Origin of the sequence: Thioclava sp. GXIMD4216 (genome assembly GCF_037949285.1) — a bacterium.
Classification (GTDB): Bacteria; Pseudomonadota; Alphaproteobacteria; order Rhodobacterales; family Rhodobacteraceae; genus Thioclava; species Thioclava litoralis.
In genome coordinates, this window is record NZ_CP149926.1 from 593,665 (window position 1) to 651,335 (window position 57,671).

Annotated in this window: 52 protein-coding genes, 2 tRNA genes and 1 pseudogene (2 of these 55 only partly in view); 38 read left to right on the forward strand and 17 right to left on the reverse strand. The window is 58.4% G+C overall.

The window, feature by feature from the left end; all coding sequences use genetic code 11:
- Positions 1-1,245: the 5' portion of a heparinase II/III family protein gene (locus WDB88_RS02975; protein ID WP_339108719.1), read on the reverse strand. The gene continues 537 nt to the left of window position 1, outside the view; the window shows 1,245 of its 1,782 coding nt (coding positions 1-1,245); its start codon is at positions 1,243-1,245; its stop codon lies beyond the left edge, outside the window.
- 115 nt (positions 1,246-1,360) lie between these two features.
- Entirely contained in the window at positions 1,361-2,635 is a 1,275-nt protein-coding gene (locus tag WDB88_RS02980; protein ID WP_339108720.1) for a transcription antitermination factor NusB, read from the reverse strand.
- Positions 2,636-2,780: 145 nt separating this feature from the next.
- Between WDB88_RS02980 and WDB88_RS02985 the strand changes: the two genes are divergently transcribed.
- From WDB88_RS02985 to WDB88_RS02995, 3 genes are all read left to right on the forward strand, one after another.
- Positions 2,781-2,987, forward strand: a complete 207-nt coding sequence (locus tag WDB88_RS02985; protein WP_339109458.1) for a DUF1674 domain-containing protein — start codon at positions 2,781-2,783, stop codon at positions 2,985-2,987.
- 45 nt (positions 2,988-3,032) lie between these two features.
- Positions 3,033-4,145 carry a pyridoxal phosphate-dependent aminotransferase gene (locus WDB88_RS02990; protein WP_339108721.1) on the forward strand — a complete coding sequence of 371 codons (1,113 nt, stop codon included), beginning with the start codon at positions 3,033-3,035 and terminating at the stop codon, positions 4,143-4,145.
- Between the two features lie 103 nt (positions 4,146-4,248).
- Positions 4,249-4,638 (forward strand): DUF305 domain-containing protein, encoded by a 390-nt coding sequence (locus WDB88_RS02995; RefSeq protein WP_339108722.1) that lies wholly within the window; start codon positions 4,249-4,251, stop codon positions 4,636-4,638.
- Between the two features lie 22 nt (positions 4,639-4,660).
- On the opposite strand, the gene WDB88_RS03000 is transcribed toward WDB88_RS02995, so the two are convergent.
- Entirely contained in the window at positions 4,661-5,866 is a 1,206-nt protein-coding gene (locus tag WDB88_RS03000) for an aminotransferase class V-fold PLP-dependent enzyme (protein WP_339108723.1), read from the reverse strand.
- Between the two features lie 186 nt (positions 5,867-6,052).
- Here WDB88_RS03000 and WDB88_RS03005 point away from each other — a divergent pair, with 186 nt between their 5' ends.
- The 5 genes from WDB88_RS03005 to WDB88_RS03025 all read left to right on the forward strand — a co-directional run bounded on the left by WDB88_RS03005 (position 6,053) and on the right by WDB88_RS03025 (position 10,515).
- Entirely contained in the window at positions 6,053-7,795 is a 1,743-nt protein-coding gene (locus WDB88_RS03005) for an ABC transporter ATP-binding protein (RefSeq protein ID WP_339108724.1), read from the forward strand.
- A 55-nt stretch (positions 7,796-7,850) separates the two neighbouring features.
- A complete protein-coding gene (locus tag WDB88_RS03010) occupies positions 7,851-8,585 on the forward strand; it encodes a folate-binding protein (protein WP_339108725.1) in 735 nt (244 codons plus the stop codon).
- A gap of 309 nt (positions 8,586-8,894) precedes the next feature.
- On the forward strand, positions 8,895-9,215 hold the full coding sequence (locus tag WDB88_RS03015; RefSeq protein WP_339108726.1) for a DUF6280 family protein: 321 nt from the start codon (positions 8,895-8,897) through the stop codon (positions 9,213-9,215).
- Positions 9,216-9,375: 160 nt separating this feature from the next.
- Entirely contained in the window at positions 9,376-10,377 is a 1,002-nt protein-coding gene (locus tag WDB88_RS03020) for a DMT family transporter (protein WP_339108727.1), read from the forward strand.
- Between the two features lie 61 nt (positions 10,378-10,438).
- Positions 10,439-10,515 (forward strand) — tRNA-Pro (locus tag WDB88_RS03025).
- Between the two features lie 178 nt (positions 10,516-10,693).
- On the opposite strand, the gene WDB88_RS03030 is transcribed toward WDB88_RS03025, so the two are convergent.
- The 4 genes from WDB88_RS03030 to WDB88_RS03045 all read right to left on the reverse strand — a co-directional run bounded on the left by WDB88_RS03030 (position 10,694) and on the right by WDB88_RS03045 (position 15,626).
- On the reverse strand, positions 10,694-11,161 hold the full coding sequence (locus WDB88_RS03030; RefSeq protein ID WP_339108728.1) for a M48 family metallopeptidase: 468 nt from the start codon (positions 11,159-11,161) through the stop codon (positions 10,694-10,696).
- A 123-nt stretch (positions 11,162-11,284) separates the two neighbouring features.
- Complete coding sequence (locus WDB88_RS03035; RefSeq protein WP_339108729.1) at positions 11,285-12,499, reverse strand: benzoate/H(+) symporter BenE family transporter; 1,215 nt, start codon at positions 12,497-12,499, stop codon at positions 11,285-11,287.
- Between the two features lie 20 nt (positions 12,500-12,519).
- Positions 12,520-14,118: a pyridoxal-phosphate dependent enzyme gene (locus WDB88_RS03040; RefSeq protein ID WP_339108730.1), complete on the reverse strand. Its 1,599-nt coding sequence runs from the start codon at positions 14,116-14,118 to the stop codon at positions 12,520-12,522.
- 101 nt (positions 14,119-14,219) lie between these two features.
- Positions 14,220-15,626 (reverse strand): PLP-dependent aminotransferase family protein, encoded by a 1,407-nt coding sequence (locus WDB88_RS03045; protein ID WP_339108731.1) that lies wholly within the window; start codon positions 15,624-15,626, stop codon positions 14,220-14,222.
- 478 nt (positions 15,627-16,104) lie between these two features.
- On the opposite strand from WDB88_RS03045, the gene WDB88_RS03050 reads away from it, so the two are divergent.
- From WDB88_RS03050 to dsr1, 5 genes are all read left to right on the forward strand, one after another.
- A complete protein-coding gene (locus WDB88_RS03050; RefSeq protein WP_339108732.1) occupies positions 16,105-16,284 on the forward strand; it encodes a hypothetical protein in 180 nt (59 codons plus the stop codon).
- Positions 16,285-16,338: 54 nt separating this feature from the next.
- The gene (locus tag WDB88_RS03055; RefSeq protein ID WP_339108733.1) at positions 16,339-16,479 is read left to right on the forward strand and encodes a hypothetical protein; all 141 of its coding nucleotides are present in this window, start codon (positions 16,339-16,341) and stop codon (positions 16,477-16,479) included.
- Positions 16,480-16,512: 33 nt separating this feature from the next.
- Complete coding sequence (locus tag WDB88_RS03060; protein WP_339108734.1) at positions 16,513-16,659, forward strand: hypothetical protein; 147 nt, start codon at positions 16,513-16,515, stop codon at positions 16,657-16,659.
- An 88-nt stretch (positions 16,660-16,747) separates the two neighbouring features.
- Positions 16,748-17,239 carry a hypothetical protein gene (locus WDB88_RS03065; protein ID WP_339108735.1) on the forward strand — a complete coding sequence of 164 codons (492 nt, stop codon included), beginning with the start codon at positions 16,748-16,750 and terminating at the stop codon, positions 17,237-17,239.
- Positions 17,212-21,000 carry an anti-phage defense-associated sirtuin Dsr1 gene (gene dsr1, locus WDB88_RS03070; RefSeq protein WP_339108736.1) on the forward strand — a complete coding sequence of 1,263 codons (3,789 nt, stop codon included), beginning with the start codon at positions 17,212-17,214 and terminating at the stop codon, positions 20,998-21,000. Before WDB88_RS03065 ends, dsr1 begins: the two co-directional genes overlap by 28 nt.
- Positions 21,001-21,291: 291 nt before the next feature.
- On the opposite strand, the gene WDB88_RS03075 is transcribed toward dsr1, so the two are convergent.
- The gene (locus tag WDB88_RS03075) at positions 21,292-22,005 is read right to left on the reverse strand and encodes a helix-turn-helix domain-containing protein (protein WP_339108737.1); all 714 of its coding nucleotides are present in this window, start codon (positions 22,003-22,005) and stop codon (positions 21,292-21,294) included.
- 293 nt (positions 22,006-22,298) lie between these two features.
- Positions 22,299-22,375, reverse strand: a tRNA-Arg gene (locus tag WDB88_RS03080).
- 304 nt (positions 22,376-22,679) lie between these two features.
- Between WDB88_RS03080 and WDB88_RS03085 the strand changes: the two genes are divergently transcribed.
- Positions 22,680-23,711 carry a LacI family DNA-binding transcriptional regulator gene (locus WDB88_RS03085; RefSeq protein WP_339108738.1) on the forward strand — a complete coding sequence of 344 codons (1,032 nt, stop codon included), beginning with the start codon at positions 22,680-22,682 and terminating at the stop codon, positions 23,709-23,711.
- On the opposite strand, the gene WDB88_RS03090 is transcribed toward WDB88_RS03085, so the two are convergent.
- Together WDB88_RS03090 and WDB88_RS03095 are read right to left on the reverse strand one after the other, a co-directional pair.
- The gene (locus WDB88_RS03090; protein WP_339108739.1) at positions 23,712-24,296 is read right to left on the reverse strand and encodes a hypothetical protein; all 585 of its coding nucleotides are present in this window, start codon (positions 24,294-24,296) and stop codon (positions 23,712-23,714) included.
- Positions 24,293-25,258: a glycosyltransferase family 8 protein gene (locus WDB88_RS03095; protein ID WP_339108740.1), complete on the reverse strand. Its 966-nt coding sequence runs from the start codon at positions 25,256-25,258 to the stop codon at positions 24,293-24,295. Before WDB88_RS03095 ends, WDB88_RS03090 begins: the two co-directional genes overlap by 4 nt.
- A gap of 285 nt (positions 25,259-25,543) precedes the next feature.
- Between WDB88_RS03095 and WDB88_RS03100 the strand changes: the two genes are divergently transcribed.
- The 11 genes from WDB88_RS03100 (at position 25,544) to WDB88_RS03150 (ending at position 37,165) form a co-directional block, all read left to right on the forward strand.
- On the forward strand, positions 25,544-26,095 hold the full coding sequence (locus WDB88_RS03100) for a hypothetical protein (RefSeq protein ID WP_339108741.1): 552 nt from the start codon (positions 25,544-25,546) through the stop codon (positions 26,093-26,095).
- An 87-nt stretch (positions 26,096-26,182) separates the two neighbouring features.
- The gene (gene ahcY / locus WDB88_RS03105; protein ID WP_339108742.1) at positions 26,183-27,568 is read left to right on the forward strand and encodes an adenosylhomocysteinase; all 1,386 of its coding nucleotides are present in this window, start codon (positions 26,183-26,185) and stop codon (positions 27,566-27,568) included.
- 170 nt (positions 27,569-27,738) lie between these two features.
- Positions 27,739-29,238: a DUF2125 domain-containing protein gene (locus WDB88_RS03110; protein ID WP_339108743.1), complete on the forward strand. Its 1,500-nt coding sequence runs from the start codon at positions 27,739-27,741 to the stop codon at positions 29,236-29,238.
- Between the two features lie 70 nt (positions 29,239-29,308).
- Positions 29,309-30,652: a TldD/PmbA family protein gene (locus tag WDB88_RS03115; protein WP_339108744.1), complete on the forward strand. Its 1,344-nt coding sequence runs from the start codon at positions 29,309-29,311 to the stop codon at positions 30,650-30,652.
- Positions 30,645-31,427 (forward strand): 3'(2'),5'-bisphosphate nucleotidase CysQ, encoded by a 783-nt coding sequence (locus WDB88_RS03120; protein ID WP_339109459.1) that lies wholly within the window; start codon positions 30,645-30,647, stop codon positions 31,425-31,427. Before WDB88_RS03115 ends, WDB88_RS03120 begins: the two co-directional genes overlap by 8 nt.
- A 99-nt stretch (positions 31,428-31,526) precedes the next feature.
- Positions 31,527-31,919, forward strand: coding sequence for a hypothetical protein (locus tag WDB88_RS03125; protein WP_339108745.1), 393 nt, complete (start codon positions 31,527-31,529; stop codon positions 31,917-31,919).
- The gene (gene flhA, locus WDB88_RS03130; protein ID WP_339108746.1) at positions 31,916-33,997 is read left to right on the forward strand and encodes a flagellar biosynthesis protein FlhA; all 2,082 of its coding nucleotides are present in this window, start codon (positions 31,916-31,918) and stop codon (positions 33,995-33,997) included. Before WDB88_RS03125 ends, flhA begins: the two co-directional genes overlap by 4 nt.
- Positions 33,994-34,764, forward strand: coding sequence for a flagellar biosynthetic protein FliR (locus tag WDB88_RS03135; RefSeq protein ID WP_339108747.1), 771 nt, complete (start codon positions 33,994-33,996; stop codon positions 34,762-34,764). The genes flhA and WDB88_RS03135 overlap by 4 nt, the downstream gene beginning before the upstream one ends.
- A complete protein-coding gene (locus WDB88_RS03140; RefSeq protein WP_339108748.1) occupies positions 34,761-35,849 on the forward strand; it encodes a flagellar type III secretion system protein FlhB in 1,089 nt (362 codons plus the stop codon). The genes WDB88_RS03135 and WDB88_RS03140 overlap by 4 nt, the downstream gene beginning before the upstream one ends.
- A complete protein-coding gene (locus tag WDB88_RS03145; RefSeq protein ID WP_339108749.1) occupies positions 35,846-36,223 on the forward strand; it encodes a hypothetical protein in 378 nt (125 codons plus the stop codon). Before WDB88_RS03140 ends, WDB88_RS03145 begins: the two co-directional genes overlap by 4 nt.
- A 390-nt stretch (positions 36,224-36,613) precedes the next feature.
- Complete coding sequence (locus WDB88_RS03150; RefSeq protein ID WP_339108750.1) at positions 36,614-37,165, forward strand: flavin reductase family protein; 552 nt, start codon at positions 36,614-36,616, stop codon at positions 37,163-37,165.
- Between the two features lie 57 nt (positions 37,166-37,222).
- On the opposite strand, the gene WDB88_RS03155 is transcribed toward WDB88_RS03150, so the two are convergent.
- From WDB88_RS03155 to WDB88_RS03170, 4 genes are read right to left on the reverse strand one after another with little or no spacing between them, the layout of a single operon-like run.
- Positions 37,223-37,816 (reverse strand): PqiC family protein, encoded by a 594-nt coding sequence (locus WDB88_RS03155; protein WP_339108751.1) that lies wholly within the window; start codon positions 37,814-37,816, stop codon positions 37,223-37,225.
- Between the two features lie 8 nt (positions 37,817-37,824).
- Positions 37,825-39,846: an MlaD family protein gene (locus tag WDB88_RS03160; RefSeq protein WP_339108752.1), complete on the reverse strand. Its 2,022-nt coding sequence runs from the start codon at positions 39,844-39,846 to the stop codon at positions 37,825-37,827.
- Entirely contained in the window at positions 39,843-40,460 is a 618-nt protein-coding gene (locus WDB88_RS03165; protein ID WP_339108753.1) for a paraquat-inducible protein A, read from the reverse strand. Before WDB88_RS03165 ends, WDB88_RS03160 begins: the two co-directional genes overlap by 4 nt.
- Positions 40,457-41,071: a paraquat-inducible protein A gene (locus WDB88_RS03170; protein ID WP_339108754.1), complete on the reverse strand. Its 615-nt coding sequence runs from the start codon at positions 41,069-41,071 to the stop codon at positions 40,457-40,459. Before WDB88_RS03170 ends, WDB88_RS03165 begins: the two co-directional genes overlap by 4 nt.
- A gap of 144 nt (positions 41,072-41,215) precedes the next feature.
- On the opposite strand from WDB88_RS03170, the gene WDB88_RS03175 reads away from it, so the two are divergent.
- The 8 genes and pseudogenes from WDB88_RS03175 to WDB88_RS03210 all read left to right on the forward strand — a co-directional run.
- Positions 41,216-42,058, forward strand: a complete 843-nt coding sequence (locus WDB88_RS03175) for a flagellar motor protein MotB (RefSeq protein ID WP_339108756.1) — start codon at positions 41,216-41,218, stop codon at positions 42,056-42,058.
- A gap of 127 nt (positions 42,059-42,185) precedes the next feature.
- On the forward strand, positions 42,186-43,517 hold the full coding sequence (locus WDB88_RS03180; protein WP_339108757.1) for a flagellar hook-basal body complex protein: 1,332 nt from the start codon (positions 42,186-42,188) through the stop codon (positions 43,515-43,517).
- A 33-nt stretch (positions 43,518-43,550) separates the two neighbouring features.
- Positions 43,551-45,005 (forward strand): flagellar hook-associated protein FlgK, encoded by a 1,455-nt coding sequence (flgK, locus tag WDB88_RS03185; RefSeq protein WP_339108758.1) that lies wholly within the window; start codon positions 43,551-43,553, stop codon positions 45,003-45,005.
- 1 nt (position 45,006) lies between these two features.
- Complete coding sequence (locus WDB88_RS03190; RefSeq protein ID WP_339108759.1) at positions 45,007-46,020, forward strand: flagellin; 1,014 nt, start codon at positions 45,007-45,009, stop codon at positions 46,018-46,020.
- Complete coding sequence (locus tag WDB88_RS03195; protein WP_339108760.1) at positions 46,020-47,117, forward strand: flagellar basal body P-ring protein FlgI; 1,098 nt, start codon at positions 46,020-46,022, stop codon at positions 47,115-47,117. The genes WDB88_RS03190 and WDB88_RS03195 overlap by 1 nt, the downstream gene beginning before the upstream one ends.
- A gap of 515 nt (positions 47,118-47,632) precedes the next feature.
- Positions 47,633-48,031, forward strand: coding sequence for an alpha/beta hydrolase (locus WDB88_RS03200; RefSeq protein WP_339108761.1), 399 nt, complete (start codon positions 47,633-47,635; stop codon positions 48,029-48,031).
- Between the two features lie 30 nt (positions 48,032-48,061).
- Positions 48,062-48,574, forward strand: coding sequence for an alpha/beta hydrolase (locus WDB88_RS03205; protein WP_339108762.1), 513 nt, complete (start codon positions 48,062-48,064; stop codon positions 48,572-48,574).
- A gap of 153 nt (positions 48,575-48,727) precedes the next feature.
- Positions 48,728-49,150: pseudogene (locus WDB88_RS03210) on the forward strand (transposase); the annotation flags it as partial.
- A 1,350-nt stretch (positions 49,151-50,500) separates the two neighbouring features.
- Here the strand turns inward: WDB88_RS03210 and WDB88_RS03215 are convergent.
- Positions 50,501-50,872 (reverse strand): hypothetical protein, encoded by a 372-nt coding sequence (locus WDB88_RS03215; protein ID WP_339108763.1) that lies wholly within the window; start codon positions 50,870-50,872, stop codon positions 50,501-50,503.
- 162 nt (positions 50,873-51,034) lie between these two features.
- Positions 51,035-51,358 (reverse strand): helix-turn-helix domain-containing protein, encoded by a 324-nt coding sequence (locus WDB88_RS03220; protein WP_339108764.1) that lies wholly within the window; start codon positions 51,356-51,358, stop codon positions 51,035-51,037.
- A 127-nt stretch (positions 51,359-51,485) separates the two neighbouring features.
- Between WDB88_RS03220 and WDB88_RS03225 the strand changes: the two genes are divergently transcribed.
- The 5 genes from WDB88_RS03225 to WDB88_RS03245 all read left to right on the forward strand — a co-directional run.
- Positions 51,486-52,154 (forward strand): hypothetical protein, encoded by a 669-nt coding sequence (locus WDB88_RS03225; RefSeq protein ID WP_339108765.1) that lies wholly within the window; start codon positions 51,486-51,488, stop codon positions 52,152-52,154.
- Positions 52,155-52,521: 367 nt separating this feature from the next.
- On the forward strand, positions 52,522-52,884 hold the full coding sequence (locus WDB88_RS03230; protein WP_339108766.1) for a hypothetical protein: 363 nt from the start codon (positions 52,522-52,524) through the stop codon (positions 52,882-52,884).
- A 235-nt stretch (positions 52,885-53,119) separates the two neighbouring features.
- Complete coding sequence (locus WDB88_RS03235; protein WP_339108767.1) at positions 53,120-53,701, forward strand: recombinase family protein; 582 nt, start codon at positions 53,120-53,122, stop codon at positions 53,699-53,701.
- A 273-nt stretch (positions 53,702-53,974) separates the two neighbouring features.
- On the forward strand, positions 53,975-56,281 hold the full coding sequence (locus tag WDB88_RS03240) for an AAA family ATPase (protein ID WP_339108768.1): 2,307 nt from the start codon (positions 53,975-53,977) through the stop codon (positions 56,279-56,281).
- Between the two features lie 529 nt (positions 56,282-56,810).
- On the forward strand, positions 56,811-57,671 hold the 5' end (the start) of the coding sequence (locus WDB88_RS03245) for an AAA family ATPase (RefSeq protein WP_339108769.1). The gene runs 1,134 nt beyond the window's last position; only the first 861 of its 1,995 coding nucleotides appear in the window; it begins with the start codon at positions 56,811-56,813; the stop codon falls past the right edge of the window.

A 57,671-nucleotide genomic window follows, 5' to 3' on the forward strand; every position in this document is an offset into this window, starting at 1 on the left:
GGTTTCTTCCAGCCAGCTATGCGGGCTGCGGCCAAAGCTGCGTTCGGGGCCGAGCCGTGACGAAGAATAGCCGCCAAGGGCCAGCGTCGAATGGCTGGGCGTTGCCCGTCCGGCCTGATGCCATTCACGGCCAAACTGCGCGCCGGAGCCGCAATTAACGATGATCGGCCTGCGTCGCGAGGTGAGCTCGAAGGCCAGTGTGGACGCATGGGCATCGGTCGATGCCGCCCCTGCGGGTGGTTTGTCGGCATCCATGATCAGGCTGGTGCCGCCACCATGCAGGCGCGCAAAACCCATTGCCAGAGTTCCGGTGGGGCCGCGCCGGATGCCGGTTTCGACCAGCGTCTGGTCGATCCGGTCTGGGTTGCAGGCCTCGCCGCCATGAAAACGCGCCAGCCCGCCATCGGCATGGCGCAAGGCGCGCAGGGTGGGGGCGATCCTTTCGATGGCGGCCAGATGGGCCGGATCGGGGGCGGCGCCGGTGGCTTCGATCGCCTGTTTGGCCCAGTTGAGAAGCGTCAGAACCTCCAGCAGCTCTTCGGGGTTGCGGGTGGCAATACCGCCTTCGATGTCGATCTGGCAGGCGCATTCGGCGGCCAGCCCCGTCAGCGCCTGCGCGCTATGGCCCTGCATGCCGGTCAGCGAGAGCGCGGCATAGATCAGCCCCGTCAGCGCCTCGAACCGCGGCAGGCCCGGAGGCGCGGATTTCCAGCGTTTGGCCAGATAGGTGGTCTGCGCGCCAAGCGCCGCAAAGAAGGCATCGGCCTTGGGTTTGTCCTGCGCATGCAGGATCATCAGCGCGTTATTGATCCAGCGGATCACGCGGCGGCCCGTCAGATCGGGCTGCCAGCCCGCGCCAGTGCCACGGCCATAGCGGTCGATCCAGCCAAAGACCCAATCCTGTGCGCGGGCCCGTGCGGTGCGGTCGCCCACGGCGGCCAGATCATCCAGCCAGCCAAAACCGTGCAGCGCCTCCTCGAAGGCAGGATCGGGCATCGCCAGATCCCAAGGGCTGCGGTCGCGCCCCTCGATCAGAAAGCCCGCCAGAAGGAAATTGCCGCCAATCAGCTGCCGCCCGCGTGCGACAGAGCCGATGGTGCGCGGCTCGGGCTGGCTGGTGAACCCCGTTGCCGGAGCGCCCCGCGCCGCCCTGCGTGCCGCCAGCGTGTTCAACGCCTGCGCCAGACGGGCGCGCTTTTGTCCGCTGGGAGAGGGGGTCGGCTTTCTGGCTGTGGGTTTGGCCAAGGTTCTGTCGCTCGAATTATCTAGGGGGCCGCGCGGGCTTGAAGTGCGGCGATTATGCGTCGGGCGAAAGAGGGTGCCAAGAGGCCCCCGCCTAGACTGCGCCAAATGATGGGCGTTATTCTGCCCGCCGTTTCAACGTGGCCACATAAAACCCGTCCATCCCGCCTTTATCGGCCCAATAGTCGGGGCGCAGACGCAAGCCACCCTCTTCGGTGATCCACTCGGGGTCGATGCCCTCCAACGTGGGGCGGATCACCTCCCACTCGGGGTGGCGCTCCAACGCGCGGCGGATCTGGGTCTCGCCTTCCTCGGGCAGAAGCGAGCAGGTCACATAGGTCAGCCGCCCCTCGGGGGTAAGCCAGCCCATGGCGCGTTCAAGGATCTCTTCTTGCAGCGCGAACAGCCCCTTGATCGAGGCGCTATCCTTGATGGCGGGCAATTCGGGGTGGCGGCGGATCGTGCCGGTGGCCGAGCAGGGCGCATCCAGCAAGATCGCATCAAAAGGCGCCTCGGGGGTCCAGTCCAGCGCATCCGCGGCCACAACCTCGGCGCTCAGCTTGCAGCGCTCGAGGTTCTCATGCAGCCGCGCAAGGCGACGCTCGGACAGATCCAGCGCGGTGACCTGCGCCCCCATCGCCGCCAGTTGCAGTGTCTTGCCACCGGGGGCCGCGCACAGGTCCAGCACCCGCATGCCTGCGGTGGGGGCCAGTGCCTTGGCCGCCAGCGAGGCCGCCGCATCCTGTACCCACCAGTCCCCCTCGGCAAAACCCGGAAGGTCGCGGATCTGGCTCGGTTGATGCAGCCGCACAGAGCCCGTGGGCAGAACCTCGCCCTCCAGCCGCTCGGCCCAATCGGCGGGGTTTTCCTTGACGGAAATATCCACAGGGGCGGGACGCTGATGCGCCTCTTCCATCTTCTGCACCGAGACCTTGCCATAGGCCGACATCAGCCGCCCGCGCAGCCAGCCCGGAAGCTGGCCATAGGGCAGGGTCTCCCAGCGGGCCTTATCCTCGGCCACCTTACGCAGCACGGCATTCACCAGCCCCGCGAAACTATCGGTGCGGCGACCGCCCGATTTGCACAGGGTCACGGCGGCATCCACCACGCCATGATCCGCGCCGCCTTCGGCACATAGCTCGACCGTCGCCAACCGCAGAAGCGCCATGATATCGGGCGTGGGCTTGCGCTTGAGGAAGGGTTTGAGCATCTTGTCGGCCCGCTCCATATGGCGCAGGGTCGAGGTCGCCAGCCGCTGGGCCCGCGCCTTTTCACCGGGGCTGAGGCCATCCAGCGCATCCATCGCGATCTGGTCGGCCAGCGACAGATGGTCGTCAAACACGCCAACAATCAGGCCAAGGGCCGCGCGGCGAGCAGGGTCGGGTTTTGCCATAGCTTGGCCTCCGGCTTGTGAGGATCGATTTCGCGGCCTATATCAGTTGGGTCGTTAAGACAACTCTCATGACAAGAGGTGCCCCATGTCGAAAGACGCCGCCCCGCAAGAGCCCCAACCCGATCTGCCGCCCGCGATCCCGCCAATGCCCCAGCCGGATCTGCCCGCAGGCCCGCCGCCGACACCCGCCCCCGACCTGCCGCCCGCCGCGCAGCGTGCCTTGGCCGAGGCCGAAGAGCGCCGCCGCTTGGCGCAGGCACAGAGCCTGCCGACCGAACTGGGCGGGCGTGATGGCCCAGAGCCGGTGCGCTATGGCGATTGGGAAAAGAAGGGCATCGCGGTCGATTTCTGAACCGCCCGTCTTGCGCTTGGCCGCGAACCTGCTAGCCATTTGCGCATGACATATCCTCGCTATACCCGCCTCGTTTCGTCCCTGCCTGCTTCGGTGCCCTTCATTGGCCCCGAAACGCTTGAGCGCGAGCGTGGTGCCCCCTTTGCCGCCCGTCTGGGGGCCAATGAGAACGGTTTCGGCCCCTCGCCGCGGGCGATTGCCGCGATGGCGGCAGAGGCGGGCGAGGTCTGGAAATATGGCGATAGCACCAGCCTTGAATTGCGTCAGGCCTTGGCGGCCCATCATGGCCGCCCCGAAAACACCATCGTGGTGGGCGAGGGCGTGGACGGGCTGCTGGGCTGTCTGGTGCGGCTGATCATCGAGACGGGCGACGCGGTTGCGACCTCGGCAGGCGCCTATCCGACCTTCAACTTCCATGTCGAGGGCTTTGGCGGTGTGCTGCACAAGGTGCCCTATAAGGGCGACCATGAAGACCCGCAGGCGCTGATTGCCAAGGCGCGGGAGGTCGGTGCCAAGCTGATCTATATCGCTAACCCCGATAACCCGATGGGCACATGGAACACGGGTGCCGCGATCGAGGCGATGATTGCGGAGATCCCCGAGGGCTGTCTTCTGGTGCTGGACGAGGCCTATATCGAGATGGCCCCCGAAGAGGCCGTGCCGCAGGTGGCGGTGGATGATCCGCGCGTCATCCGCATGCGGACCTTTTCGAAACATTACGGGCTGGCGGGTGCGCGCATCGGCTATGCGATGGGCGCGGCCGAGCTGATTGCCCAATTCGAGAAGATCCGCAATCATTTCGGCGTGAACCGGATTGCACAGGCGGGGGCTGTGGCGGCGCTGGCCGATACCACTTGGTCGGCCTTCATGGCGCGGCTGATTGCGGGCGCGCGGGGCCGCATTGCCGAGATCGCAGCCGAAAACGGGCTGGAAGCTGTGCCTTCGGCCACCAATTTCGTGGCCGTCGATTGCGGACGCGACGGGGCCTATGCCCGTGCCGTGCTTGCAGAATTGGCCAAGGCGGATGTGTTCGTGCGGATGCCGGGGGTGGCGCCTCTGGACCGCTGTATCCGCATCTCCTGCGGGCCGGATGCCGAGCTGGACCTACTGGCCAAGGCTCTGCCCGAGGCGCTAGAGCGGGCCGCCGCCGCATTGTAACATATGTCACGGGCGCTTGACGTCACGGCGCTATCGCCCAGCGGTGATTTGCGCAATGCCGCCTGAGGGGCCAGATTTCGGGTATCCGAGAAGGAGATCCGAAATGAGCCGCATGACACGTATCCACAAGATCGCGATGCTCAGCCCCGTGGCCTTTGCGCTGGCCTTCGGGGCCTATGCCCAAGATGCCAGCTATCCACAGATATCGAAGGCGGCGATGGCCACCGCCGATGCCTCGCCCTCGACGGCGGCATTCCAGCAGGCACGGGCGCGAATGGCGCGCACCCTGCCGCATGATTATAGCGGCAATGTCGATCTGGATTTCGTGCGCCAGATGATCCCGCAGAAGAAAAGCGAGATCGCGATGGCCGAGGTGGTGCGTGATTACGGCGAGGACCCCGCCATGCGCCAGCGCGCGGCCCAGCTGATCAAGGCGCAGCAGGACGACCTGCAATGGCTTGAAGGCTGGATGGCCGCGCACAGCAATCGTTAGGGGTAATCGTCAGGGGCGGGTGTTACCTGCCGTGCCGGGCGATCACCCTGGCCGCCGCCGCCACGCCGCCTGCACCATGCGGAATGCCAAGCGCCTGCAGGCCCGCCTCCATCGAGGCGATCACCCCAAGCGTCATATGCGCATTCACATGGCCCATATGGGCGACCCGTAGATAGCTGTCGATTTCGGGGGTGCCCGGTTCGGCCATTCCCAGCCCGATGCCAAGGGTCACGCCGGCTTCGGCCTCCAGCCATTTGCGCAACCGTTCGGCATTGCCGCCGCCGATCCGTGCCGCCGTCACCGAATGGCTGCGCAGCGCGGGGTCGGCCACATTCAGCGCGATGTCATGCCCGCCCGCCGACCACGCGTCAAAGGCCGCCCAGAGCGATTGCGACAGGGTGGCGTGGCGCGCCCAGATGGCCTCGAGCCCTTCCTCGGCGATCATATCAAGGCTTTCGCGCAGCCCGAACATATGGTGGGTCGGGGCGGTGCCGCCGAAATATTCGTAGACATAGTCGGGGAACAGGCGCGGCGTCCAATCCCAATAGGGCGTGCGCAGATCGGCGGCCTTGCCCGCCTCGAGCGCCTTATCCGAGGCAAAGAGGAACCCCAGACCGGGCGGCACCATCAGCCCCTTCTGGCTGGCCGAGATCATGATATCCACACCCCAGTCATCCATGCGGAATTCGTCGCAGGCCAGCGAGGCAATGCAATCCACCGCCAGTAGGGCAGGGTGGCCTGCCGCATCAATGGCCGCACGCAGGGCAGGGATGTCATTGCGGATCGAGGTGGCCGTATCCATATGCGTCACGAAAACCGCTTTGATCTTGCGCTCGGTATCGGCGCGCAGCGCGGCCTCAAGCTGCGCCGGATCGGCGGGGGATTTCAGCCCGAAATCCAGCATCTCGACCGTGATCCCCATACGGCGCGCATACTCGGCCCAGCCATGCCCGAAGCGCCCCGTGGCCATCACCAGTGCCGTCTCGCCGCGCGAGAAGAGATTGGCGTTGACCGCTTCCCACAACCCGTGGCCGTTCGCGATATAGATGCCGCAATGATAGCGCGTCAGCGCGACGGATTTCAGGTCGCGCACCAGACCGGCAGCAAGGGTCTCGATCTCGCCTTCATAGATATTGGGGGCGGCGCGATGCATGGCCCGCAACACGCGGTCGGGCATGGCCGAGGGGCCGGGGATGGCAAGATAGGTGCGGCCATTGGCAAGGCTCATTGGGTGTCTCCCTGTGGTTGACCTATCGGTAAAAACTCCATTTGGCAGGGTCAATCCGCAGCTTTGTGACGATACAAAGTAAAGCTCTGCCAGCCTGCACAACTGCCTGTTTCGCAGGCGAACTTGCATGGGGTGCAAGGGCTGGGCTAAAACCGCGCGACCGAGCCTTTCCCGCAGGAGCGATAGATGGCCAAACGAAATATCTATACCTCGCGCCATATGGTCGCCCGGATCTGGCGCGACTATCTGCGTCCGCATGTGGGGTGGATGGCGATCGCCTTGCTGCTGATGGTGGTCGAAGGCTCGACGCTGGGGGCGCTGAGCTGGCTCTTGCAGCCATTGTTCGACAAGGTGTTCTCCGGCAAGGAGCCGGGGCTGATCTACTGGGCGGGCGGTGCGGTTTTTGCGCTGTTCCTGATCCGTGCGGCCACCTCGATCGCCTCGAAGACGATCATGACGAAAATCTCGCAATCGACATCGACAGCGATGCAGGTCGATCTGGTGGGGCATGTGTTGCGGCTGGACCAGTCCTTTTTCCAGATCAATCCGCCCGGGGCGCTGATAGAGAGGATTCAGGGCGATACGCAGGCGGTGCAGAATATCTGGAAAGCCTTCATCACCGGTGCGGGGCGCGACGCGATCTCGCTTGTCGGTCTGATGGCCGTGGCTTTGGGGGTGGATGTGGTCTGGACGCTGGTGGCGATGGTTGGCTTTCCGCTGCTCTTGGCTCCTGCGGTCATCGCGCAGCGCTATATCCGCCGCAAGACGATGCAGATGCGCGACAGTTCCAGCCAGCGCGCGACGCGGCTGGACGAGATGTTCCACGGTATCAACGCGGTCAAGCTGAACCGGATCGAGGACCAGCAGACAGGACGTTTCCGTGTGCTGGTCAACCGGATCATGGGTCAGCAGATCAAGATGGCCGCGACCCGTGCGCTGATCCCTGCAATGGTGGATATCGTGACGGGGCTTGGCTTTTTTGCCGTGCTGGTGGTGGCGGGGCATGGCATCCTGTCGGGGCAGCGTACCGTGGGGGAGTTCATGTCCTTCTTCACCGCGATGACGCTGACCTTCCAGCCGATCCGGCGACTGGCGGCGGGCACCGGTGAATGGCAGACCGCCGCGGCAAGCCTTGAGCGGATCTATACGCTGTTCGATCTGCACCCGACGGTGGCCGCGCCCCTGCATCCGGCACAGGTTCCGGCCTCGCTGGATATCACGGTGGAAAACGTGACGCTGTCCTATGGGGCAACGCAGGTTCTGCACGGGCTCAGCTTCACCGCCAAAGAGGGCCAGACCACGGCTTTGGTTGGCCCGTCCGGCGCAGGGAAAAGCACCGTTTTCGCGCTTCTGTCACGCTTGCTGGACCCTGACGGGGGGCAGATCCTGTTGGGGGGCGTAGATATCCGGACGCTGGATCTGGGCCAGTTGCGCCAGATGTTTTCGACCGTGGCGCAGGATGCGGCCCTGTTTGACGAGTCCATCCGCGAGAATGTGTTGCTGGGCAAGACGGTGAGCGACGAGCGTCTGCGTCAGGCGCTGGACGGGGCCTATGTCAGCGAGTTCACGCAGGACCTGCCCGAGGGGATAGACACGCCTGCCGGTCCGCGTGGTTCGGCTCTGTCGGGCGGGCAGCGCCAGCGGGTGGCGATTGCCCGCGCCATCCTGCGCGATGCGCCGATCCTGCTGCTGGACGAGGCGACCTCGGCGCTGGATACGGCGTCGGAGAAACGGGTGTCCGAAGCGCTGGAGAAGCTGTCTGTGGGGCGGACGACGCTGGTGATTGCCCACCGGTTGTCCACCGTGCGCAATGCCGACAAGATCGTGGTGATCCGCGAAGGCCGTGTCGAGGATGAGGGGACGCATGAAGAGCTTCTGGCGCGCGGCGGCACCTATGCCGATCTCTGCGCGATGCAGTTGATCGAGTGAGCCCCCATAGACGCGTCTTCGTTGCGGGCCTATATCAGGCGCAAAGGAGACCATCATGAGCCAGCGTCGTATCTACAAGATCAGCGGTCCCGATCGCGAGCATTTCCTGCAAGGGCTGGTCAGCAATGACGTGACACGCCTGAAGGACGGGCCGGTCTATGCCGCGCTGCTGACGCCGCAGGGGAAATATCTGGCCGATTTCCTGCTGGTGCCGTGGGGCGAGGAGATCCTGCTGGATATTGATGCGGGGCTGGCAGAGGCGACGGTCCGCCGCCTGATGATGTATAAGCTGCGCGCCAAGGCCGAGATCTCGGAGACGGACCTCAAGCTGTATCGCGGCACCTCGGAGGTCAGGCCCGACGGGGCTGTGATGGACCCGCGTCATCCCGCGCTGGGCTGGCGGCTTTATGGCGAGACCGAGGGCGATGATGGCAGTGATTTCGACGCGATCCGCGTCGAGCATTGTATCCCCGAGACTGGGATCGAGCTGACGCCCGACACCTTCATTCTGGAAGCGGGGTTCGAGCGCCTGCATGGTGTGGATTTCCGCAAGGGCTGCTATGTGGGGCAGGAAGTGACCGCACGGATGAAGCACAAGACCGAGTTGCGTAAGGGGCTGGTGCGGGTCGCGATTACCGGGCATGCCGCACCCGGAACCGAGATCCGCGCCGGAGAGAAGCCTGCGGGGGTCCTGTTTACCCAGTCCGGCGGGTATGCGATCGCCTATCTGCGGCTTGATCGCGCGGGCGCGCAGATGCGGGCGGGCGATGCGCTGGTCTCGTATGGTTGAGTGTCTTGGGGGAAAGCGGACAGGTTTGCCGGATTTCCCCGTCACTTATCTGTGAGCCATGCGCCCGTTGCGTTCGGAACACAGCTCGGCGTTAATTGGTTAACGTGCGCCACAATGTGACCCTACTTATAAAAACTACTACATATTGTGTTCGATAGATAAAATTCTACCGTATTCACGGCTATTGCAACAAGGTATTCCCTGGGCGCATATCAGATATGATTTGCTGGCTGTATCGAATCGGAAGCTAAGCAGCCTACATGACCGTCACGCCCGGAAACGCAAGAGCAATAATACAAGGACGGAATAATGCGCGATTTCGTGGATGGCTCCGCATTCAACTATGAACAAGGTCAACGCGCACGGAAGCTGTTTGCTGCCGTCGTTCTGGCAGCTCTGGATGATGCGATTGCCGACGATAAGAAATACGGAAATGGCCCAGAGCAGATTGCACGCTGGGCACGCTCGCGCGATGGCCGCGAGGTTCTGTCCTGTGCCGGTATCGACCCCAACGAACGGGTTGTCAGCGGCCTGATGGAATTCGTTTCCAAGGGCATTCGGACCTCTGTCGCTTTGTCGCGTGAGGAAAGCGAACGCCGTATGGCAGCCGAAGAAGCCGAGGCTGCCTGATCTTCAGGCGGAGGTTCCGTCGCAAGATCGTCTCTTCAAAAGACCCCGGCGTTTGGCGTCGGGGTCTTTTGTGTTTAAAACGCCCGCTATGTCCAAATGATGGCTTGAAACCTACGAGGCCGTCGCTAGCCTGTCTCTTCGGGAAGAGGATAGGCAGGTAATGCAGGAAAAATCCAATCTGAAGGGCGCGCTTTACGGGCTGCTGGCGATGGCGATCTATGCGTCGCATGATGCGATCGTAAAAGGGTTGGGCGGCAAGTTCTCGGCGATCCAGATCGTCTTTGTGGCCGCCTTGCTGAGCTTTCCCATCCTGTCATTCATCATGCTCAACGACAAAAAGGCGGGGCATCTGCGGCCAGCCTATCCGGGCTGGGTGATCCTGCGGTCTGTCTGTATGATCATTGCGGGGCTGACGGCGTTTTATGCCTTCTCGACGCTGCCGCTGGCGCAGGTCTATCCGATCCTCTTCGCGACACCGCTTCTGGTGACGATCCTGTCGATCCCGCTTCTGGGCGAGACGGTCCGGTTGCGGCGCTGGGTGGCGATTGCGGTCGGTCTTGCCGGTGTGCTGATCGTGGTGCGCCCCGGACAGGCGGATCTGGCACTGGGGCATCTGGCCGCCGTGCTCTCGGCCTTCTGTACGGCGCTGGCTTCGGTCATCGTGCGTAAGATCGGGACGCAGGAGCGTTCGATCGTTTTGCTGATCTACCCGATGATGGGCAATTTTCTGGCAATGGGCATGGCGCTGCCTTTCGTTTACGTGCCGATGGACATGACCGATTTCGCCCTGATGGGAACCATCGCGTTATTCGGGCTGACTGCAAGCTTCATCACCATTCTGGCCTATCGCGAGGGCGAGGCGGTGATTGTCGCGCCGATGCAATACAGCCAGATCATCTGGGCCGTGGTCTTCGGCTACCTGTTCTTCAGCGAGGGAATAAATCTGACGACCCTTGTCGGGGCGGGCGTCGTGATTGCCTCGGGCGTCTATATGGTCCTGCGCGAGAAAAGCGCGGGCACTTCACAGAACATGCCGGTGCTCAATACGCGCCACCGTCTGGAGATGCCCTATGCGCCCCGTTCGTCGCTTCTGGGGCGGCTGCTCAAGCGGCCCGTGACACCGGGTCCAGGACGCGAGATGCGGGGTCGGGAAACAAAATGAAACGGCAGGCAGATTTCCTCTTGATCTTATGTCGTCGGAGCGATACATCCCCGCCCACGGTCGGAGCGTAGCGCAGCCTGGTAGCGCACCTGCTTCGGGAGCAGGGGGTCGGAGGTTCGAATCCTCTCGCTCCGACCATTTCCCGAAATTGTGGATTGCCACGATAGTCTTCCTGATTGGACACTATCTTTCATCACTTCTGGCAATCACTCAGGGCAGTGCCCTGATCCGGCGGGATCGATTTTTCTTCTTTTGCTGAAGCTACTCTGCCGATATGCACTGGTAGGCCGCTATCACCTCCCCACCTGCGCGCCCGTTATGCCGCCATCAACCGCTCGACATCGGCATCAAGCCGTTGCTTCTTGCGCTCCCAGTCAGGGGCAGCGGCGCTCAGTATCGCCCAGAACTCGGGGCCGTGGTTGTGGTGCTTGAGGTGGACCAGCTCGTGCAGGATGACGTAGTCGATGCATTCCTGCGGGGCCTTGATGAGATGCGGGTTCAGGACGATCTCGCCATGCGCGGCACAGCTTCCCCAGCGCTTCTCCATCTCCTGCATACGAAACGGCGGGCGGTCGTTGATCCATGAGAGCCTCTGCTCCCAGAATCCCAGCCTGCGATCACCCGTTTCCATGCCCGAGGCGTAGAAGGCCAGATATTCACGGAAAGGTTCCGACGCCAGAAGCCAGATCTGCCGCGCCGTGGTGCGGAGCGGCCGAGCTGCTTCCGGCTTCTTGGCACTACAGGTTTTATGGATTGTTTTCTTATGAGTATTGGGTGGGGTCAAAATGTCCCACTGGTGGGACATTTCCGCATGACTGTGTGTTCAAACATGTGCCCGATCGGCGCATCCATTCCGGCGACCAAGCCCCTACGGCCGAGCCGCCTAGTCAGTGGCAGATGGCACATCTTACGGCAGGCGCGCTCCGCGACCGCCCTTGCGCAGGACCTCTGACAGACGGCTTCTCGTGATCACGAGGGCGATCAGACCGGCGATCAGACCCCAGAACCCCGACCCGATCCCCCAGACCACGATCCCCGATGCCGTCACAAGGAAAGCGATCATCGCCGCCTCACGATGCTCGGCATTGCTCAGCGCACCTGTCAGTCCATTGGTCAGTGCCGAGAGCAAGGCAAGCCCGGCCGTGGCAGAGATGAACTCCACTGGAAGAGACTGGATCAGACTGGCGACCGAGGGGCCGAGAAGGCCGAAGATGATATAGAAGATGCCGCAAAAGACACCGGCGACATAGCGTTTGGAGGGGTCCTTGTGGGCTTCGGGGCCAGTGCAGATGGCCGCGGTCAAGGCCGCCAGCGTGATCCCATGCGAGCCGAACGGCGCAAGGCCCACCGAGACGGCGCCCGTGGTCTGCAGGATCCCCGTGACGGGCGGCCGCGAATAGCCCGCTGCCTCGAGCACAGCCAGCCCCGGAATATTCTGGGAGGCCATGGCCACGACGAAGAGCGGGATTGCGATCCCGACAAGCGCCTCGGGCGACACGGTGGGCCAGGTCATGACCGGATGGACGATCGCGAGCTGCATGGTGTGGGTGTCCACCTCGCCCCCGATCAGACTTATCGCGAGACCGATCAGGAGGGCGCCGATCACCGCATAGGTCGGATAGAACCGCCGGCCAAGCAGAAAGACCACCGCCATGGGAATGACAAGATGCGGGGTTTTCTGCATCGACCCGATCAGCTGCAAGCCGAACTGCAACAGGATCCCCGCCAGCATCGCCGCCGCGATCTGCGGGGGCATCTTCAACACAAACCGCTGAAATCCCGTCGAAAATCCCAAGGCAAGAATGAGCGCGCCGGTGACCAGAAAGGCAAAGATCGCCTCTTGATAGGAATAGATGCCCAGAGCACCGATCAGAAGGGCCGCCCCCGGTGTCGAGAAGGCGGTGATGATCGGAAGCCTGTAGCGCAGGCTCAGTATCAAACCGGCAATGCCGCTGCCAAGCGAGACCGCCCAGATCCATGTGGCCAGCTGCATATCACTCAGACCGGCCGTCTTGGCGGCCTGAAACACGATGACCAGAGGCCCGGCATAGGAGACGATCACGGCCACCAGGCCAGCGGTGATCGCACTGAACGATGTATCTTCAAGGAGTTTCTGAAACACGGGAAGTTGACCTTTTTAACTCATTTGGGGGCATAGGGCATGGCGATCATGCGGCGCAGGCTGGAGATGTCCTTGAGACCATTGCCGGTACTGACGATTACGGCCTCGGACCGCGGCCCCAGCAGATCCTGTTCGCGCGCACGGATCGCGCCAGCGCAGGCCGCCGCGGCTGCGGGTTCGACCAGATAGCCGCAGCGTGCCATGAGACGCATGGCATCCAACACCTGATCGTCGGATACTTCGACATAGGCACCCGCGGTTCTGGTGACCGCATCAAGAGCCTTGAAGCGGTCTTGCGGCAGTTCCGCCTGCAGGCTGTCGGCAATGCTTGAAGCGCTTCGTCGTTCGACCTGATCAAACGGGATCTTCTGCCCCCAGGCGCGATAGAGAAAATTGCTTCCCGCGACCTGAACCCCGAAAATCCGGGGCATCGAGCCAATCCAGCCAAGCGCCAGCAGATCCGAGAAGCCCTTGTGCAGCCCACCGATGATCGAGCCGTCTCCGACACCGACGAAGACCGTCTCCGGGGCCCGCCAAGCCAATTGCTCGCAGATCTCGTAGGCCGCGGTCTTCTTGCCCTCTGTCATCAGCGGATTGATCGCCGTGCTGCGCAGATACCAACCGCGCTCCTGTGCCGCGTGCAGGCAGGCGGCGAACGCCATGTCATAGCTGCCCGCGACCGTGACAACCTCGGCCCCGTAGGCCCGAATGGAGAGAAGCTTTTCCGCAGGGGTCGTTTCGGGCACGTAGACGACAGCGTGCAACCCGGCATTTGCGGCCAGACAGGCCAACGCCGCGGCCGCGTTGCCCGTACTGGCAGTGGCGATGGTCCGATACCCTGCCTCCCGCGCATGGGTGACCGCGATCGCGCTTGCACGATCCTTGAGCGATCCCGAAGGCTGGCTTGTGCCCAGCCCCGATATGCGACGTGTCCCGGACGGTCCCCCGAAAGTCACCGATCCTTGGACATCGACCGCGATGATCTTGGCCGGATGGCCAACCTCGTGGAACCGCGACAGGCATCCCATCAAGGTGCCGGTCGTGCCCGCCCCGACGACGAGGTAATCGACCTCCGGGTAGGTCATCAGGATCTCGTTCGCGGTGGTGCGCGCGTGAATCTCGGGATTGGCGGGGTTGGCGTATTGGTTGGTCCAGACGAGCGCGGGATCGCGCGCCAGCGCGGTCTCGATATAGGCGATCCGGCTTCCTAGATAGCCGCCATTCGCGTCCCTTTCGGAGACGACGACAAGATTGCCGCCGAGCGCCCGGATCAACTCGAGGCTGTCTTTCGCGGCATTTGGGTCGACCACGCAGGTGAATTTGTACCCGCGGTTGGCACAGACCATGGCCAAGGCAATACCCAGATTGCCCGAAGAGGATTCGATCACATGACCGCCGGGGCGCAACCGACCGGCCGCTTCGCAATTGGCCACCAGCGCAAGCGCCGTCTTCAACTTGATCGACCCGCCCGGGTTCGAGCCCTCGAACTTCACCACGACATTCAGATCCGGCCCGAAATCGATCTCGGCGAATTGCGTCGGGCTGATCAGGTTCCACAGGAACCCCGTATCGCCGATTTGCCGATCTTGTGAAAGCGAGCGCGTTGCAGCCGCTAGCATAGCCACCTCGTAGGATTGAAATTTTGCGCAGCCTATGCGTGTGCCAACTCAGCCAAAAGGGGCACAGAGGCCGATTTCGGAGAGACACAGACCCAGGGATTTCAGCAGTTCGCGGCGATCTCGCCGATCTCGATCAACACCGTGCGCGACGAGACACAGAGCCTCCGCGTCACGCAGAGCCGAAAGCTTGCCGGGGTCCGCGGCGCCCCGAAGATCGTGCCGCGCGAAACCTCGATCCCGCGCGCTTCCAACGTCGAGAAAAAGGCCTCGGCATCGGTGCGATCGGGCAGCGTGATCCAATAGACCCCTCCGGCCAGCGGGCGGGAAATCTGCGTTCCAGCGGGGAAATGGGTCTGAATGAGGCCAAGGATCTCCTGCCTTTGGCGGGCGAAGATCTGGCGCACGCCCTTCAAGTGGTCCTCGAGCATCTGCGAGCCGATCAGCCGCTCCGCAATCCTCTGTCCAGGGGTCGAGGTGCAGCGGTTCTCGGACAGCAGCTTGCCTGTCAGATCCGCATGAAAGCGCCCCGGAAGACACCACCCGACCCGCAATCCGGGTGCCAAAATCTTGGAGAGCGATCCAAGATAGAGGACACATCCGGTCTCATCGAAGGCTTTCAAGGGCGGCGGACTGTCCTTGCCCTCGAGAAGTCCGTCGAACACATCATCCTCGATAATGACGCATTCATGCGCCTGCGCAGCCATCACCAGCCGGCGCCGGTCCTCGATGGGCAAGGTGTAACCCAACGGATTGCTCAGGGTCGGATTGACGAACAGGATCCCAATCTTGTCCGCTTCGATAAGCTCGATCGCGCGCTCGGTATCGAAGCCACGCACACTATCGGACTCCAGCTTATGCACCGAAAGCTGCAGCCCCTCGACGGCCCTCAGACAGCCGAAATAGCAGATCCGGTCATGCGCGATTGCGCCGAACCTCTTCGACAGAAATTGTAGCAGCAGGCGCAGGAATGTGTTGTCCCCTTCGGTGATGAGAACATCATCCGCCGAGCACTGAACGCCGCGGCGCATCAGAGCCTGCGCGATCAGGCGCCTCAATCGGACGCTGCCCGGCGGCAATTCCAGTGTCACGAAATCGTCCCAAGATTGTCCGATCGCCTGCTTGGCCAAGGTCGCGATCCGCGCCGCCGGGATCAGATCCGTCTCGAGAACCGCCGACGAAAAGGACCGCTCGCGTTCCTCCCCGCCCAGGATCAGCCGGGCGACCATCGCCTCGTCCGTTTGCCCGGCGTCGAAGCCATCCAGCCAGTTGCTGCGCATCGACCCGGTGTCGGCCACGAAGTGACCGATGCGATCGCGCGTGTAGATAACCGCCCGGCGCCGCAGCTCGTCGATAGCCTTCTCGACAGTCTTCCGGCTGACCCCGGCATCGCGCATCAACACCCGAACGGACGGGATCTTGTCCCCTGGGCACAGAACCTTTCGGGCAATCTTGTCCTCGATCGCCCGGGCAACTTGCAGATAGATGTATTTCTCGGAAAGTTTTCTCATCGCGTCTCAAAAACCTTTGCGCGTCACTGGGCACAACATCGGGAAAGCTCCTCAAATCGCCCAACATCTAAATGCTGCGTCGCCGGAGTATCGCTCGCCCCCGACACAAATGGAAAGATAGGTGTCGATTCCGGCTGGGGGCGGAATGACACCTAGGCCGGTGAACGGCGGCTATTCGCCGGTTGCTGCGGCGGCGATGCCGCGACCTCACAGTCGGCAAACCGCCCATATTGTTGAAAAAGTCAGGCGGCGCCGAAATTACATACTAAATGTGCTACATGGCATGCCTGAAGATCAGTATATAGTAAAGGAAATGTGCTGCATTGGAGTTTTTTAACGATATCCGCCCTTCTTTCCGTGCAGCATGATTTGACCTATTTTTGATAATACTTCCAAGATAAGGTGTGCGATTATGACTGGGGACAGCTGAAATCCCGAGGTATGCAAATGCAGTCATTTTCTCGATTAGAACATGCCCTTGCTCAAGAAACTCTCCCTTACCGTCGTGCCTGATGAGCGCGAGACACTGCCCTCCTTTTTCTGCCGTATGGCTGCGTTACAAGGCACCGAAGCCTTCGGGTTCGCGATGGATATCGGGATCAATTTCAAGCGGATCGTGGATCACGACCCGGAGGCGATCGCCACGTTCGCCGCCTGAGCCGGTCTGACCGATGACCAGCTTGCGGAGCTTCTGTCCTGGACTGGAGAGCGAATGGGGGATGTCCGCATGCGCTATCGGGGCGAGGTGATGGTGTCGCGGGCTTTGCGCAACCCGATCATCCGTGGTTGCCCGATCTGTCTTCGCGGGGACAGCAAGGATGAGCGACCGCCTTTGCGCAAGATGGTCATGTAAGGCAGCTGGCTGTGTCGCGGTGTCCATGTTTGCGTGGAGCATAGCCACATGCTGGTGCCGCTCTGGCAGGAGACCACGCCGATTGTGCGGGAAGATATCGGCGCGCGGCTGACCGCGATCTGGCCGGATCTGCGCGACGGCCGGCTGGATCAGCCGCTGATCGAGCCGACCCCCCTATGATCGCTGGCTTGATGACCGCCTGTCGGGCCGCGGGGATCATACATGGCTGGCGGAGCAGTCGCTCTTTGCCGCGATGACATTTTGCGGATTGCTAGGGGCAGAGCTCCAGTGCGCCCAAGGTCTGGCTGAGGATGACTGGTCCGCCAAGGCGCTCGGCTTCCGATACGCTTCGGCTGGCCCGATTGCGATCGAGGACGCCTTCACCATCCTGAGCACCGCTGACGATGGAAATCCGGATGTAAGCCGCCGCGCCTTTGGCGCCCTGTTCGACAAGCTCGAATATATCTATCGCGACGATCCGGACTTTGACGCATTTCGTGCGCTTCTGCGCGCGCATGTCATCCGGATCTGGCCGCTCGCCGCAGGTGAGCCCTTGCTCGGCCAGCCGCTTGAGGAGCGACTGGTGCATTCGCTTTTGAGTGCTTCGCAGGAGACGAAGATCGTTCCTGGACTTCTGGACGCGCTGTTGACCGAAGCCGGCGTTTTCGCGGAAGGCGACCAACGCCTGCCATCACGCAAACTCTTCGATGCGCGGATATTCCCGACGAGCTTTTGCGAGCACACGAAGAGGGCCGCCTAGTTTTTTTCTGTGGCGCTGGCATCTCCTACCCGGCCGGATTGCCAGGATTTAAGGATTTAGTGGAAAAGATTTATACTAACGTCGGAACCACTAAGGCTGCGATCGAAGCAAAAGCGTTCGAAAAGGATCAGTTCGATGCGACGTTGGATCTACTGGAAAGGCGGCTTCCTGGGCAGCGAATAGCCATGCGAAAGGCGCTTGTGAAGTCACTTAAACCCAAGCTTCGAAGAAAAGGAGCAATGGATACCCACGCAGCGCTCCTCCGACTAGCCCGAAATGCAGACAACACAATCCGACTAGTTACAACCAATTTCGACACTGTTTTTAACGCTGCGGCGAAACGCGAAAAGTTGAAATTTAGTACTTACTCGGCCCCAATGCTGCCTATTCCCAAAAGTAGTCATTGGAATGGGCTGGTTCATTTGCATGGTGCCGTGCCCAGTAATGCTGATGCCTCCGCTTTGAATCGGCTTGTTATAACAAGTGGTGACTTCGGCCTCGCCTATCTCACTGAGAGGTGGGCCGCCCGTTTCGTTTCGGAGTTATTTCGAAACTACGCAGTTTGTTTCGTTGGATACAGCATCAATGATCCTGTCTTACGATATATGATGGACGCGCTAGCCGCCGATCGTATGCTAGGAGAAGTTACTCAACAAGCGTGGGCATTGGGCGATTGTGAAGCAGGCCTAGAGAAACAAAAGACCGAGGAGTGGAGCTCTAAAGGCGTCGTGCCCATCTTGTATGAGGTTCCACGAGGTACTCATGACCACTCTGCGCTACACAAGACGCTTCACGCTTGGGCGAGTACATACCGGGATGGCATCCTTGGTAAAGAAAAAATCGTAGCAACCCATGCGCTAGCAAAACCCTCGGCTAGCACGCAGCAAGACAACTTTGTTGGAAGGATGCTTTGGGCATTGTCAGACAGATCTGGAATGCCCGCAAAGCGTTTCGCAGAGTACAATCCTGCACCATCCTTGGAATGGTTATTTGGCGCACTCTGCGACAACCGTTACGGAAAAGTAGACTTGCCGCGTTTCGATGTGCTGCCTTTAGAGGAAAGTGATGAGAACCTGAAGTTCAGTCTCATATGCCGTCCTCCTCCTCACACGCATGCGCTTCGCATGACCTTAACGCGGGGTGCCTCGGAAGATACCGCATTGGACAATGTAATGCTGTACATTGCCCGCTGGCTCCTGCGTCATTTGAATGACTCAGATTTAGTCCTCTGGATCCTTCAGCAAGGTGGGCGCCTGCACGAGCGCTGGTCCTTTTTGATAATGGCAGAACTTGCGCGCCTTGATCGCATGCAAGGCGAAGGGCAAACAGCCGAACTCGATAAGATTCGTACCAATTCGCCTAATGCAATACCAAACAAGTTTATGCAGACAGTTTGGCGTATGCTCTTTAATCGTCAACTAAAGTCGCCTTTGCGTCAGCGTGAACTTGACGGTTGGATTTCTCGTTTTCAACGGTACGGAATTACGGCAACCACACGAGCCGAGTTGCGCAAAGCCTTAGAGCCACGGGTGCAGCTATCCAAACCATTTATGTTGAGGCACGAGCCCGAGACCAGCACTGAACCTAAAAGGATGTCAGAAGTATTCGATTACGAAGTGGTTTTAGCTGCTGATGACGTACAAACGACCTTAAGAGATCTGAATGGAAACGAAAAGTGGCGGGCGGAACTGCCTCATCTGATCACAGATTTCCAGCTGCTTCTGCGGGATTGCTTGGATCTTTTGCGCGAATTGGGTGATGCGGACGAACAACGCGAGCGTTCATATCTAGACTTGCCGTCTGTAAGTCCACATTCTCAAAATCGAGGGCGGCGCAACTGGGTTAGTTTGATAGAACTTTGCCGAGACGCTTGGCTCGCTGTTAAATCTTCAGACTCGGAGCAAGCAAGTAGTTTTGCAAGAGATTGGTTTAGCCTACCATATCCGACTTTCAAGCGACTGGCCTTTTTTGCAGCCTCGCACGATGATTGTATTGCTTCTGAGCTATGGGTGGATTGGCTAACCGCAAAAAAATCGCAATGGCTCTGGTCCTCGGAAACGACTCGCGAAGTACTGCGGCTGCTCGCTTTGCAGGGCAGGAATTTGTCATCTGTTGCACAAGGACGCCTAGAAGCGGCCATTTTGGCTGGACCACCAAACAGGGTTAGCTCGGAGGCGCATGAGGAGCCGGAAAAGGACCCCATTCGGGATCGTATGATATGGTTGCGTTTGGTGAAGCTTGAGACTTCCGAAGTCACGCTGAGCGCACCAGCTAGAGAGCGTCTAGATAATTTGACACGTGCCTATCCCGAGTTGAGAGTTTCACCGAATGAACGTGAAGAATTTTTAATCTGGAGCAGCGGCACCGGCCACCCAGACTACGAAGACCACTCTGAAACGAACGTTGCTCCATCCAATCGCCGCGAACTAGCTCATTGGCTTAAGCAGCCTCTACCAGATGATGATTTTTATTATCAAGACACATGGAGCGAAACGTGCCGTGCACATCTTTCCCTCAGCTTTACCGCGCTTCTTGAGCTGGCACTCTCAGGAGTTTGGCCGGAAGTACGCTGGAAAGAAGCTTTGCAAACTTGGAGCGAAGAAAAATACGCCCCGCGATCCTGGCGGTATGCGTCATCGCTCTTGGCATGCATGCCCGATGCTACGTTCGCTAGACTTGTTCGCCCAATAAGCTGGTGGCTTGAGGTTGTTTCAAAAACGATCAGTCAACGCGAAGATGTTTTCATAAACCTGTGCCGACGTGTACTCGAAGCGCAGCTTTCGGTTGAAGTCGACAATGATGTTGACGTGGCGATCGCCGATGACCCAATAGGAGCAGCCATTAATCATCCAGTAGGGCAGATCACCGAAGCACTCCTGAATGCGTGGTTCGCCCGCAAGCCGAACGATAATGACGGGCTTCCTGATGATATCGAGCCGCTGCTAACGCAGATCACCAATACTAAGGCGATGGAGTTTCGTCACGGACGAGTAATACTGGCCGCGCAATCCATCGGCCTATATCGTGTTGATAAACCTTGGTTTGAATTGCGAATGCTCTCAAGGTTTGACTGGGCAGAATCCGTAGAGGAGGCACGTGCTGTTTGGAGCGGCTTTCTTTGGTCGCCGCGAATTCATTGGCCGTTACTCGGCGCACTTAAACCGTATATTTTTGATACAGCTAGCCACTGTTCTGAGCTCGGAACAAAAACTACTCAGTTTGCCGCCTTTCTGACTTATATGGCCTTAGAGGCTAGTAAGGATTTCTGTTTAGAGGAGTTCGCGGCTCCCATTGCCGAATTGCCACAAGACGGTCTCGAAGCGAGCGCAGAGGCCCTGAAGCAGTCGCTAGAAAGCGCGGGGGGACAGCGAGAGGCAAGCTGGAAAAATAGAATTTTGCCGTTCTGGCAAAAAGTTTGGCCCAAATCGAGCGAGTTTATTACAGAGAATATCGCCGAGGATCTCATCCAGCTCATTATCGCCGCAGGGTCAGAGTTTCCTCAGGCATTAAGTATTGTTCAGGATTGGTTGATGCCAATTGAATTTCCAAACTACCTACTTCAGAAGTTGGATGAAGAGGGAATATGTAGGCGCTTTCCAGAGGAAGCGCTGAACCTCCTGAGTCGAATTATAAATGGCCGAAGCTACAGCTCTGAAAAACTTTGGGACTGTCTAGAGGCCATCGTGCAGGTTCAACCGGAGTTAGCAGGCCGCCCTAGCTATTCACAACTAAACAACTTTGTTCGTTATTCTAGGAATTAGAATACTGCTCCTTGATTGAAGTCTTCGTGCATGTCGAGGGATATCAGATGGCTACGCGAAGCCATCTTCCCAAGGATAGATTTCAGCGCCTAGGTCAGCGCCGTCCTGGTAGCAAGCTCATCAGGCGATCTTTGACGCCAAGAGCGCGCGACATGCCTGTCTTTGCGCTTTCGACAAGCTGCTGCCACGCGGGCGACTGTTCGACGGTATTTGCCAGACTCATCGGGGTGAAGGGGAGATCGAAGGCTTTACGCGCCTCTTGGCCGATTTCCTGTCCCAGATCCTCCCATGTCAACCAGCGGGGACGAATGCGCGCGAGATCTCCCAGCCAGTTGTCCAGCTGCCGAAAAAGCTGCTCGAATCCTGCAACCGGCGTTGCCGCGTTGGGTGACCGCCCACGCCATCATAGTCGTTCAGAACCGCCTCAAGCGCCGCAGCCACATCCTGCAGACGCGCCAGATCATGGATCAGCGAGGGGCGGTGACTGGGCAGAATAGTGTCTGCCGCAATCATCGCCTCTTCGTCACCCAGATCGCGGATGCGCTGGAACAGCTTGTTGATATACGGGCGGAGGGCTTTCGCGGCCTTTTGTTCGTCTTCGACGGCAAGCGCCATCGCTTTGATCTCCCGCGCGCGCTCGATGAGCGGGGCGAGGTTGATGCCGAACTCATGCTGGATGAGCCCGCGCAGCCTAGTGCCGCAGCGTCTTCCGCGCGTCGTGCTGGATTTGTGGATGAGCCCGCGGGCCATCAGCTCGGCCTCGATGCGGGCGATCTGACGGCGCTCCATATCGAGCGACGTTGCGATCTCGGTGACGGACATCCAGAAGGCGCAGATGCGGCCTGTGACGAAATCGCCATCCATCGTGCGCTCGATGGCAAGGGCCAGATAGCCGATGGCCCCCTTGCTCAGACCGAGCTTGCGGCGCGCGGTTCTGAGGAATCGCAGCAGCGCCCAACGGTCCAGACCGGGCGGCAAACCGGTATGCGTGAGGTGGTGATTCATGCCCGCACCCCGCAAAAAATATACGGAATAACTTTTGCGATTGATCGCCGGGCAGGGGTTGCGATACCCTGTGCAGGAAAGTTGAGTGCTTTCTTCTGACGTTTGACCCCGGTTCCGGTTGCCGCCGAGCCGGGGTTTTCGTTTGTCTGCACTGGACCTGAAGGCCAAGGGTGCTGTACGGGTTTTGTACCTGATGTTCGGGGATTAGCCCCGTAAACCCGTGAAAACCAGCGCATGAAACTGCGAGTATCTGCAGGGATCATTGCGTAAGTTTTTGTTTTTTCAGCGTAAAGTGGTGACCCCGACAGGATTTGAACCTGTAACCTGCCCCTTAGGAGGGGGCTGCTCTATCCAGTTGAGCCACGGGGCCCCGCAAGACTGACTTGGTCTTGAGGCAGGGTCTTGATGCCCACAAATGCTATCGGTTTCAAGCCTATTTGCTTTTCGCATCACAAATGATGGTCGCAAAATGAAAAGGGGAAGCGAATTGGCCCACCGCTTCCCCTTTGCCTTAGCGATCCCGCGATCGGAGTCTACACGCGGTCTTGCCTATGTCAGTCGGGGTTTTTCGGATTCTCGCCCCTTCTGTTATCGCTAACATAGCGCAGCGGTTGCACTTGCGCAAGACAAATAATTGACGCTAACAAGAATAAACAGCAGTCGAGGACATCATCGTGACCAAACCGCCCAATGATACACGCCGCCCGTTGACCCTGCGTGATGTGTCCGAGGCCTCCGGTGTCTCCGAGATGACGGTGAGCCGTGTGTTGCGCAACCGTGGAGATGTGTCGGCCACCACGCGCAGCAGGGTTCTGGAAGCCGCAAAGCAGCTTGGTTATGTGCCCAACAAGATTGCGGGGGCTCTGGCCTCGCAGCGCGTCAATCTGGTGGGGGTGATTATCCCGTCGCTTGGCAACCTTGTTTTTCCGGAGGTGCTGGCCGGAATTTCCGACGGGCTGGAGGGCAGTGGCTTGCAGCCCGTGGTCGGTGTGACCGATTATTCGCCTGAAAAGGAGGAGAGCGTTCTGTACGAGATGCTGTCCTGGCGTCCCTCGGGGGTGATCATCGCGGGGCTTGAACATAGCGAGGCCGCCCGCGCCATGCTGATCAATGCGGGTATTCCTGTGGTCGAGATCATGGATGCCGATGGCGAGGGCGTGGATTCGGTCGTGGGGATCTCGCATCGTCGTGCGGGCTTGCAGATGGCCGAAGCCATCGTGACGGCGGGATATAAGCGGATCGGCTTCTTGGGGTCCAAAATGCCGGAAGACCATCGCGCACGGAAGCGTTTCGAAGGGTTCAAGGAAGGGCTTGCCGCAGCGGGATTGTCGATTGCCGATGAGGAATTCTATGGCGGTGGATCGGCGCTGGCGAAGGGACGCGAGATGACCCAGACGATCCTGACCCGTTCTCCCGATCTCGATTTTCTCTATTACTCGAACGATATGATCGGGGCAGGGGGGATGCTGTGGTGTCTGGATAATGGCTATGATGTGCCCAACCAGATCGGGATGGCGGGGTTTAACGGATTGCGGTTGCTGGACGGATTCTCGCGGCGCTTGGCCACGATGGATTCCTGTCGCCGCGAGATCGGGCTCAAGGCGGCAGAGATTATCGCCGGTGTGCCGCATAGCGGGATGATCGGGGGCGAGAAGCTGGTGTTGGAGCCGGTGCTGCAGATGGGCGACACCATTCGTAAGGTCTGATCAGAGCGCCTCCAGCAATCTGGCGTGGCGCGCGACAAAGGCTGTGCGTGTCTCGCGCGGGGGGCGTAGCTGGATTTCCAGCCGCGCCGCGAGATCGGCATCGACCCTGCCGAAGATCTTGTCGGCCTCTGTGGCGGAGAAACCTGCGATCCGTTCGGCCTCAAGGCGCGCCGAGACGATATCGGCGCGCTTGATCTGGCGTTTGAGCTGCTGGCTGATCTGTGCCGGTAATCCGAAGCGTAGATGGATCGCGGCCGTCAGGCGCGCATCCAGAACGCCATAATCCTGCCCGATGGCCGCCTTGACGGGGGAAATCATGTCGCCCAGCACATATTCGGGGGCATCATGCAGCAGCGCTGCCAAGCGCGATCTGGCTGTCGCTTTGGGATAGAGAAGGCCGAAGATTTCCTCGACCAGAATGGAGTGCTCGGCGACGGAATAGGCCCAGTCGCCGATGGTCTGCCCGTTCCAGCGCGCCACGAAAGATAGCCCGTGGGCGATATCCTCGATTTCGATATCCATAGGCGTCGGGTCCAGCAGATCCAGCCTGCGGCCAGACAGCATGCGTTGCCATGCGCGTTTCATTTGATCACCGTCAGATCGGTCGGGAAGCGGCCCAGATAGCGCCCGATGGCCTTTGACGAGAGGAGGTGCTTGATCAGCATCTTCCGCATCCTGACACCATCGGGGGGCAGTTGGGAGTGCGGGATATGGCAGTCCGGATGGTCGGGGAAATGCGCGCGGATGAAACGGCTGTAATGCAGACGGAAGCGGGGAGGGAATTGTCCGTCCGTGTCTTTCCAAGGTTTCGAATTGCCGATGAAATGGATCACATGCGGGCCCTGTACGTCGCAAAAGAACCGCGCGGCCCAGCTATATTGCCAATTCCAGAACGGGCTTAGCTCGGCCCAGTTTCCTTGCAGCACCGAATTATACAGGTTCTGGTCATGGCGGATCATGCGCGACGCTTCTTTGCGCCCGAGGTCCACGCATTTTTCCAGCAGGTTGCTGGCCATATAGTTATGGACATCCATAAGCAGGATGCCTGCATTGAAATAGGGGGCACTTGGCAGCCCGAGCCGTTTGAACTGCATCGCCCGCCGCGTGGGGGTGCGCCACTGGATGTTGTCCCGCACGGCGGCGAGCGGGCGGGGGCCCAGATCGCAGTCCATCAGGGCCGAGAAATCCCCGCTTTGCACGTAGATATCGGCATCCATGTAGAGAATGCGGTCGTACTCCTCGCGGAGTGCTTGCGGCAGGGCGAGCCGGAGATACACGTCATGGCTTTTGCCTGCATCCAGTCGCAGCCCTTCGAACATCGTGCCTATATCCACCTTCAGAAGACGGATGTTCAGATGTGACAGGCTTTCGGGAAGGCGCACAGGGCGTTCGTTGAAGGCGATGCAGATGTCGAAATCATGGCGCGGTGTCGATTGCAGGATCTGCTCCGCGGCGAGGCTTGCATAGGGAAGGTAGCCCGTGTCGCAGCAGAAAATGATCGCCTTTCGATGGGCAGCGGGGCGGCTGGCATTTACCTTGATGGTCATAATTTCTCCCGCATGAAAGGTGACGCAAGCGTCTCTTAACCGATTCGAAATCTGTCAGGCGCAATTCTGGGGCGAGTGCTACGACCCGGCTTTGCACCACAAGATCGACGCGGATTTATCAGATTTAGGCGGCCTATGAAAAGGCTTGATCCAATACCGTTTACGGTCCTTGGCAGGGCGCTGTTATGCCTGCAGCCCCGTCAGATAAGCGCGAAATCGGTGAAACGGGAACAAAGGGCGGTCGGGGCGCGTTGAGGGATCGAACAGGACATAAGGAGGAACATCATGCGCCTCGGCCCAAAGAAAGTTGCGACGATCACTGCTGTTACGGCCCTTGCGGTTGCGCTGCCGGTTACAGTTGCCATGTCAAAGGTGGATAACTTTGACGGTTTTGAGATGGATGTTCCTGAAATCGGCCTTGCGGCGGCGCAGGCGGACCCTGTCGCCGCTCCGCAAACGGTTTCTTATGACGGAGATATGGGGCGCCCGATGGACGAGCCGATGGGGCCGATCTATGGCAACGGCGATCTGTCGATGTTTGATGAAATCCAGCAGATCGGCGATGATCAGGCCACCAATGTCCCTTATTGTGACAAACCGGCGGCCCTGACCCGGACGCTTGACCATGATTTCGCCGAGAAGAAACGGATGCAGCGCGAGATCGGGGACCACCGTTCGATCGAGTTCTGGGCCTCGGATATCATGGGCACGTGGACGGCGGTCTATAACCGTGCGGATGGCGTTGCCTGTGTCCTGTCCTCCGGTATGGGCTGGGAGCGTGGTGATAGCCCTGTCGCAATGCTGGAAAACGCAGAAATCCTTCCCGTTAAGGGATAAGACACTACGTTAAATGGCTCGTCAGAATTGCCCAGAACGCAGGGGGATGCTAGGTAATCCCCCAGCAAGGGTAAACGGGAGCCGAGCATGGCTGATTACGTAATCAAAGACATCGCGCTTGCGGCTTACGGTCGCAAGGAACTGGATATCGCCGAAACCGAGATGCCGGGGCTGATGGCCTGCCGCACCGAGTTCGGCGCATCCAAGCCTCTGGCCGGCGCGCGCATCGTTGGTTCGCTGCATATGACGATTCAGACCGCTGTTCTCATCGAGACGCTGGTGGCGCTTGGGGCGGATGTGCGTTGGGCGTCGTGCAACATTTTCTCGACCCAAGATCACGCTGCCGCGGCGATTGCCGAAGCAGGTGTTCCGGTCTTTGCCGTGAAGGGCCAGTCGCTGGAAGAGCATTGGGATTATCTCGACCGTTCGTTCCAGTTCCCCGAGGGCGCGAATATGATCCTCGACGATGGCGGCGATGCCACCCTTTACGTTCTGCTGGGCGCACGTGCCGAAGCGGGCGAGGATATCATCCCCGTGCCGCAATCCGAAGAAGAGGCCGTGATCAAGGCGCAGATCAAGAAGCGCATGGAGCAAAGCCCCGGTTGGTTCACCAAGACCCGCGACGCGATCAAGGGCGTTTCGGAAGAGACCACCACCGGCGTGCACCGCCTCTATGATCTGCACAAGAAGGGCCAGCTGCCGTTCCCCGCGATCAATGTCAACGACTCCGTCACCAAGTCGAAATTCGACAACAAATACGGCTGTAAGGAATCGCTGGTCGACGGTATCCGCCGCGCGACCGACGTGATGATGGCCGGTAAGGTTGCGGTTGTCTGCGGTTATGGCGATGTGGGTAAAGGCTCGGCGGCCTCGCTTCGCGGCGCAGGTGCCCGTGTGAAGGTCACCGAAGTCGACCCGATCTGCGCGCTTCAGGCGGCCATGGATGGCTTTGAAGTCGTGCGTCTGGAAGATGTCATCTCGGATGTGGATATCGTCATCACCACCACCGGCAATAAGGACATTGTCCGCATCGAGCATATGCGCGAGATGAAGGATATGGCGATTCTTGGCAATATCGGTCACTTCGATAATGAGATTCAGGTCGCGGCGCTGAAGAACCACAAGTGGACCAACATCAAGGATCAGGTGGATATGATCGAGATGCCCTCGGGCGCGCGCATCATTCTGCTGTCCGAAGGTCGTCTGCTGAACCTCGGCAATGCCACCGGTCACCCGTCCTTCGTGATGTCGGCCTCCTTCACCAATCAGGTGCTGGCGCAGATCGAACTCTGGACCAAGGGCGAAGATTACCAGCCGGGCGTCTACATCCTGCCCAAGGCACTGGACGAGAAAGTGGCCCGCCTGCATCTGGACCGTATCGGTGTGAAACTGACCGAACTGCGCCCCGATCAGGCCGAATATATCGGCGTTACGGTCGAAGGCCCCTATAAGCCGGAACATTACCGCTACTGATTTGACGGTCATCCGTTCTGATAAAGCCCCGGCCCGCGCCGGGGCTTTGTTTTTTGCACAGGGTTTTCGTCAAAAGCATGGAAAGATGATCTTCGGGGGCGCGGCGCGGGGTTGACGCGGCGGGCGGCAAAAAGGATTGTGTGCCAAATTTCGTTAAAGGGGGCTTTTGTATGGCTCGTATTACTGGGGTGGCCGTCACGGCGACCTGTCTGGCAATGATCGGGACGGCAGGGTTTGCAGATGTCACGGCGCAGGATGTCTGGACCAATGTGCAGGATCTGTATCGCGGGATGGGGTTCGAGGTTTCGGCTCAATCCGTCACGCCGAATGGCAAGGGCCTGACCGTTCAGGGCGTGACGCTGACGCGCGAGGCACCGGGCAGCGACAAGGTGACATCCGCCAACAGTTTCACGGTCTCAAAGCTCGACTTTATCGAGATGGGCGACGGGCGTGTGCGTGTGGATATCGGCAAGGATATCAAAGGCGATAGCAAGACGGTGCTCGAGGGGAAGCCGGTTGTGACGGCGGCCTCCGATTTCCGCGTGAAGGGGGCCGATGTGGTGGCCTCGGGCGTGCCGCAGAATGTGCATTACGATCTGCGGATTGATGATCTGCAGATGGATCTCAAGCAGACCGTGCATCAGGACGAGGCCGATTTCCCGACCGTTGTGACCCTTGGCCTGACCGGTATGAAGGGCGATTTCAATAACGACCTGCGCGCGGGCACCAAGCAAAGCGGCACCTATCACATCGATCAGGGCACTCTGAACGGGAAGGGCAGCGATCCGGCTGGCGGCAGCTTTGTCGTGGCTGGGGCGCTCAGCGATATTTCTACCGACATGTCCACGACCCTGCCGGAGGGCGTCACGCTTGACGGCAAGATGGCCGCCTATAGCACCCCGGGCGTGGAAAGCCGCCTGTTCAGCAAGGTCGGCCCGATGTCGCTGAATTTCGATGCGCAATCGGAAGATGGCGACGCCAGCATCCAGTTCAAGGCGGAGCATGGCGATCAGAAAATCGACATGAAAGACGGCATGGTTTTCTACCATGCCAACGGCAATGCCATCAAAATGAACGTCAAGGCACCGAATATGCCGATCGAGGCTTCTTTCGCGCTTGATCATGCGCAAAGCGGTGCGGATTTCCCGATCGCGGCGGGCAAGGATCCCAAACCCTTCGGGCTGGATCTGGGCCTTTCCGGTCTGACGCTGAGCGATCAGGTCTGGACCATGCTCGACCCGCAAGGCAAGCTGCCGCACGATCCCGCCCATCTCGACCTCAAGCTGTCGGGCCATGCCCTGGTCAATCAGGACATCTTCTCGGAAGATTTCGCAACGCTTCCCGGCGCGCCGGGCGAGTTGCGGGATATGAACCTCGATACCCTGCATCTGAATGCGGTCGGGGTGGATCTGCAAGGGAAAGGCGCGGTAACGTTTGACAGTGCGGCGGGGATTCCGTGGCCGGTGGGCAAAGTGCATCTGGCGCTGAGCGGGGCCAAGGGGCTGATGTCGAAACTGACCGATATGGGGCTTTTGCCGCAGGATCAGGCGATGTTTGCCCAGATGATCCTCGGGCTATATGCAAAACCAACCGGTGACGATGCGATGGAAACCGATCTGGAATTTACCGAAGACGGGCAAATTCTGGCAAATGGCCAGCGTATCCAGTAAGAGCATGAGAAATCGTGTGAGTCGCCCGGTCCGTGCCGGGCGTCTTGCCATCTAGACCAAGGAGACCCCCATGTCTGATCTCAGTGATCTGACCGCCCGACTGCTGGACGCTGCCAAGAAGGCAGGGGCGCAGAGCGCGGATGCGATGGCCGTCGATGGTACGGCGGTGTCGATTGACGTGCGGCAGGGGGCTCTGGAACAGGCCGAACGCGCCGAAGGGGTCGAGATCGGTTTGCGGGTGCTGATTGGCGGGCGTCAGGCCTGCGTGTCGGCATCGGATATTTCCGACCGCACGATCAGTGACATGGCCGAGCGTGCGGTGACGATGGCGCGGATTGCGCCTGAAGACCCCTATGCGGGCCTTGCCGATCCGTCGCAGCTTGCCCGTGATTGGGATATTGCGGCGCTCGAGCTGGAGGACCCCTCGGAGGATCCCACCGCGCAGGCTCTGGAAGAGGACGCCCTGCGTCTTGAGGCCGCGGCTCTGGCGGTGGAGGGGATCACCCAAGTGTCGGCCGCGTCTGCGTCCTTCACGCGCCAACGTGTTGAAATGGCCGCCAGCAACGGATTTAGCGGCGGGTATGCGCGTTCATCGCGGGGGCTGTCCGGTGTTGCGATCTCGGGCGAGGGCCTGACGATGGAACGCGATTATGCCGGAGAAAGCCGCATCTTTCAGGCCGATCTGCCTAGCCCCGAAGAGGTGGGGCGTCTGGCGGCAGAGCGGACCGTTGCACGGCAGAATCCGCGCCGCCCGAAAACCGGTGCCTATCCGGTTCTGATCGACGAGCGCGTGTCCTCGAGCCTGATCTCGCATCTGTTGTCGGCGGTGAATGGCAGCTCGATCTCGCGCGGGTCCTCGTGGCTGCGCGATGCAATGGGCGAGCAGGTTCTGCCGGAGACGATGTCGATCATCGAAGACCCGCATCGCGTGCGGATTTCGCGCTCCCGTCCGTTCGATGCCGAGGGTCTGCCGACCCGTCGGAGGGTGATCGTGGAAAACGGGGTTCTGAAAAGCTGGACGCTGGATCTGGCAACCGCGCGCAAGCTCGGGCTTGAGAGCACCGGCAATGCCTCGCGCGGTCTGTCTTCCGCGCCGGCCCCTGCGGCGGGGAATATCGCCTTGACCCAAGGGGATCTCAGCCGCGAGGCGCTGATGGCGCAGATGGGCACAGGCCTTCTGGTGACCTCGTTCATCGGTGCCACGATCAACCCTAACACCGGCGATTATTCGCGTGGGGTCAACGGGTTCTGGATCGAGAACGGGCAGATTGCCTATGCTGTTAATGAGTGCACGATTGCGGGCAACCTGCGTGATATGCTGCGCAGCATGATCGCGGCCAATGATGCGCGTGCGCATCTCAGCCATGTTGTTCCGTCGCTTCTGGTTGAGGGGTTAACACTTGCCGGTGAATGATTACATCGACGATCTGCAGCTTCTTGAGAAGGTCGCGCGCGAGGCGGGCGAACTGTCACTGCAATATTGGAAACAATCCCCCGAGGCGTGGAACAAGCCCGCCGATCAGAGCCCCGTCTCCGAGGCCGATCTGGCGGTGAACGACTTTCTGGAAAGCCATCTGCGCGGGGCGCGTCCTGCCTATGGCTGGCTTTCGGAAGAAAGTGTGGATGGGGCTGAACGCCTTGAAAACGAACGTGTCTTCATCATCGACCCGATTGATGGAACCCGCGCGTTTCTGGGCGAGGATCCTGGGTTCGGGCAGTCTGTCGCGGTGGCCGAAAACGGGCGCGTGATCGCCGGTGTCGTGCACATGCCCGCGCTGGACCTGACCTATACCGCCACGCTGGACGGGCCTGCGCTGCTGAATGGCGCACCGATCCAGCCCAGCAAGACCACGCAGATACGCGGCGCTACGGTGCTGACCTCGAAGCTGAGCGATGATCCGGGGATCTGGCTGAACGGCTTTCCGGGCTACGAGCGCGCCTTCCGTCCCTCTATGGCGTGGCGGCTATGTCTGGTGGCCGAGGGGCGTTTTGACGCAACGATCTCCATGCGCAAGTCCTGGGAATGGGATGTGGCGGCCGCCAGTCTGATCGCGGAGCGCGCGGGGGTGCGGGTGACCAACCGCCTTGGCGAACCTTTCGGCTTTAACCGTCCGGAATGTCAGGAAGACGGGCTGGTTGTGGCGCCGCCGGAATTGCATGCGGATTTCATGGCACAGCTTCGGAACTAGGGCTCGATAAAACTTTAATCAAAGTCGCTAGTTACGAATTGCTAACGATTTCGCCCTAGCGTCCCACAAAGCAAGAATTGCGTTTGCGGGGCGAATCCCATGATCAATTACCGGCGGCTACTGGCTGTCTTTTTAATCGGTATCCTCGGGCTTGCGTCCGTGGTGTTGGCGGATGAGGCGCCGCTTTCTGCCTTGCGTGCGGATGTGATGGCGGTCTGGAACGATCCTGCCCCTTCGGACGGCCTGCCGGAGATCCCCGAGCTGCCGGAGCTTGCCCAGCTTCCTGATGGGCGCGTGCTGCGTGCCGATGCGCTTGTGGCCGAGACCCCGCCCGAGCCGCGGGTCAATACCTACCCGTTCTTCCAGAAAGGCACCGCAACGTCGTCGACCGGTGCGGGCAGTCTGTTTGCCGTTGCCCCGCCGACACTGGCCCCCATGACGGATGTCGCTGCCGAAAATGACGCGGCCTTCGCGCAGGAGGACGCACAGTGAAAATCACCATTGCCCAAATCTTCCAGCCGACGATCCTGCTGGCACTGGCCCTGATGGCGGTCATCGTGATGATGATTCTGCCGGTTCCGTCATGGGTGCTGGATCTGGGGCTGGCGGTGTCCTTTGCCATCGCGATCCTGATCTTCACCATCACGCTTTTCATCGAACGACCGCTGGATTTCTCGTCTTTCCCGACGGTTCTGCTAACCTCGATGATGCTGCGGCTTTCGCTCAATGTTTCCTCGACCAAGCTGATCATCGGGCAGGGCCATACCGGCACCGGTGCGGCGGGGGGCGTGATCGAGGGCTTCGCGAATTTCATCATGAGCGGCTCTGTCCTGATCGGTCTGGTGGTGTTCTGTGTGATCCTGATCGTGAACTTCATCGTGATCACCAAGGGCGCAGGCCGGATGGCCGAAGTGGGGGCGCGCTTTGCTCTGGACGCGATGCCGGGCAAGCAGCTCGCTATTGATGCCGATATGAGCGCGGGGGCCATCGACCATGCCGAAGCGCGTACCCGCCGCGAGCGTGAACAGAAGGAAACCACCTTCTTCGGCTCGCTCGACGGGGCGTCGAAATTTGTGAAGGGAGATGCGGTTGCGGGCCTGATGATCACGATGCTCAACATGATTGTGGGGCTGTCGATCGGCATGGCGGTGCATGGTATGGCGCTATCGGATGCGCTCAAGACCTATGCGATCCTGACGGTTGGCGATGGTCTGGTCAGCCAGATCCCCGCCGTGATCATCTCGATAGCGACCGCGATCCTGCTGTCGCGCGGTGGAGCCAATGGCTCGGCCGATAGCGACCTTTTCGGACAGCTTTCGAAATATCCGCCGGCGCTGATTACCGTGGGCGTGCTGATGGCGCTTTTCGCATTGGTGCCGGGCCTGCCTTTCGTGCCCTTCATGCTGGGGGCTGCGGCTTTGGGCGGTGCTGCCTATCATCTGCACAAGAAGACCAAGAAAGAAGAGGCCAAGGCGGCCATGCGCATGCCGCCCCCCGAACCCAAGAAGAAGAAATCTATGGGGGATGTGCTGGATGTCGATGATATCCATGTGGAATTCTCCGCCGATCTGGTGGCAATGGCGCTGGACCCCGCGACGGGACTGGATGTGCGGATCAACAATATGCGCAATCATGTGGCGGCAAGCTTCGGTCTGATCCTGCCCGAGATCCGTCTGACCGACGATTCCACGCTGGCCCCGGGGGAATACCGCATCCGCATTCAGGGGGTCGAACAGGCGCGCGACAGGCTATACCCCGAAAAGGTGCTGGCCCTGCTGGCGGATAATGCCGAATTGCTTCCCAAAGGGGAAAATGTCCGCGAGCCGGTCTATGGCGCGCCCGCCCGCTGGGTGCCGCTGGATGCGCAGGAAGAGGCGGCGCTGACGGGGTCGACCGTGGTGACACCGACCGAGGTTCTGGCGACCCATCTTCTGGAAGTCATCAAGAACAATTTCGGGCGCCTGATGACGCTGAAGACATTGCGCCGCCTGCTGGAGGAAACCGGCAACCTCTCCGATCCGGCCCGTGGCGAGGCCAACCGCCGTATCCTCGACGAGCTGGTGCCGGATAAAGTGTCGATCGATATGCTGCTGGCGGTGCTGCGTCTGCTGCTGGAAGAGCGTGTTTCCATCCGTAATCTGTTGCTGATCGTCGAGGCGATCTCCGAGGCGCGCGGGATGAGTTCGCCCGAATTGATCACCGAGCATGTCCGCCAGCGGCTGGGCTTCCAGCTTGTCGCGGAATACCGCCGCGAGGATGGCACCTTGCCCCTGCTGCAACTGGCACCGGAATGGGAAGAGACCTTTACGGCCTATCAACTGCCCGGCGATAACGGGAATGGGGATATTGCGCTTCCGCCCGAGAAATTCTCGCGTCTGGTCAATAACATCGCGGAACGTATCGCTCGGGTGGGGGAGCAGGGCGTGTTTCCGGCCATCGTGACCTCGGCGCGTCGGCGGCGGTTCATCAAGACCGTTCTGGGGGCCAAGGGGATTTCGGCACCGGTGCTGTCTTTCGAAGAGATCGGGCTGGATGCGAAACCTGCGATGCTGGGGGTTGTGCCCGCATGATCGATCTGGCGGCGCAAGTGCTCAATCTTACCCATCAGGGGTTCATGATCGCTTTCGCGGTATTCCTGCGGGTCGGGGCGATGGTATCGGTCATGCCCGGCTTCGGCGAACAGAACCTGTCGAGCCGCGTCAAGCTGGGCGCGGCTTTGGCCTTCACGGCAGTGGTGGCCCCCGCAGTCAGCCCGCAGCTTGCGCACTTGCCCCATGATGTCAGCCTTGGCCTGATCCTGCCCGAAACCGCGATCGGCCTTTCGATCGGTGTGATCATGCGGATGTTCATCTACGGGCTGCAAATGGCGGGGATGATCATCGCGCAGGCGACCTCTTTGGCCCAGATTTTCGGGGCGGGCGGGGAATCCCAGCCTGCCGTCGGCTTCATGCTGACCACGGCGGGTCTGGCGCTGGCCTTTGCGATGGGGCTGCATGTGCAGGCGGCCGAACTGATGATCGGCTCTTATAAAGCCTTCCCCTTTGGACAGTTTCCCGCCCCCGACCTGATCCGTGAATGGGGGGTGGCCGGTGTCGCGAAATCGTTCCGGCTGGGCTTTTCCATCGCGGCCCCGTTTGTCATTCTCGGGCTGGTCTATAACGCCGCGCTGGGGGTGATCAACCGCGCGATGCCGCAGCTTATGGTGGCCATGATCGGCGCACCGGCCATCACTCTGGCAGGGATCGTGCTGATGGCAATCGCTTTGCCCACAGGGCTTATTGTCTGGCGCGAGGCCTTCGGGAGCTTCCTCTTCAACCCGTTTTCGGTGATGCGATGAGTGGCGATACCGATGAAAGCGAAAAGGAATACGAGGCCACACAGCAGAAGCTGGATCGGGCGCGGGAAAAGGGTGATCTTGTCAAATCCGCCGAGATTACGGTGGCCGCCTCTTATGCCGGTGTGCTGATCGCATCCTATGCCTTCGGAGGCGAGACGCTGCTGAAGCTGGGGTCACGGCTGATGGAGTTTCTCGGCCATGTCGATATACTGCAAGAGCAGATGGAGTCCGGTGGCTCCACCATTGCGGGCGGAATCATCGGCGAAGTCGTCGCACCGCTTGTCTTGTGGTTTATCGTGCCGATGGTGCTGGTTCTGGCGGCGCTTCTGGCGCAGAAGGCGATCGTTTTCGCGCCTGAAAAGCTGATGCCCAAAGGCAGCCGCATCAATCCGCTTTCGAATGCCAAGCAGAAATACGGTCCGAACGGTCTGTTCGAGTTTCTCAAGAGCTTCGTGAAGCTGGTGATTGTGGCGATTTTGCTGGGATGGTTCATTCAGCGCCATCTGGACCGTATCCTGATCTCGCAGCGGGTGGGGGTGGATCTGGCCACTGCGGATCTGATGCATATCATCCTGGAATTTCTGTTTCTTATCACCATGCTGGCCGTGATTGTCGGGGCGGTGGATTATATCTGGCAACGCTACGAATTTCTGAAGCGGCAGAAAATGACGCGCAAGGAGCTGATGGATGAAATGAAGTCGGCCGAGGGCGATCCCCATATGAAACAGCAGCGTCGCCAGCGCGGGATCGAGATCGCGATGAACCAGATGATGGCCGAGGTGCCCAAGGCCGATGTCGTGATGGTCAACCCGACCCATTATGCTGTGGCGCTCAAATGGGACCGTGCCTCGCGTCGGGCACCGATCTGTGTGGCCAAAGGGGTGGATGATGTTGCTCTGAAGATCCGCGAGATCGCGGCAGAGCACAACATTCCGATCCATCGCGACCCGCCCAGCACGCGCGCGCTTTATGCCACGCTGGATATCGGCGACGAGATCAAGAGCGAGCATTACAAGTCTGTCGCGGCCGCAATCCGTTTTGCCGATAAGATGCGTCAGCGCGCACGTCAAAGGAGGGGCGCATGAGTCAGCAGGGATATGGCCGCATGATTGCGATTGCGGCGATGATGAAAGATGTCGAGCTGTCCAAACTTGCACGGTTGAAGCAGACGCAGGCGCTGTTGGCCATGAAACAGGGCGAGATCACCCAGTCGGCCAGCACGGCCCTGCGCCAGCCGGTGCAGGATATGACCGATCTGAAGATGATCGAATCCTTTCGCGCATGGGCGGGGCGCAAGGTCGAGGCGCTCGAGCAGGAAAAGCGTGCCATGGATGCGCAGGTCGAACAGGCACGGCAGCGTTCGGCACGGCGTTTCGGGCAGCATATGGCGCTGACGAGGATCGACGAACAGATCCGCGATCAGGACAAGATCGAGAAGCTGCGCAAGCAGGAGTTCTAGGCAGGAGTTCTGGGCAGGAGTTTTGTGCGGGAGGGGAGGCGAGCTGCCTGATCCGTTTTCGGGGGAGGAGGACCGTCGCCGGTCAGGCAGCTCTTTGTGGCGCCCTTTGCAGGGGCCTTGAAGGAAGGAAACGTGTATTCCGTATAACCATCCTCCCGAAAACCGCCCCCCAGATCAAAGCAAAGCCGCGAACCAAGGGGGTGTCTGGCGTGAAATTAGTCATATGCCCAAAAAATATGCCCTATACGCGCTATGGTGGTAAAAAACAGGCTGGATGAGGGTGGTTTGCCGCTGCGAAGGCCGGATCGAAGGGGCCCGCGCCTGATTCAAAGGGTTGCGTCAAGCAGCGGACGGGTTATCTGTTCAGGAACGCAAGCGAACAGGGGCGAGATGCAGGAAAGCGATAAAATTGATGCGGCCATAGAGGCGGCGCAGAACAAAGCCGCGCTCCAGTCGCCCGATCCGGCGGATATGCGGGCATTCCGCGCGGCCTTGGGGCGTTTTGCGACGGGGGTCACGGTCGTGACGGCGCGCCGTGACGAGCCTGAAGCCGGTCCGCTGGGGATTGTGGCCAACAGCTTTGCCTCGGTCTCGCTCGACCCGCCGCTGGTTTTGTGGTCTCCGGCGCGGGCTTCGGTGCGGCATGCCCATTTCACGGCTGCCAAGGCCTTTTCGATCCACGTCCTGCATGATGCGCAAGCGGATCTGATTCCACGTTTCGGGCGGAACGGAGCAGGGTTCGACGGGCTGAGCTATGACCTGAATGCGGAAGATGTGCCCGTGCTGCCCGATTTCCATGCGCGTTTCGATTGCGTGACAGAGGCCATGCATGAAGGCGGTGATCATACGATCATCATCGGGCGCGTAATGCGTTTTGCCACGGGCAGCGGGACGCCCATGCTTTTTGCACATGGGGCTTTCGGCACCTTCCAGAAGGTGTGAACAGCGGCGGGTTTCGCGCTTGTTGATGGAAAAAGGCCCCGCAATCGGGGCCTTTGTTTATTTCATCTGGGCAATCTGCGCGGCAAGCTGGCCGAGCGCTGCGCTTTGGGTGCGGGCGATCAGACCCGGATCTGCGGCTTTGCCCGCGACCCCTCCCATCGGCACCGTGATATCAAAGCGGCGCACCGTATCGCCTCCGGAAGCCGCATAGCTTGCGGGCGAGACATAGTAGACCCCGTCCAGATGTACGGCTCCGTCGGCGGCGGCAAGGAAACGATCCACCCGAACCTCGATCTTGCGTTGCGGGTCCGAGGCAAGCGGCCAGGGTTCGGCAATAACGGTCGCGCCCGACATCTCGGAAATCTGCCGTGCCAGCGCCAGCGTCATCGCGCGTTTGGGGTCATCGGCCCAGATATTGTCGGGACTGGAGCGCAGTGCCCCATCCGGCGTCTGGAACGCGATTTCCTGTCCCGATGCATAATCGGGCAGCGAGATCTCACGCAGTTCGGCGCGGCCAAGACGGTTGGGCAGCGTGTCTTTGGCCGGAGCCGGATCAATGGCATATTGTGCCGTGTCCAGCGGATCCGAGCAGGCGGCCAGTGTTACCAGCGCGGCACCAATCAGGGAGAAGGTCGTAAAACGTATCATCATGTCCATCCTCAGCGCCCGGTAATGAAGGCTTGCGGGTTACGTTCGATCATGCGTGCGAGCGAGCCGACCGCATCAATCGTGCGGCGCAGATCACGCATCGTGTCCATGACTTGCGAATTGAAGTTAGAGCGGTCGCCATAAGCACCGACAAGCCCCTGTGCCTGCGTTGTCAGGTCTTGCAACTGCTTGGTCAGTGCGGGCAGACGGTCGCTGGCCGACTGGATCGACCCCGCCGCATCCTGCGCGGCGGTGAGGGTGCCGTTCAGCTTCTCGGCCACACCGCCTTCTCGCAGCTCGCGCAGAAGGCCCGCAAGCTGTTGCAGAGTATCCGACAGGTTCTGCGGCAGGGCTTCGGCATCATCGGTGTTCAGCATCTTGCGCAGGTCACCCAGGATACCGTCAACCTTATCCCCGATATCGCCCAGCGGCATATCCGCGATCCGCTGTGCCGCTTTGTCGGCCGAGGCCAGCGTGTCGTTCAGGCCCTCGATCTCGGTCATCACGCTATCTGCGGCCTGCGAGACATTATCAATGGCATCGCTGGCTTTCTTGCCCGCATCATTCTTGTTCAGCTCGTTGACCAGACTGCGGATCTCGCCCAGCGTTCCTGCCAGTTCGTCGGGAATCTGCTTGGTGCGATCCTGCCCCGCGATTGCGGTGATCGACTGGAACATCTGCGTGGCCGATGTCATCAGCTCTTCGATGGGTAGGCTCTCGACGCGCTTGAACACGCCCTCGGCCGAGGTTGCCAGCGAATTGGCTGTCTGCGGCGCGGTCGGGATGGTCGGATAGGGCGCGGCCTTGGTGTCCATCTCGGCCTTCGGTCTGTCGGGCACATCGGTCAGTTCGATCACCAGCGTTTGGCCCAGAAGGCCGGTGCCGGTGATGCGGGCGCGCAGACCGTTTGCCACTTCGTTCTCCAAGAATTGGGTCACGATGTCATTGTCGGTATTGCGCTCCAGCCCCAGACGTTCGGGCGAGAGCGAGATAACCACCTGCTGGCGCGCGAATTTCGTGCCGAGGCTGTCTTCGGAAACCTTGATCGACAGGTCGGTGACCTCGCCGGCCTCGACGCCACGGAACTCGACCTTAGTGCCGATCTCGATGCCCTGCACCGGCTCGTCGAACAGCAGGGTATAGCGTGCCGGCTCGAAGAACTCGCCGCCGAAAATGGAGTTGCGGGCCTCGTTCTCGTCTTTGAAGAGGCGGTAGGGGAAGCCGTTCTGGATGAAGCTGCCGCCCGTGGCCAGAGTGTCGAACTCGACCCCGCCCTGCACGATGGAGGCCAGAGAACGCATATTGACCGACACCCCGTTGGCCCCGAGATTGACCGAAATCCCCGAGGCATCCCAGAAGCGGGTCGTGGTGGTCAGGCGGGCGTTATAGGGCTTGTTGATGAACGCATCGATCAACACGCCGCTGCCCCCCTCGTCCAGACGCAGGTTCTGGATCTTGCCAACAGTGAGGCCGCGATAGATCACCGGCGCGCCTTCGGCCAGTCCACCTGCGTCACGGGCGCGCAGGATAATCTGCGTGCCGGAATTTGGATCTTCGGTGACCGGCTGTTTGTCGAGCCCTTCGAACTCGGTCTGCGGATCGCTGATCTTGTTGTCCCACCAGCCCTGAATGAAGCCGCCCGACAGGACGGTATCCAGCCGCGAGATCCCCTGTGCCGACAGCTCGGGTTTCACGATCCAGAAACGGGCATCCTTGTCGATATATTTCGCCACGTCATTATGAACCCTGATGCCGACGCGCACCCCGCCAAGATCTTTGGTGAAGCCCACTGTCTCGACCGTGCCGACAGAGACTTCGCGATATTTCAGCACGGTCTCGCCTGCGGTGATACCGGTGGCATCCTTGAAATCGACATAGATCAGGGTGCCGCGGTCGGAATAGGTGTGCCAAGCGACATAGAGCGTGATCAGAAGCGCGAAAAGCGGCACAAACCAGATTAGCGACAGTCGTGCCCAAATGGGTTTCTTGGCCTGTGTCTTTTGCAGGTCGGCGGGTTTGGGATCTTCGGTCATTCGGAGGCAGGTCTTTCTACGCTACGCCAGATCAGGCGTGGATCGAAACTTTGGGCCGAGAGCATGGTGAGTGCTACGGAGAGGGCAAAGGCCGCCGCCGCCGGACCCGGATGGATCGAGGCGACAAAGCCAAGTTGGACAAGAGCGGAAAGAATAGCGACCACGAAAACGTCGATCATCGACCAGCGACCGATAAATTCGACGATCTCGTAGATCATAAGACGTTTGTGCCCGCCGTCTTTCTTGCCCGATCTTACGGTGAAGGCCAGATAGGCGACAGCGAAGAATTTCGCGATGGGAATGCAGACCGACGCCAGAAAGACGATGGCGGCAATTCCGTAATTGTGGTGGCCCATCAGGGTGATGACCCCGCCGATAATGGTCGAGGGGCTATCGGTGGCCAGAAATTTCGTATGCATGATCGGGTAGAGATTGGCCGGGATATAGGCAATCAGACCGGCCCACCAGAAGGCCCAGACCCGTTCAAGCGATGCCTCATTGACAGGCTTCAGCTTTGCCCCGCAGCGCCCGCAGCGCTGTTGATCCTTCGGCCAGACGCGCCCGCATTGCTGACATCCGATCAGCCCTGCATCGGTGGCGGAGAGATATCTCATTTCTTCCCGATGGCGTCCCATATTACCCATTTGCTCATGAAACTGTTTTTCAGCGCCATTACGATAATCAGGGCGCAGAAGGCCCAGAAGGCTGGTCCGAAGGAGATCGTGGCAAGGCCGCCGATTTTCACCAGGGCGACGGCGGTCCCGATAATGAAGATCTCGGCCATCGACCAGGGCTGCAACCGTTCGGCCAGCCGGAACACGCCGCGTGCTTTGGGCCAGGGCTTCTTGTCGAAGCTGAGTGGCAGAAGGACATAGATCAGCGCGCCGAAGCGGAAAACCGGAACCCCGATGATCAGCGCGACGGTGGCCACCGAAAGCAGGGCCAGCCAGCCGCCCGAGAAGGCGGAGGCCGCCCCGAGGACCGAGCTTTCATGGGTGAGCCCGCGGGCCGAAATCTGCAGGAAGGGGAAGCAGAACGCCGCAATCATCAGGATCATTGCCGTAAAGGACAAGGCCACGACATGCAGGAAGGACCGATTGCGCGGAGCAATCAGCAAGGTGCCGCAGCAGGCACAGGTCGCGCGTTCGTCCTCGCCGATCTGCGAGAGATGGTGCAGCGTATCACAATGGGGACAAGCAATAAGCTTGCTGTGATCTTCTGTCATATTCATGTCGGCTAATTTAGCTTGCTGCGGTGGGCATACAAGCGCAGTGCACGTGATCGCGGCGTAAATGTCACGCATTTTAAGTGTTAAACAGTGTTTAAGATCACTTTGCTACAACCGGCTTGGGTGAAAAGAGGTGGTGGCATGAGCTCTGGTGATAATCAGGCCCCTATTATTATCAAACGCAAGAAGGTGTCCGGTGGGGACGGGCACCACGGCGGTGCATGGAAGGTGGCCTATGCCGACTTCGTGACCGCTATGATGGCGTTTTTCCTTCTGATGTGGCTGTTGAACGCGACGACCGAGAAGCAGCGCAAAGGCATCGCGGATTATTTCAATCCCACGATTGCGGTGAACCGGATCTCGGGTGGCGGCGATGGCTCTTTCGGGGGGGATTCCATCTTTTCCGAAGAGACGATCGCGCAGATGGGCACCGGTGCGTCGATGAATATGCCAACCGAGGCGCGGCAGGCGCGCGGCCAAAGTGGTGTGGAAGCCAAGGACGAGAGCGAGGCGGCCGAATTCGACCAGGTGGCGGCGAAAATAGAAGAGGCGCTGATGGGGATCGGCGGCGAATCCATGGTGACCGACAAGATGTCGCGCCATATCGTGACCAAGGTGACGGATGAGGGGCTGATCGTGGAGTTTTTCGATCTGGCCGACGAGCCGCTTTTTGCGCCCGATACCAGTACGCCGGAACCGATTCTCGAAGAGTTGGTGGCGATGGTCACACGGGTGTTCGATCTGGTGCCCAATGAGGTGGCGATTAACGGTTTCACCCGTGCCTATCCTGAAATGCTGCGCCAGAATCCCGTTTGGGATCTGTCGACAGAGCGAGTGCAGCAGGTCCGGATGCTGATGCAGGGCGACGGGTTCGACAAGCGGCGAATCCAGCGTGTGACAGGGTTTGCAGATCGCAAGCCTGCCAGTGAAATTCCGATGTCTATCCGCAATAACCGGCTGGAAATCGTCCTTTTACGAAAGTGATCAGGCTGTCCCGCATACAATTTGCGGGACAATTTCTGTGAGAATTTTATTCGTTAGGGTGATCTTAAGAGGGCTAGGGCAAATCTGCGGGAGATCGAACGACACGTAGCAGCAGAAAGGCGCATAAATGTCGATTTCCTCCTCGCTTAACGCAGGCGTTGCCGGCCTGGCGGCGAACTCTACGAAGTTGTCCACCATTTCGGACAACATCGCGAATTCCGGAACCTATGGCTATAAACGTGCTGAAACAGAATTTTCCAGCATGGTGCTGTCGCAGACTGCGAACTCCTATTCCGCAGGGGGGGTCCGTGCGAGCACGTCCCGTATCGTGGACGAGCAAGGCGCATTGGTATCGACCTCGAATGCGCTTGATCTGGCGGTATCGGGGCGCGGCTTCCTGCCGGTGATCTCGGAGGTGGCTCTTGAGAACGCGCAAAGCAACCAGACGCTCCAACTGACCACGACCGGTGCATTCCGGACCGATGAGGATGGTGTTCTGAAAACCAATACCGGCCTTGTCTTGCTGGGCTGGCCGGCAAATGCCGACGGGACCATTCCGACCTATGCGCGCGATTCGGTCTCGGGGTTGCAGCCCGTGGTGATCAACGCGAACCAGACGGCGGGTGACCCCACCACGAAGGTCAATCTGGGTGTCAACCTTCCGGCTGTTGATGTGGACGACACGACGTCGCTGCCGCTATCCGTTGAATATTACGGCAACCTCGGGACATCGGAATCGCTCAATGTGACTTTCACGCCGGCGCTGGATACCAGTGGCAATGTGATCGAGAATACATGGACGATGGAGCTGCGCGATTCGGCCACGGAAGATGACGCTGCGACGACGGCTGACGAAAATCTGCTGGCATCCTACACCTTGGTCTTCGATAACACGACGACCAATGGCGGTACGCTGAAGTCGGTGGCCGCGATCGGCACCTCGCCGGCCTATGATTCGACCAATGGCACGGTCACGTTGTCTGCCGCGGAAGGGCTGCAGACCATTGATCTTACCATCGGCAAAATTGGCGATACCAATGGTCTGACCCAACTTTCGGACAGCTTCTCGCCCACCAACGTGACGCGGGACGGCTCTCCTGTCGGAAGCCTGACCACTGTCGAGGTCGATGAGAATGGCTATGTGAACGCGACCTACGATACGGGCTTTACGCGGACGATCTACCAAATTCCGCTTGTTGATGTGCCCAACGCCAATGGCCTGACTGCCAACGATAACCAGACTTTCGAGATTAGTGGTGAATCCGGCAGCTTCTTCTTGTGGGATGCCGGTGATGGCCCGACCGGTGCAATCGAAGGGTACGCACGCGAGGGGTCCTCTGTCGACGTTGCCAAGGAACTGACGGATCTGATCCAGACCCAACGTGCCTATTCATCGAATGCGAAGGTCATCCAGACCGTAGATGAGATGCTGCAAGAAACTACGAACATTAAACGCTGATTTTGAGATGATCGCTCTCTAAGGAGACAGAAGATGTCGCTTTCCGCCGCTTTTACCAATGCGCTTTCGGGGCTGACCGTTTCGAGCAAAATGGCGCAAGTTGTGTCCTCAAACGTCGCGAACGCGATGACAGAGGGGTATGGGCGGCGGACAGTCGAAACATCGGCTGTCTCTGCCGGGGGTGTTGGCTATGGCGTTCGTATTGATGGTGTAACGCGTCAGGTCAATGAGAGCCTTATCCAGGATCGACGTCTTGCCGATGCGGCTGCCGGCGAAGCGGGCGTTGTCGCGGATTTCTATGCCTCGATCGAGGATATGATCGGAGACCCGACCAGTGATAGCTCCCTGTCCGCGAAAATGGCCAATTTCGAATCGGCCTTGGTCGAAGCGGCGAGTTCGCCCGATAGCACCGGACGTCTGACGACAGTGGTGAACACGGCCAAGACGGTTGCGGAACAACTGAATTCGATGTCGGACGATATCAGCGATATTCGTCTAAGTGCGGATCAGCAAATCGGTAAGCAGGTCGATCTGTTGAATTCTACCCTATCGCAGGTAGATGACCTGAATGATGCGATCCTTAAGGCATCGACCAATGGCCGCGATGCCGCCGCTTTGATGGACCAGCGTCAGGCACTGATTGATCAGATTTCAGAGATTGTGCCGTTACAGGTTTATCAACGGGATAACGGTCAGGTTGCACTTTACTCGACCAATGGTGCGACCTTGTTGGATGGTAAGGCCTATGAAATCGGCTATTCCACCAGTGGACGCATGGCGCCTAATTTTTCTCTGGAAGGCGGTACGCTTTCTGGGCTGACGATCAATGGCGAGCCGGTCAGCACCACGTCGAATGGGGCTTTGGGAGGCGGCACGCTGTCTGCCTTGTTCGAGGTGCGAGATGAACTGGCCCCCGCCGCGCAAGAGCAGATTGATTCTGTGGCGCGCGATCTCATCGAGCGTCTTGGCGCATCTGGTGCCGATACGACGATTACGTCTGGCAGTGCGGGCTTTTTCACGGATGCTGGTTCCGCTTTTGATAGCACAGATGAACTTGGACTGGCTGGACGAATCGAGGTGAATGAACTGATTGACCCGTCTGAGGGCGGGGAGGTTTGGCGCGTTCGCGATGGCCTTTATGCAAGTACTGCAGGCGATGTCGGCAATAGTACTTTGCTGAACGGTATCGCTGACGCTCTGATCGAGAGTCGTTCGGCGTCTTCCTCGGCATTTGGTGGGACAAGCTATTCTGCATCCGGTTTAATGTCAGAATTGCTGTCTAATTACTCGTCTGCCCGCCAAAGTGCCGAGATGACAGAAAGTTACACGACGGCCAAACAGGATGCATTGGTCGAGGAAGAGCTTTCGCTCGGGGTCGATACGGATCAGGAGCTTCAATCTTTGCTTCAAATCGAGCAATCCTACGCTGCTAACGCAAAAGTAATGCAAACGTTGGACACTCTGATGCAGCAGCTTCTGGAGATCTGATATGAGCTACTATTCTGTTGGTGATATGGCGCAGGTCTATTCGCTGCGTAAGCATAATACCGGTCTCAAAAATCTGGTAACGACGCTTAGCCAGGAGGCTACGACCGGCCTGAAATCCGATGTTGGTAAAGCCGTCGGCGGCGATTTTACGCAGCTTTCGGCAATTACGCGTAGCTTGGATAATCTCGAGTCATATTCGCTTGCAACGACCGAGGTCTCGCTGACCGCAGAAATGATGCAAAACGCGCTTGGCACGATCCAAGATTATGCGATTAATTTCGGGCCTGACATGATCTCGATCGGCTCCTCCGGAGACCCGACCTCGCTTGAGACATTGTCTACAAAAGCAAAAACTAGCCTTTCAACGATTGTTTCCGCGTTAAATAGTTCGGTTGCTGGACGCTTTGTCTTTAGTGGTGCCGCAACCAATACACCACCGGTTGTTGATGCTGACGAGATGTATAGCCAGGTTATGACGGCGGTTGGAGGTGACACAACAAGCGCCGGAATTATCGCTGCAGTAGAGGCATTTTTCGATGCACCAGCAGGTGGGGGCGGCTATCTGGATCAATCCTATCAAGGTTCACGAGATCCACTGGGTGCGGTGAAAGTGTCTGAAAACGAATCGATTCAGCTCGAAGTGACTGCTCAATCATCCGAGATTCGGGAATCCTTGAAGGGCGCCATGCTCGCCCGTATCGCTGCCAATGATGACGGTACGCTAAGTGACGAGACACGTTCGGCGCTGATGGTTGAAGCCGGATCGGTGCTTAGTGCTGCCTCGCTTGAAATGTCGGCGTCTCGCAGCAGCATCGGTGCGGCTGAGGAGCAAATCGAAAGTGCGGCAACCCGAAATGATGCCGAGAGCAGCAGTTTGGAAATTGCAAGGAATAATCTGATTACCGCAGAGCCTTACGAGACGTCGACAGCCTTAATCGCGGCGCAGAACCAACTTGAAACACTGTATGAGATTACTTCGCGTCTTTCTCAGCTGACCTTGGCGGACTATATCTGATGCGTATTTTTCTGTTTCTAATCGTATGCTTGATCCCGTCGTTGTCTTGGGCTTCTCCAATTCGGATTAAGGATTTGGTCGAATTTGACGGTGTCCGTGGCAATGACATCGTTGGTTATGGCTTGGTCGTCGGCCTCAACGGCACTGGCGACGGTTTGCGGAATGCACCTTTTACCGAAGAAATTATGACAAACGTACTTGAGCGCTTGGGCGTTAACGTTACCGGGGAAACATCTCGGCCCAAAAATGTTGCGGCCGTTCTGGTAACTGCTGAATTGCCCCCTTTCGCGCGCGCAGGTAGTTCCATTGATGTTACGGTTTCGGCTATTGGCGATGCAACCAGCCTTCTTGGTGGTACCTTGATTATGACCCCTCTCAAAGCTGCGGATGGCGAAATCTATGCTGTGGCGCAAGGGGAGATCATCGCGGGTGGTGCGACGGCTCAGGGGGACGCGGCTACTGTAACTCAGGGAGTGCCGACATCCGGTTCGATTCCTTCTGGCGCTCATGTCGAGCGTGAAATCGCATTTGAATTTAACAGTCTGGATCGTCTTCGCCTTGCTCTCAGGACGCCTGACTTCACGACTGCGAATAGAATCGAGGCTGTAATCAATACTGAGTTCGGGCGAAATGTCGCCGCAATGCAAGATTCAGGAACTGTTACCCTTAATATTGCGCAAACAGGACAGCGTTCTACGGCGCATGTCATGAGTCGTATCGAAAACTTGGAAGTAGAGCCCGAGCAGCGCGCGCGTGTAGTCGTCGATCAGCGTTCTGGTACGATTGTTATGGGAGAAAATGTCCGCATTTCGCGGGTCGCTGTGAGCCAAGGCAATCTGACGTTGCGCGTTCAAGAAGCGCCTGTTGCGGTGCAGCCCAACCCGTTTGCAGAGGGGCAAACGGTTGTTGTCCCGCGTACAGAGGCCTCAATTACCGAGGAACCTGGTATTCAAATGGCAGAAGTCCCCAGCGGAAATTCCCTTTCGGAAGTGGTTGCAGGCCTGAACGCTCTGGGAGTTTCTCCGCGTGACATGATTGATATCCTGAAAAGTATCAATGCAGCAGGTGCCTTACACGCAGAATTCGTGGTAAATTGATAGAAATCCCTATTGGGGGTGTCCTAAAGATTGGCGATGAGTTGCCGTATGATTGTTTGATGTGTAGTGGCTGGTTAATCGCGCAGCCCTGTTGCGGTACAGCACAGCATTTTCTGGATGTGCTTAGGGCTTGGTGATTGGAGTAACGCGTGAAAGTTGGTGATGCCCTGAGGGGCGGCATGTGACGGCTGTGTTCAGACGCGTCAATTCTCAGCCGAGAAAGGGATATGCCACATGTCAGAGACTACCATCGCCACGCTGCCCGATCCATCAGGCTTTTCACTGGATCCATTGACGGACCTCTGCCACCGCCACGGCGAAGCATCATTGCAGCCATCAGCGCATCGGTGAAGCATTCGTTCGTCGATCCCGAACGCCCTCGCGCCTTTCTGGAGGGGGTACACAAACTGTGTATCCACGCGTATGCGCAGTAGATTGCTGCCAAAGGGAACAGGATATGTTTTCACGATGTACTCGAAGACTAGCCGACGCACGCCTGTGACGGCCGGATCTTCATGTCGTTGAGCAAGCCATGTCAAAAAAGATCCATAGATTGCTCCATAGTGGCGAGGCCTCGGGCCAGCCTTCATCTGCACGAAGACACAGTTGCTCTCTCTCAAGCCAAGCTTCATTTCATCGAAACGGGAGAAGCCAACAGGCCTACGCTCGTTTTTCTTCATGGCTGGCCGTTAGACGCCTCATCTTGTTATGCCCTGATGAGCCGAACCTCCGACAGTTGTCGCTGTATCGCCGTCGATTTGCCAGGTATTTGGAAATCAGCGTTTGAGGCCTCCAATGGAAGCAAGGCATTTCTAGCTGGGGTCATTCATGAATTCATTGAAACGCTCGGACTGAGCTACGTTGTTTTGATTGGCCACGATGTCGGCGGGATGATTGCCTATGCGTATCTGTGACAGTTTCCCCAATTGAGCGGGGTGGTGATCATGAACACGGTCATTCCCGGTCTGGCACCGTGGAATGCGGTTTTGGCGCCCCCCTATCTTTGGCACTTCGCCTTCAATGCCATTCCTGACCTGCCAGAAAGGCTGATCACGGGAAATATCGCGCCTTATTTCGATTACTTCTATGACTATGCGCAGCGGCCGGAAGCGATCACACTGGAAATGCGTTCGGAATATGTGCGCAGCTATGCCACTGAATCTGCGCTGCATCAGGGGTTTGAGCTCTACCGGGCATTCAGGCAGGATGCCTTGGATAACGCGGGATGGAACGCTCCGGTTATGACCCCAGTCGTATATGTGCGAGGTGCTTTCGAGGGGGGAGATATGTCCGATTACAAAGCCGGATTGACCGGATCTGCGGTCGAGCTGCTAACCTGCACGACTATTGACGGTGCTGGACATTATCCGCTGCATGAGGTTCCAGAGGTGCTCTGGGAAGCAATCGCTACATTTATAAAGCACAACGGTGCGCGCCCCCTCGTGACCACCACTTAGATAAGCAGTTTGGGCTCAAACCGGTCATGCGGTGGCGCGGCGATCCCAGCAGGAGGGTCGCGACACCATATCGGCGTATTTTGTTGAAAAACTCGTGCTTGATCGAAGGGCCATCGGCTGATTCAATTCCTGCAAGGGACGGGAGGATCGGCGATGATGGGACCGCGGCAGGAGGCGCAACCGGCGCTGTTCTACGAGTTTTCTCTGGAGGATCATGTCCCGCAGAACCACCTGCTGCGTTCCATTGATCGGTTCGTGGACCTCTCCGGGATCCGAACCTACCTTGCCGATTTCTACAGCCACACGGGGCGCCCCTCAGTCGATCCAGAGCTGCTGATCCGAATGCTGCTGGTAGGGTATTGCTTCGGCATCCGGTCAGAGCGGCGGCTGTGCGAGGAGGTGCATCTGAACCTGGCGTATCGGTGGTTCTGCCGCCTGGACCTCAGCGACCGTGTCCCTGACCACTCTACCTTCTCAAAGAACCGACACGGCCGTTTCCGTGACAGCGAGTTACTGCGGCATCTTTTCGAGACGACTGTCGCACGGTGTATCGCAGAGGGACTGGTCAGTGGCCAGCGCATGAAGGCGCGCTTGTTGACGTCCGTGATGCGCTTGATCGCGCGCAGTACTACGGGGGCATCAAGTGCAGCTTCCGCGCGGTGATGAAGCCGAAGGGCGCGCATGCCCTCGCGCAATTCGTCGTAGGAAATGCCCTCAAATCCCGGCTGGTTCGCTAAGGCGGGATACCAAGAGGAACCGACCTTCACGGCGATCCAACTGACATCCTTAAGGTCCACGCGGATCTCGACATCCCGTGTGGGAGAATGCAAATACGCCTCCTGCAGAACCTCGCAGCTATATGTCAGTCCCGAGAACATCACCCCATCCCCGCGGAGTTTACGCGTCAGAGGGCGTCCAAAGGCTTTCCGCAGCGTGAGGCCGTCAGGGATCATTGGGGTGCCATGCAGCCCTGTCAGACGTTTCCACGCATTGTTCGGGGTTTCCCCTTTCAACGACCCATGCGGCTGGTTGTGATAGATGTCGACGATGAAGGTCAGAAGCACGACGATGAGATCGTCATCGCATAGGCAGGCAAGCTGTTCTGACGGATAGTCGCCGCGGCTGATCGTGTCGAAAAACGTGCGGCCTGACAGATAAGACATCAGTTGGTGTCCGAGTGTGCGGAAGAATGACTCGATATGTCCACGCAGCCATGGGATGCCTGCCGGCGGCAGATGCGTTGTAATGCCCAAAGACGCGGCTGTAGCCTGAAAGGCGTCCGAGGCAAAAGCGGACCCCATATCGGTAACGAGCGTGCCTATGCCTCCATGGTGGTGCCAAGTGCTTTCGCATTCAGCAGCCTTGGCGATATGGGTCTTATCCTCGAAAATATCGCGTAGGGCGCGGATCGCGTCATCCGAGTTTGGCGCTGTCGCCAGCCGCATTGAGAGAATGCATTTTGTGGCGCAATCGATGGCGATGTAGAGCCATCGGCGGCCAGCCTCGAAACTCTGTTGCCGCTCTCTGGGAAGATGATCCCAGATGCCCGTCAGAACGAGTAGAGAGATGACGTCGAGCTTGTTTTCGTCCATCTCGACCCGCTCCATGGGGTAAGCGACGTCTGGACCGTTTGTGTAGAGGGTGAACTTTCGCGCCGCTGCAGCTGCGCCATGGCGCTTGGCGTAGATATAGAAAGGGTCAGCTTTTTTGAGACGACGCTGAATACTCGAACGAGAGGGGGTCGATAAGACTGGAAGCCCCGCTGCAAGCCGCTTTTCGTTTTCGATATCGAATAAGCCGATTGTCGCCTTGATCGCTTCCGCTTGAGTGGGCCGTTGGGTGTCCGCATAGATCTCGATGACCTGGTTCATAAGCGCTTCGGCCCGGGGGCAATACCGCGGCTTACGATTGCCCGAACGGTATGTTTCAGGAATGAGGGCAAGACTGGAATAAGGTCACAAGAAAGTCGAAGTTGTGCTTCGCGGATTTGCCATCTGTATCCAGATAATGGATGGCAGCCGGCTGCTCCTGAATGCAGAAAACATCGTCCCGAACAAGCATCAGGCATAGGAACAGATATTCGAGATTACTCTCGAACTTGATGATGCGGGGCCGTGCAAAGCCGGGCAGCAGCGCAACCATCGAACCTCGCAAGCTCCTTTTGGAGCGCCACGGAATAGGACGCATCCCGTGGCTGGGCTCCGGGCCACGGTAAAACAGTTTCTTTTTCATGGTGTGTAAAGCATAGCTAAGCCGTGCTCTGACCCTTGGCAGGCCAGAGCGGGCATAGCGCAGCATCCCCTTGTGTTTGGATTGAGTTTCACAGCCCTGCCGGGAGACGCCCGGCAGGTTGACTTTTTTTGAGACTCAGGGGATGAATAGATGGTCGGGTACAAACGACACGCTATTCAAGCGCAGGACCTTGCCACGCCAATGGCAGGGTCTTTGCTTTTCCCTCTGTCAGATTTTCCTGTTTTCAGAAGTTTTGCTCTCTATCTCCTTTGGTTCGTAGCGGTCGGGAAAGAGTTTTTCAGCTGTCATGCCCAGTGCGGCAGCTAGTGCCTCTTGCGCCCGATGTGAGGTGCGATGGCCTTGGCTGATATTGGTCAGGCTTCCCTGTGATATCCCGAGCTTTTTCGCGACTTCTGCAAGGGTCGTTCCGGCAAGTCTCAAATCGCATTTTATACGTTCGTGTCTGGCCAGATTTATCTTTGAGTTCTTCGCCAAGAAGCTAACCTCCGATCCTTGCACCGTCAGAGATTCAGAAAAAGAATCGGCCAGCAAGAATTTCTCGTTTGGGCAAGTTATTTTCTTTAATTTGGGCCACCATCTTTGACCAAACCGAGAGTTATGTCAGGCTTGGTCGAGGAATTGCCTCAGCTGGAAGCTATCCGTTTGGTGGAGTGGTGGAATGGAAAAGCGCAAAAACTTATCCGAAGCGGACCTTCTAAGGATCGAAGTTGAAGAGGAGGCCATCCGCAAAGCACAAGCGCAAATTGATGAATCAACAGCTCTCATACGGAAGATTAGAGAGCGACCAGCAGTTCCGAGGCAACACCCTACTCGCGTAGAGAATTCCGAAGAGTGCCTACATCGGCTAAAGGAGCTCAAGACTTGGCCGCCTGGAATGGATCTTCAGGAGCATCCGCTTTTAAAGAAGCTTGCTAAAAGACGGAGACGTTTTAGCGAAGATGAATTCCCTAAACCCGATGAGTTGCGCGCGCTATGGCGCGAGACTGGCTCTCTCGGGCAACTCGCTAAGAAAATAGAGGCTGGTACCATTAAGACCGTAACTGCACTGCAAAGGGCTGGCATCAACGTATATGAGGAAATCGCGCTTGAGTGGGATAGTGGTATGTCGTTGCGCTCCTTGACCCAGAAGCACGAAGTGAGCAGGCAGACGCTTTCCAAATGGATCAAAAAGACTGGTCGTCCTGTGGCGCCTCGAAACGGCAATCGCTCTTACGACAAAGAAAAGTTCGCTCGGGCATTTGCAGAAAAATCCTCGGTGAATAATGCTGCCCGAGCGGTGGGGATTTCTTGGGAGAGGGCTAATCGGATCATAAAAAACGGGATCTAACGGAGCTTTTTGCTCCTGATTAGCTGTTCGCAAGCTGAGAGGTTTTAGGGCTAAGGGCGTCCGTTTTTTAAATTTAGTAGCGCCAGTAGGCACCAACGCTGAGAGCCGCTGGTCCGGGCGCACAAGCTGTCAATCTTGAACGCTGATTAAGACAGACGCATTTTGCGTAGTAAGCTCGCAAACACAGATTTCGATAAATATGCGCCGTTTAAGTCATCTATGTTATGCATTTTTTCACGCCCTAATGGCGACTCAATCACAGGAAATTACATCCAGAGCGATAAAAATTTTGAGGCAGAGGTTTTCACAAACCATCGCTGTGCATATCTTTTGTAGACCACCTGAACCGTACCAATCGGAAGGCATTATGAAAAAACCTCTTGGCAAAACAGTTCATGTTGTAGCTAGTGGCATGAAGTATTCGAGTACCTTGGTGCTTACGGGGCTTTCGATAGGGGTGGCGTTTGGCCTATTCCACCTTGATGTAACACCCCAAAATGTCTTTCTCGTCATCGCTCTGGTTACCTGCGCTGTCGTTGGCGCGGTCACTTGCGCCTTCTTCAACGCGCTTGCTGCGTCTCGGTGGGTGTTTTCTTCAAGGACATTACAACGCATTCATCAAGCCTACCCTGCGGCCATGCTTCTGAACAGAGCGGAGAAAGCGGCATTCATGTCCGTCCTATCTGGCGCGCTTGTTGCCGAGTATCTCATGCTCATGTCTCTCGCATGACCGCCGAGACACGAATTTAAGGTGTCTGGCGTATTTCGAGTTATATCCAAAAGCCGCAGTGTGGTGCATTTCCGCGATGAGGAACCGTTCGTGGAGGGCTCTGTCCGATTGGGGATCGTTCAACGGACGTTTTTGATTTCGCCTCGCGCTCCTTCTGCTGTTGAGAAAACTATGTCTCGATAGGGTGGTACGATTTTTTTATCGCTGAAGGGGCCGCTTGCGTTACGCTTGACCCATGACAACCCTCCGTATTGGCTATGCCCGCTGCTCCACCGACGCTCAGGATCTCGCCGCGCAGCGCGCGGCGCTGGAAATTCTTGGCGTCGCCTCCGAGCGCATCTACACTGACCATGGGCTGACCGGCCGCAACCGCGACCGGCCCGGTCTTGCCCAGGCGCTGGCAGCCGTGCGGGCGGGCGACACACTTGTGGTGCCCAAGCTTGACCGGCTGGCCCGCTCGGTGCCGGACGCGCGCGACATCGCCGACGGGCTAGCTGAGCGCGGGGTACGGCTCGCGCTAGGAAGCACGGTCTACGACCCCACCGATCCGATGGGACGGATGTTCTTCAACGTACTGGCGACCTTCGCCGAGTTCGAAGCCGACGTAATCCGGCTACGCACCCGCGAGGGCATGGCGGTGGCCCGCGCCAAAGGGAAGTTGAGGGGCAAGAAGCCAAAGCTTTCCGACCGGCAGGCGGCGGAGTTGACACGGATGCACGCAACTGGGGAGTATTCGGTGTCGGACTTGGCCGAGCTCTTCTCTGTGTCGCGGCCAACCGTCTATCGCACGTTGGCGCGGCAATGGCCGAAACGTTAATGGCCGACGGTCCATTCCAACCCGTTACAGCCAACCCTTCCAGCGACGGCACGAAGTCTACCGTGGGCAAGATGGGCGGGGAGAGGTCATTCGCTGCGCATGTCACGAATGGCAGCAGTGCTTAGGCTTTCAGACACGGCGCTTGTGGCCTCGGGCCGGGCTTTGCACAGCGCTGTCAGGACTTGTCGCCAAAATGGATCTGTTGGCAACCGATCATAATATGTGCAAGCATCTTCCTGCATTACGATTGCAAGACATTGTGACGGTAGGGAAATGCCAGAAACCACCTTTGTAGAGAAGCTTGTTCAGATCAGCGGCCTAGGCATTTGGATCGACCACAAACCTCATAGCCCTGACGCCGATTTCACAAGAAAAACAATCATTTATGGATTCAATGGATCGGGAAAGACTAGCCTATCCCGCATTTTTGCCTCGCTGGAAGCAAATTCTCTAGCCAACGGACTCAATGATCGTGCAAAATTTCAAGTCAAGTTCTCCGACAAAACCACAGCTACCGATGCCAATTTAGTACATCCGCTTGGAAACCACCTCCTAGTCTTCAACTCTGACTTCGTTTCCCGCAACTTCCAATGGGACGTCGGTTCGGCGTTGCCGATCTTCCATATTGACGAAGAGAACATCGAAAAGGTTAACGAGCTTCGCCAGCTAGAAGCCGACCTAAAAACTGCCGTAGCCGAGGCTCGCGCAGCCAAGACAGGTCAGGAATCTGCACAAAAAAAATATAAGGACAAAGGCACAGAAATAGGAGGGCGCGTACGCGACGCCAGAGGCACTGGCTACACTCAGCAATTCAATAGAGGAAATGTCGACCGTGAATACTCCGAAAAGAAGTTCACGGATCAAGACAAACTCACGGAGGACAGTATTGGTGAATGTCGCGCAATCATTCGTCAGTCCGACCCACTTCCGAAAATTAACCTAGCCCTCGAACTGCCCGAGGGATTTCGGGACGAGCTGAGAAATGCTTGTGAGCTGATTCAACGGGACTTTTCCGCGCAGCTTTCGTCTGACCTCACGACCCATCCCAGCATGATGGCGTGGGTAGCTGAGGGTCATCACTACCATGAAGAAAACCAGCTCGTGTCATGCCTTCATTGTGGCAATGAGATATCAGACCAACGAAGAAAGACCCTGGCGGCAATGTTCAGCGAGAGCTGGCAGGAGCAAACAAACGCAGTCGCAGCGGCTATTGAATGGTGCAAGCGGTCACGCTCGCTGCTAAGAGGATGGCTAGAGGACTTTCCACCGCAGTCAGCCGTTCAACCCACTCTCGCCAAAGGTTTCAGGGAGGTCGAAAACGGTTTCCGATCTGAGGTCCTTTCTACCGGTAAAGCGATAAAGGAGCTGCAAGAAGCGCTTGAGGAACGCCAACGGAACCCTATGGCAAATCAAAATATTCCCGACAACGTGACCAAGCTCCTAGGTCATGATTGGTCAGCCAGGTTCATTGATGCCGCGCGCCGTTTGCTCACAGTTATCAGCGAGCACAATTCCATCAATGATCAGTTTAAGCAACGCAAAGATGCCGCCGCCAATGCACTGAAGGCCGATGTACTCTTGGCCGAACAAGCTTCATACCGCCAGCTGAAGCGAAAGGCGGACGAGGCCGAGGGAGATGTTCAAAAAGCACAAGAAGCGGCGAAGGTCCTGGAGGAGAAGGCGGAAACGTTGCGCAAGGAAATTCGCAAACATGGAATTGCGGCCGACGAACTCAACAAATTGCTTCACGAGTACCTCGGCCACAACTCCATTCTGTTGGAGGCTAAAGAAGAAGGCTACCAATTGGTTCGCGCGGATGGCTCGATTGCACAGAACCTCAGCGAGGGCGAGAAAACCGCGCTAACATTCTGCTTCTTTCTAACTCAATTTAGTGCCGAAGGTCGGGATAAGAAACGTCTCGTTGTTGTAATCGACGACCCGGTATCGAGTCTAGATGGCAATGCTCAGACCTATGCGTTCGGCCTGATTAAGAAGCACACGAAACGTGTCGCACAGGTCATCTTATTGACCCACAACCTCAAATTCATGCACATGGCAAAGCGAGCCTTTTTCCGAGGCGTCAATTTCTCGGATACGGTACCTCAAGGGCTGCTGTTCGTGGATTGCCGTGACGATGGAAAAGGAAGTCGAGAATCAGCGTTGGTAAAAATGCCATCGCACTTGGCGAAGTACGACTCAGAATATCAATACCTTTTCTCGGTCGTGTTCGAGGCTTCGGACAAGCAGAGCACCGACTATCTATATCTTTTGCCCAACGCGATCCGGAAGCTTCTGGAGATATTCACGGCATTTTCTGCACCGGACAAATCTAGTTTCTCCGAAGCGTTATTCGACGACTCCGGAAAGATCAAAGGGTTAGATCAGGCGGAAATGAACCAGCTCGAGCGAGTGTGCCAAATTGAGTCGCATGGTGACATTGAGGCCGTTAATTCGCTCCCCGCGCTTACCGTCGAGGAGAGCCACCGCGCCGCAAATGGCGCAATGAAATATATTCGGGAGCGTGACAAAAAGCACTACGATGCGATGTTGCGGATTGTGCGAAAACCGGTCGCTGACTGAAAACCCGCCATCCGCCGCCCCTGGCGTGAAGGTCCGGTAAGGGGCTGGAACCGATCATGCGGCGTTCCGGGCTCGAATGACCGGTATGGGCCCTGTTCTCAAAGCGCCCGGAGGGTCGCCCTGGCGCGAAGGGCGGATTGCGGACCTTCGCCGCAACCACGCAATCACTATACCACAACCCTTAAGCCGGACCTTCACCAGATAGTTGGGAAGACTTCTCGCTAATCAGGTTGGGGTTCTTCGCGCACAAAGCCTGAGACTGCATCCTGCGCGGGCTTAGGGCGGTAACAATGCTGGATACTGCTGGGATCTACCGCTGATCGTGATTTTCAAGAAAGACGCCCTTAGATCAATCCTGACGACTATGCGGCAAGGAAGGTTCACTGTTGAATACGCCAAGTTCTTCCCTATCCTGAGGATAGCTTGCCCTAAAATTTCGTTCTAGATCCAAGCACCCTGGATGAGATTCCAACGAACTTTGACTTAGAGGGCAAAGCCCACTGACCGTATTTGGCCTCAGGAGACAGGCTTGTATTTATCGAATGTGAATATTCAGGGCTTCCGGTTATTTAAACAACTCGATCTGAACCTTAATTGTGGCCTGAACGTTCTGGTTGGCGAGAACGACTCCGGCAAGACCTCGCTAATTGATGCCATCAGATATGTCCTCGGAACAAACTCTTTCGATAGAATCTTCATTTCCGAACAAGATTTCCATGAAGACCTTGATGAATTCACTATTCAGTTGAAATTTTCAGACTTGGGTGCGCATGCGTATCGCTTTGTTGAGCACCTATCAAACGAGACGTATGAAGACGGTGAAGCTGTCAAAAAGCAGCGATCGGTTCTCTATTTACATTTGCGTGCGCAAAAAACCGGGCAAGAGCGGCGCGGCTACCCACTTATCAGGTCGGAACTACGCTCTGGTTCCAATGGGAACGGGCTACCCATTGAAGCGGAAATTCGAGACTTCCTAGCCACAACGTATCTAAGACCCTTGCGGGATGCTGAAGCAGAACTTTCGTCAGGTAGAGCGTCCAGGCTATCGCAAATACTTAGCTCTTCGAAGGAAATTCGGGGGCAGGCCGATCAAATTTTGGCTGTCATAGCTGAGGCAAATGAATGCCTTCTTGCCGACAAGGCGGCTTTGAAAAAGGCGGCTGAAAACATACAGAAAAACTACCTTCACCATCTCATATTTGAAGGCGACAAACAAAAACTCGGCGCCTTTGTGGACATTGCAGGTGTCAAGAAGAGCGACCTTGCTGCTCTGCCCGACAATCTCAAGCGAAGGCACCTCCGAGAAGTTTTGGAAGCGTTGAGCCTAGCTCTGACAGATGACCGGCGCATGCACGGCCTAGGGTACCATAATCTGCTGTTCATGGGGGCG

Bases quoted from the DNA above. Each gene is read 5' to 3' on its own strand.
- WDB88_RS02980 (WP_339108720.1), bottom strand. From the start codon at position 2,635: ATGGCAAAACCCGACCCTGCTCGCCGCGCGGCCCTTGGCCTGATTGTT.
- WDB88_RS02985 (WP_339109458.1), top strand. From the start codon at position 2,781: ATGCCCCAGCCGGATCTGCCCGCAGGCCCGCCGCCGACACCCGCCCCC.
- WDB88_RS02990 (WP_339108721.1), top strand. From the start codon at position 3,033: ATGACATATCCTCGCTATACCCGCCTCGTTTCGTCCCTGCCTGCTTCG.
- WDB88_RS02995 (WP_339108722.1), top strand. From the start codon at position 4,249: ATGAGCCGCATGACACGTATCCACAAGATCGCGATGCTCAGCCCCGTG.
- WDB88_RS03000 (WP_339108723.1), bottom strand. From the start codon at position 5,866: ATGAGCCTTGCCAATGGCCGCACCTATCTTGCCATCCCCGGCCCCTCG.
- WDB88_RS03005 (WP_339108724.1), top strand. From the start codon at position 6,053: ATGGCCAAACGAAATATCTATACCTCGCGCCATATGGTCGCCCGGATC.
- WDB88_RS03010 (WP_339108725.1), top strand. From the start codon at position 7,851: ATGAGCCAGCGTCGTATCTACAAGATCAGCGGTCCCGATCGCGAGCAT.
- WDB88_RS03015 (WP_339108726.1), top strand. From the start codon at position 8,895: ATGCGCGATTTCGTGGATGGCTCCGCATTCAACTATGAACAAGGTCAA.
- WDB88_RS03020 (WP_339108727.1), top strand. From the start codon at position 9,376: ATGCAGGAAAAATCCAATCTGAAGGGCGCGCTTTACGGGCTGCTGGCG.
- WDB88_RS03040 (WP_339108730.1), bottom strand. From the start codon at position 14,118: ATGCTAGCGGCTGCAACGCGCTCGCTTTCACAAGATCGGCAAATCGGC.
- WDB88_RS03045 (WP_339108731.1), bottom strand. From the start codon at position 15,626: ATGAGAAAACTTTCCGAGAAATACATCTATCTGCAAGTTGCCCGGGCG.
- WDB88_RS03055 (WP_339108733.1), top strand. From the start codon at position 16,339: ATGGGGGATGTCCGCATGCGCTATCGGGGCGAGGTGATGGTGTCGCGG.
- WDB88_RS03075 (WP_339108737.1), bottom strand. From the start codon at position 22,005: ATGAATCACCACCTCACGCATACCGGTTTGCCGCCCGGTCTGGACCGT.
- WDB88_RS03090 (WP_339108739.1), bottom strand. From the start codon at position 24,296: ATGAAACGCGCATGGCAACGCATGCTGTCTGGCCGCAGGCTGGATCTG.
- WDB88_RS03095 (WP_339108740.1), bottom strand. From the start codon at position 25,258: ATGACCATCAAGGTAAATGCCAGCCGCCCCGCTGCCCATCGAAAGGCG.
- WDB88_RS03100 (WP_339108741.1), top strand. From the start codon at position 25,544: ATGCGCCTCGGCCCAAAGAAAGTTGCGACGATCACTGCTGTTACGGCC.
- ahcY (WP_339108742.1), top strand. From the start codon at position 26,183: ATGGCTGATTACGTAATCAAAGACATCGCGCTTGCGGCTTACGGTCGC.
- WDB88_RS03110 (WP_339108743.1), top strand. From the start codon at position 27,739: ATGGCTCGTATTACTGGGGTGGCCGTCACGGCGACCTGTCTGGCAATG.
- WDB88_RS03115 (WP_339108744.1), top strand. From the start codon at position 29,309: ATGTCTGATCTCAGTGATCTGACCGCCCGACTGCTGGACGCTGCCAAG.
- WDB88_RS03125 (WP_339108745.1), top strand. From the start codon at position 31,527: ATGATCAATTACCGGCGGCTACTGGCTGTCTTTTTAATCGGTATCCTC.
- WDB88_RS03135 (WP_339108747.1), top strand. From the start codon at position 33,994: ATGATCGATCTGGCGGCGCAAGTGCTCAATCTTACCCATCAGGGGTTC.
- WDB88_RS03140 (WP_339108748.1), top strand. From the start codon at position 34,761: ATGAGTGGCGATACCGATGAAAGCGAAAAGGAATACGAGGCCACACAG.
- WDB88_RS03145 (WP_339108749.1), top strand. From the start codon at position 35,846: ATGAGTCAGCAGGGATATGGCCGCATGATTGCGATTGCGGCGATGATG.
- WDB88_RS03150 (WP_339108750.1), top strand. From the start codon at position 36,614: ATGCAGGAAAGCGATAAAATTGATGCGGCCATAGAGGCGGCGCAGAAC.
- WDB88_RS03155 (WP_339108751.1), bottom strand. From the start codon at position 37,816: ATGATGATACGTTTTACGACCTTCTCCCTGATTGGTGCCGCGCTGGTA.
- WDB88_RS03160 (WP_339108752.1), bottom strand. From the start codon at position 39,846: ATGACCGAAGATCCCAAACCCGCCGACCTGCAAAAGACACAGGCCAAG.
- WDB88_RS03165 (WP_339108753.1), bottom strand. From the start codon at position 40,460: ATGAGATATCTCTCCGCCACCGATGCAGGGCTGATCGGATGTCAGCAA.
- WDB88_RS03170 (WP_339108754.1), bottom strand. From the start codon at position 41,071: ATGACAGAAGATCACAGCAAGCTTATTGCTTGTCCCCATTGTGATACG.
- WDB88_RS03175 (WP_339108756.1), top strand. From the start codon at position 41,216: ATGAGCTCTGGTGATAATCAGGCCCCTATTATTATCAAACGCAAGAAG.
- WDB88_RS03180 (WP_339108757.1), top strand. From the start codon at position 42,186: ATGTCGATTTCCTCCTCGCTTAACGCAGGCGTTGCCGGCCTGGCGGCG.
- flgK (WP_339108758.1), top strand. From the start codon at position 43,551: ATGTCGCTTTCCGCCGCTTTTACCAATGCGCTTTCGGGGCTGACCGTT.
- WDB88_RS03190 (WP_339108759.1), top strand. From the start codon at position 45,007: ATGAGCTACTATTCTGTTGGTGATATGGCGCAGGTCTATTCGCTGCGT.
- WDB88_RS03195 (WP_339108760.1), top strand. From the start codon at position 46,020: ATGCGTATTTTTCTGTTTCTAATCGTATGCTTGATCCCGTCGTTGTCT.
- WDB88_RS03200 (WP_339108761.1), top strand. From the start codon at position 47,633: ATGTCGTTGAGCAAGCCATGTCAAAAAAGATCCATAGATTGCTCCATA.
- WDB88_RS03205 (WP_339108762.1), top strand. From the start codon at position 48,062: ATGAACACGGTCATTCCCGGTCTGGCACCGTGGAATGCGGTTTTGGCG.
- WDB88_RS03215 (WP_339108763.1), bottom strand. From the start codon at position 50,872: ATGCTGCGCTATGCCCGCTCTGGCCTGCCAAGGGTCAGAGCACGGCTT.
- WDB88_RS03225 (WP_339108765.1), top strand. From the start codon at position 51,486: ATGGAAAAGCGCAAAAACTTATCCGAAGCGGACCTTCTAAGGATCGAA.
- WDB88_RS03230 (WP_339108766.1), top strand. From the start codon at position 52,522: ATGAAAAAACCTCTTGGCAAAACAGTTCATGTTGTAGCTAGTGGCATG.
- WDB88_RS03235 (WP_339108767.1), top strand. From the start codon at position 53,120: ATGACAACCCTCCGTATTGGCTATGCCCGCTGCTCCACCGACGCTCAG.
- WDB88_RS03240 (WP_339108768.1), top strand. From the start codon at position 53,975: ATGCCAGAAACCACCTTTGTAGAGAAGCTTGTTCAGATCAGCGGCCTA.